Genomic DNA, 57,671 nt, shown 5'->3' on the forward strand with positions numbered 1-57,671 from the left:
GTCGGCAACGTGCCGCCCATATCCACTGCAAGAGAATAGACACGCCAAGCCGGTCCATGTCAACGTTTCGTCGGCGGCAATGCTCTGTCCCTCTTGATATCTGGAACGGATACAGTGTTCTGTCCCTCTTGATACCTCCGCGGGGACGAGATGGTGCTCTGTCCCCGTCCGCTGGGAAGTGCTCTGTCCCCTGGCGGCGATGGTTTTAGCGCAGCCAGATTAGCCAGTCTTGGTCGGGATTGGCGGGCGGTTGTCCCAGGGAGACGGTGGTTCCTCCGGTGACCTGTTGGACTGAACCGATCTGCAATTCGCCTCCGCTTCGCGGGTCGAACCAGACCACGTCAAAGACTTCTTTCTTTGCGCCGCTCAAGTCCAATTCGGTGCTCCCACCGTTGGGCAGATAGACCAGGTAGCTGTGCCCTGCTTTGGCGAAACAATACTTCGACACGTCGTGTTGTGGATTGCCGACCAAGTCATCGGCGTTCGCCATTTCCCAAAATGGCAGGTCGTGGTCGTGAAAAAAGTTGATTGCGATGCGACAGTAATCCCAACTCTGATCCCGGCTGCGCCAGTCTTCACAGACGATATCGTTCTCGTCGAATTGGTATCCAAAGTAGTACTCGTTCCCGGCTCCGCCGCCCATCAACGTGCCCCACAGGGTGAACTTTCGCACTTCATGTTGCGTGTGAGCCATCTTTCCCTGTCGATCATGACCATCAAACCCGCGGTACCCCAGGTCCGGACATTGAGCGTGCGCCGCCGATCCGGATTCGTCAAAAGCAACGACCCAAGGTTTCCCTGCTTCACGCGATGCGTCCACCCATTTGACGGTCTGCTCGTGCGTCGTCTTCAAACTGCTGTTTTGAAGAGAGACCCCCGTCAGCTTGGAACGATCTCCCAAGAGCGGACGATAGACCTGATCCTGTTGGTCCGGAAACGTGTGCACGACGATCGGATGTTTGTACGCGTCCAGAGCCGCCAAGTAGTCGATCATCGCAATCTGCTGTGCGGTGGTCTGCGTGTTCTCCTCGCCCAGATTCCAGTTCAGCGCCAAGTTGTGGCCGAAACGGGCGATCAATTCCCGACAATACAGTTTGCGTTGGGTCCCCAAGTCGCCTCCATCCAGACTCTCCGGAACGTTTCCCTGGTTCTTGCCACGTTTGTGGTCATCGTTCTCGGTCTCCTGCATCTTGAAATGCAGGTACATCCCCCGTTGTGTTCCATGATCAAACACGATTCCCCACTGATCCAATTTGCTGCAGTCGTAGTGCAGTTTGTCCTCGCGATCGATGAAGGGCCAAACGTTGTCACCGTCGCCTCCGGCGTTGTACGTCAGAAAGGAAAACGCATTGCACCCCTTTCCGGAAAGGTAGTTGATCGCTCCGATCAATCCCTTCCCCTTCCCGTCAGCCCAAGTCGGGTCCCCTTGCTCCCAATCACCCCGGTGGGGCTGCCAGGTTTTCAGGGGAGCCCGTCGAGGGTTCCCCGCAATCGTGTTGTCAAAATCGGCATACGCCAACAACGTCTCCGGAGCATCGGCTCCGGCTTTTAAAAAGTACTTCCCCGTGCCTGCGAACCGCAGGTAACGCTGGCCGACGTAGTCCAACCGCCCATGGGCCCGCAAATCTCGACCGCTCTTGTCGCTCTCCGCGATATCGATCGATCCGGAAACCGAATCGAACGGATCCAACGGAGCCCCCGAAGGCTGCACGTCCAATGCGGCGTTGCGTCCGGTTCGAAACGAAACCTCGTAACGCCACGCCCCAACTCGATCGGGTGCAAAATGCGCTCGCCAAACCGTGCCTGATTCCGCCGATGTATTGGCCGCATCTCCGTCCGCAGCGAAGTACCCGGGCACGGTGTACTCGGTGCCGTCCGAATGACGGAACCGGACCGTCATGCGATGGTCCGTAAACGGATTCGGTGCGTTGTCCTGCTCGTGGGCATACGGCCCGCTCAAATTGAACGTCAACTTATGCCAACGCTGCGGGGTGCCGGTCACCGTGACCGTCGCATCTCCGTCGACCCCGCGCGGCTGCTGCAACGGTTTCTCGCTGACTGGACGCGTCGGACTACCGTCCGCATTCGAGGGACGGCTCTGGGATCGATCGATCGCTGCGGTCCGAGACGTCTGCGGCAGCTGTCCCTGCTTCAACTGGACCGCCGGCCCAACGTCGTCGGGACGTTGATAATCGCGGTCGGTCGTCATCAACCACTTGTCAAACTCGAAACCGTCTTCGCGCATCGAGAACTGGACCGTGTGGACGCCCGGCGTTGGAACATCCAGGAAGATTTGATGCGGCTCGCCACAGTGTTCCTGCGCGGTTCGCTGTTTACTTTCCCAACGCCAAGTGTTTTTCCCCTGACACCACTGCAAGCGTTGGCCACTGGCGGGCCATTCGCCATCGAGTCCGACATGCAAACCGTTGTCTTCCGAACCCGTGGAAAAAGCTCTGGCCCAAACGTAGTACCGTCCGGGGTGGTCGAAATGGACTCGGTAGTGAACCACGGCCATCGCACCGGCTTCTGGCGAAAAATTCTCGCCCTTGATCAACCGGTCGTCGTGCGTCCGCCGCGTATCCGGCAGGATCTCCAGGTAGGCTCCTCCGCTGGCTCCGGCAGCATGATTCGGATCACCGTCGGGACCGACCGCCGGCGATTGATCTGCGTCGGTCAGGTAGAATGCGCGACGATCGGTCGAAGTTTGACGAAAGAAATGCTCGGCTTCGACGGCAACGATCCCGTCCTGCTCGGCGAAGACCACGCTTTCGTCGACCGTCGGGTCCGCGGCGGATGGCTTTGCTGCGGAATTCCATGTCAAAACAGCTAAGACGATACAGGGAAAGATTCTTTTCATGGCTGTGATCAGGACTCGAGGAGGAGAGGTTGCCAATCAGTTGGATGAACAGGGGATCCAGGGATGAACAGGGGATCCAGGGAAGAACATTGGATCCAAGATTGAGGGGAATACTTACGTTGCGGAGGCCAGCTTCAACTGGTCGGCGACGGCCTGGGCAACGTCGCTCGTCCCAGCCTTGCCACCCAGATCGGGCGTCAAACAGTCACCTTGCCGGATCACTTGTGCCACGGCGTTTTCGATGATCATCGCGGCTTCCAAACAAACCGCGTCGCGGTGTTTGTCGCCAAGCCAGTCGAGCATCATCGAAGCCGACAGGATGGTGGCCAACGGGTTGGCAAGGTTCTTACCGGCGATCTGAGGCGCGGTTCCGTGCGACGGCTGGAACAAAGCATGTTCGTCGCCGATCTCCGCGGAAGGCCCCAAACCCAATCCACCGACCAGACCGGCCCCCAGATCCGACAGGATGTCGCCGAACTGGTTTTCCATCACCAAGACGTCAAAATCCCACGGTCGTTGGACCATGTACAAGCTCATCGCGTCTACGTAGACGGCATCGCTAGGCACATCGGGATACTGCCCGGCGACGTCAAAGAATACCTGACGAAAGAATGCCAGTGAGCGGAACACGTTGGCCTTGTCCACGCAGGTGACGCGACGCTGACCATCCAGTGGCCGTCCGTTGCGTCTCCGTGCCAGACGAAAAGCGAAATCGGTGACGCGTGAAGTCCCCTGCCGAGTGATCACCATTGTGTCGGTCGCAACCTCCTCCCCGACGCGACTTCCTCCGCCGAACGAAGCAAACAGACCTTCCAGGTTTTCCCGGACCACGACGAAGTCGATCCCGGGTCCGGCATCCCGCAGGGCACAGGGGGCACCCGGGTAAAGCTTGACCGGCCGGACGGCCGAATGCACGCCCAGGGCACGACGAAGTCCGACCATCATCATGGGTTGCACTTCGGTGCCGTCGGGCTGCCGCACGTCGGGCAATCCGATCGCCGAAAGCAATACCGCATCGGCATCCAAACAATCCCGCAGCACGTCGGCGGGAATGGTTTCGCCGGTTTGACGATAGAGTTCCGCCCCCGCTTGATGGGAGGTAAAAGAAAGCTCCAGCCCGGGCAGTCCGGCAACCAACTGGTCCAGTACCGTGCGGGTCGCCCGCATGCACTCTGGCCCAATGCCGTCGCCAGGAAGTAGGGCAATGCGATAAGCAGTCATAGGGGATGCATTCAATTAATCGAGGTTGCTGACATTCCTAGTGATCGTTCAGACCAGCTTCCGCCCAACTGCGAACGTCTTTGCTGACCACCCATGGCGTTACCCGAGCATCGAACCGGCGAAAATGCGCACTGTCCAAATGCGTCTGAAACGCTTGGGAGTCGTCGTACTTTTCATACAAGAAAAAGCTTCCCGGTCGGTCAGGATCGATACACACATCGAATTGTCGGCAACACGGTTCCGACCGCAACGAATCCTGCGACTGTTGCATGACCGTCGCGCGAAACTCTTCCACGTGTTCTGGATGAATCTCAAATTGCACCGTGACGACGTACATCGAACACACACCGGGTTTTGGAAAACTATTGATGGGGAAATCGCTCTGCCAACTCTCGAACTTGGTCGGGGCTGAGGCAATTGATTCTTTCGTTGCGTAGCATCAGGTACAACTTCGCGGTCGCCTCCAACTCCTCCATCGCGTCCACCGCCGCCTCCAACGATCCGGCCGAAACCAGTGGTCCGTGGTTGGACAACAAAACCGCGTGCGCCGACTTCGCGGCCTGCTCGATTGCTTCGGCAAGCTTTCTGTCGCCTGGCGGGAAATAGGGGACCAGTGGAAGGGAACCCACCCGCATCACGTAGTACGCGGTGATCGGCGGCAGGACATTGGCCGGATCGACATCGGCCAAACAGGACACGGCGACCGAATGTGTCGAGTGCAAATGCACGATCGCACGCTCGGCGGGACGACAGTGATACATCGATTGATGCAAAAAAGCTTCCTTGGACGGCTTGTCACCGGCGACCCATTTTCCGCTGGAGTCCAACTTCGCGATTCGGTCGGGATCCAATCGCCCCAAACAGGAATTCGTCGGCGTGATCAACATGCCATCGGGCAGTCGGGCACTGAGGTTTCCAGAGTTGCCGGCGGTCAAGCCTCGCTCAAACATCGACCGGGCCAGCCGAACCATCTGTTCACGAAGTTCGCGTTCGCTCATCCGAACTGCTCCAACGCTGCCTGGAAAAAATCTTCTCCACCGAAGTTGCCCGACTTCAGCGCCAGAGCCAGCGGCGGATCACTCCCAAGGGTCTGCGTCCATGGCACACCGGGACAGATCTCTGGACCAATCTCCAAAACCCGGACGCCCAATCGGTCGGCGACGGCGCCAGAAGTTTCTCCTCCCGCCAAGACCAGACGCCGAACCGACAATCGTTCAACCAGCAAAACGGCCACCAAAGCAAAGAAACGTTCGAGCGCCGTCGCCACGTTTTCCCTGCCGAAGCGCTGCTGCAACCGCTCGACGTGCTCGGGCGAGGCGGAAGAGGTAATCATGAGTGGTAACTCGGCCGAGACGTTGGTCGCCCAGTCGAACAGCTTGCGGACTTGCATTTCGGGATCCGCCAAAACCGCTTCGACATCCACCTCCCAACACGCGCTCCGCCGCTTCATCCATCGCACCTGGGCCTGCGTCGCCGGCGAACAACTGCCCGCGATGATGGCGCTGCGACCGTCAATCGCGAAAGCTTGCCCTCCGTCTCCGACCGGACCCCAGAGGCCGCGCGTCTGATAGGCCGCGGGAAGAAACCTGCCCAACCCCGATCCACCCGTCACCAACGGCAAGTCCGCAGCGACGGCCGCCAGACTTTCCAGATGCGGCGGCCGGCAAGTGTCGGCAATGACCAATTTCAAGCCGCGTTTTTGCAACTGATCCAGGTGCTCCGTGATCGCCGCGGCGCCGTTGTCGATCACTCCGGCCGGCAACAGCCCGACTTCGCCATGCGTCTGCTTGCGCAGCACGCGCACCAGGTTGGCATCGGTCATCGGATTCAACGGATGATGCTGCATCCCGGACTCGTGCAACAACTTGTCACCGACGAACAGGTGTCCTTGATAAACGGTTCGCCCCGCATCGGGAAACGCGGGACAAAAAATGGTTTGGTCGCAGGCAAGCCGCTCCATCAAGGCTTCGGCCACCGGTCCGATATTCCCCTCGTCGGTCGAATCAAAGGTCGAACAGTATTTGAAATAGATCCGCTCGATGCCGGCCGTCAGCAACTGATCCAATACGGCGAGGGATTGCTGGACCGACACCGATGCGGTGACCGACCGAGTCTTCAAGGCAACCACCACGGCGTCGAATCCCTCGACGCGTGCCCAGGCAGACGGCTCCGGGATGCCCAGTAACTGCACCACACGCATCCCACCCTGAACCAGGTTCAGAGCCAGATCGGTCGCACCGGTCACGTCGTCGGCGAGACAACCGAGTACGGGGCTTCTTCGGCGGGTGTGGGGCAGGACAGCCATCGGATTCAAGTCTCGCTTTCGATCGCCACCGCACGCACCGGAGAACCATCGCCGCCAACAATCCGTAACGGCAACGCCACAAACTGCACCACGGGAGTGCGGATCTGGTCCAAATTCGCCAGTCCTTCAACGATCACGATGTTGCCGCGGAAGAGAGTCTGATGCACCTCAGTCAGCTCGGTCGGGTTGTTCACATCGGCCACCGATGGCGGCTCCACACCGACCATTGCGACCTTCCGCTGCACCAGCCATTGTGCCAAGTCCAGCGAGAGACGCGGTAGCTCGTCGCGATAGGCCGGGGTTCCGTATCGCTTGTACCAGTCGGTGCGGAACAACAACCTCGCCCCAGGCCGGATCTCTTCGGCCAAATGGCCGAGGCTGGCCACGTCGATCCGTTGCCGGGGCTCCGCGGGTGCCAGATTGATTACGGTGGCAGGACCGAAGCAGACGGACAGGTCCTGTTGATCCAACGTGCGTCCCCCCGGCAAAAAGTGGCGCGGCGCATCCATGTGCGTCCCGCAGTGCGAATAGAGCGACAAGGTCGTGGCGTTCCAGCCGTCTCGCTCCAGCGTCTTGGCCTCGGCAAGCTTCACGCCGGGCATTTGATCGCTGATCGGCAGACTCAGGTCGATGTACTTGGTCATCCCCCGTTTTCCTCCATCGACACGTACCGACGTGATTCCGCCGAACGGTAAATGCCTTCGACGACGTCCAATGTTTTCAGGTACTCGCGCCCCGCCGTCTCGAAAGGCGTCTCCGCCCGCAACGAATCGATGAAGTGCTGTTGGGTAGCCAACACGCAATCGCCGGCAAAACCACGCCGAGCGTAGGAATACTCGATCGGCCGCACCGGTTCTCCCAGCCTTTGCCAAGTCAGTTGCCCGTCACCGCGCAGACGAAGCGAGCCGCCATTGCCCTCGATCAATGCCTCGCCGAACGTCAGTCGGGCTTCGGCCGACGTCGGCTCGTTGTACCGATTCCCATCCCACAGTCCGGCGGCTCCGGAGCGGAAATCGAACATCACCGTCGCGCAATCTTCGCCGGCGATTGCCGAGTTCCAACGTCGCAAAGACGCAAAGACGCCGCTGATCTCGCCAGCCAAAAAGCGGAACGTATCCACGAAATGGACTCCAGTCTCAAAAACCAGCAGCCGCGACATCTCGCGAAAATAGGGCTGGCGGTCCAAGTAAGCGTCGGTCCCCCAACCATCCCCGGTGCGGCACTGGAAAGACACCGAGTGCAGCCGATCGCCGATGGCGCCGTGGTCGATCTGCCGCCGCAATTCACGATACCAAGGCTGAAACCGAAAGTTCTCATGCACCATCAAGCGAACGCGGGCAGCGTCACACAGGTTCACAATCTGTTTGGCTTCGTCGAAGGTTGGTGCGAGCGCCTTCTGACAAATGACCGGTAGCGACCGCTCGGCGGCCTGACTCACCAGGCTCAGGTGTGATTCGGGGCGGGTGACGATGTCGACAAAGTCGGGTCGTTCCCGGTCCAGCATCTGTTCAAAGTCGGCATAGGTCGATTCGATGCCGAATCGATCCGCGGCGGCCGCTGCCGCGTCCAAGTCCTGGTCACACACCGCGCCAATCTGCGCGCCCTCGATTCGCGACCAGGCGTCCAGGTGAAACTGACTGAAATAGCCCGCTCCGACCACCACCCCTTTCAACACTCCCATCGCGACACCTCCCAAGTCTGCCACCCGACTCTTTCAGACGCGGGGGATTCCAAGTGCGAGGCCTGTTTCTTTTGACTCGACGGCAGCAGGAACTTGCTGTAGACCAGCATGCCAACGACGGCCAGGATCAACAATACGAACCACACCACTCGCCTTCGCAACGCCGCAGCGGAAAGTTTCGTCAGGGGACGCTGCGGATTCATGAACATCCAGGCGACCACGGCCAAGACGTTCATCATCGCGGCAAAGGCGAAGAACGAGTTCGCCGTCCCGGTGGACTCCGCGATCACGGGCAACGTGACGTGTGCCACAAAGAAAGGAAACGCGACAGCGCTCACCGCCGCCCCCAGATTCCCGACCATGTTCATCGCGGCGGACACGGCCCCTGACCGCGCCCCGCCGACGTCCATGCAGAATGCCCAACTGGGGCTGAGCGTCATTTCCACGCCAAACGTCGCCAACGAAAAGCAGGCGATGAAGGTCCAAACCGAAGCGGACGGTCCCAATTGCGTCGTCAGCAACAACCCCAGGGCCCCCAACGTGTAGCCGACAATTGCCGGCAAGCGACGCGACCAGACGTGCATTCCGCGGCGATGCAATCCGGTGACGGCGTATCCGGATACCCACAGCGCCACCGCGCCACACAACAGTGGCAGGGATGCCAGATAGGCATACGACTCACCAAACGTCTGGCTCAAGTAGGGCTGCAGCCAGGTAATGCTGATGAAGAACGTCATGTTGCTGGCTGCATACTGAAACATGGCCAACAACACGTTGGCCGAGGTGACGATCTGGATGTAGGGCACGGCCGACCGCGCGGCTTGCTCTCCCTCGATGCCGTCGTGGATCAGCCCCAGTTCCGCTTGATTGACACGTCGATGGTTGGCCGGCAGGTCACGATACCAGATCCACCACACGCCACCCCAAATCAGGCCGAGCACGCCGTTGGCGACGAACGTCATCCGCCAGCCGATCTGATCGATCAGCCAGGGCATCAGCACCAACGACAACGCCGCGCCAATTCTCGCCCCGGAATGAAAGATCCCCTGACCGATCCCCCGCTCGTTAGCCGGAAGCCAGCTGTACAAAGCCCGGGTCGCGCCCGGATAAGCGCCCGCTTCGCCCACACCGAACAAGAACCGCACGACCAGCAAACTGATCGCGGTGGACACCGCTCCGGTCAACGCCGTGAAGATGCTCCACACGAGCACCACGATGGTCAGGGCACGCCGCGGCCCGGCTCGGTCACTGAACCAACCCGCCGGGATTTGAAACAGCGCGTAGCCGATGGCGAAAATGCCGAACACGTAACCCATCATCTGGTCGTCCAGACCGACGATGTCCTCCTGCATCGACCCCTTGGCCGCCGAGATGCAGACTCGGTCCATGTACGTGTTGACCGTGTGCAGGAACAACAGGAACACCAGCCAGAATCGCTGACGTGTTGCGATCGTCTGGTTCATTCCGATGAAGATCCGGCGGAAGCAAAAACGGCGCCGGGCGGGAATTCCCGGCAAAGGCGAGGAGCCCGCAATTGTATCCCCGAATTCGTTTTGTACAATGAAACAACTCCAAAGACTTATTTCGAATTACGAAACGAAACCTTTCCCTCCTCCTCCGGCCGCATCGCGTCGAACACCATGCCTCACGTTCCCGACTCCGACGGTGGACGCTCGGCCGACCTGAGCGTCGCTCAACTGCACACTTTTCGCCAAGTCATGCAAGAGGGCGGCTACGCCGCGGCGGCCAAGGTCTCGCACCTGTCGGTCCCATCTGTGTGGCAGCACATCCGATCCTTGGAAAAGGTATACGGCGTTCAACTGTTCGATCGCGAGGGCCGTCAGGTACGTCCCACCGAAGCGGCGCGACGCCTGTACGAGCAAGTCGACCGGATCTTGGTTCAGCTGGAATCGACCTTCGACCTGGTCGACGCATCGGCCGGCGACAAGACGATCCGAATCGTCACCGGCGTGCGAATGATGCTGGAAGACCTTGCCGGTCCGCTGGCCGCGTTTCGCCAGCGGCACCCCAATCGCCTGGTCATCCGGCAAGGCAACGAACATCGCGCCGAAGAATTATTGCTGGCGGACGAAGTGGACCTGGCAATGACCTTGGAGCCGGGCTTGAAACAGGCATCGCCTTACCTGCACTATGAACCCGCCTACACGGTGGAGTTTCTCGCGGTGGCCAAGAAAGGACATCCGTACGCGACCGCGCGATCCGGCAGTTTGAAAGAGCTTGCCAAACACGACCTGATCGTGACGACGACCGGCACCCACGGCCGCGACGCCCTGGACCAGGCATTTCACCGCGAAGGCCTGAAAGCGAGGATCGTGGCGGAAACCGACAACAGCGCCTTCACCATCGCTTGTGTTGCCGCGGGAATGGGCGTGGGCATCCTTGCCGGACGTGCCAACGGCGATCTGTGTCGCAAGCTCGCGACGCGTTCAATGAACAAGCACTTCGGCCGCCGCCGCATCAGCTGGATGTGGCGGAAAGGCAGGTTGCTGTCCGAGCCGATGTTGGAATTGATTGAAGCGGTCAAACAACTGGATCGCGCGGAGTCCTGAGGGCGGGACGCGATCGCGTCCGCAATCCGACGCATCGCAACCGTGGTGGCGTCCGATTACGGGAGCCCCGAGTGCAGAGGCATCGTGCAAGCGAAGTGAAGGATGCGGTCCACCGTCGTCTGGCCACGGTGGCGACGCCGCGTCCAGTCATGCAAGACGGCTCAATTGCTGGGCAGCGACGCGATGATTCGCAGCGGCGCACCGGTACCTTTCGCGATCTTCATCGGGAGTGCGACCACCGTCGCCCCCTGGGCCGGCAACCGGCTCAGATCGGCCACATTTTCAAACACCGGGATGTTGTGCTTGAACAGCGTGACGTGACTTTGAAACCGTTCCGATTGTCCGTGATCGATGCTCGCGGTGTCGATCCCGATCGCTTTGACCGGGCGGTGGTCGGCCAGCCAGCGGGCGGCCATCGGATCCAGCCCGGGAAAGTGCAGCTGGGACACCGCGTCCGGTCCGGTTTGGTCGGTGCCGAGGTACCGCCGCCGATCCTGCCAGAACGTCGCATAACCGGTTCGAATCAGGACGATCACGTCCACCAACTGTCGCCCTTGCTGGGTTTCCCAGCGGTGCAAATCTCCCACACCCACCTGATAGTCCGGGTCGTCACGGCAGGCATCCCGGACGTCAATCACCGCCGCCTCCCCGATCAACCGATCCAGCGTCACCTGGTCAACGGTGTGGCCCTCCTTGGAAAAATGAATCGGGGCATCCAGGTGCGTGCCGCCGTGCTCGGCCGCGGCAAACCGCTTGGATGCGTAGAAATAACCCTTCTCGGTCATCCCGAATTTGTCGACCGTCAATTGGAACCCGGACTCGGTCGGCCAATAGATCGTCGATGCGTCAAAGTCATGCGTCAGGTCGACCCACTGGGCACCGGCGGACACCGACAGTGATTGAACCTGGCCATGAGCCACACTGGCCCCGGCAACCAGCATGACGCCGAGCAACCGCACGACTCCCGCGAAGCGAATGATGTTCATCGGAACCTCTGGTGATCGGTGGAAAACTCCGTGGTCGGGAACTTTGGGCCGCGAGGAACCAACCTGTTCTCATGGTTTTTCGACGAACCCGTTTCCGTCCAGCAGGATCTTGCGACATTGTCCCTCTTGCCGGACCGCTTCGGTGCTGAGATGGGAAAAGAGGTTTCCCGACAACACAATCCCCTGGCACTCTTCCAGCAGAACGCCGGCCGCTTCATTCGGATTGGGTTCCTGTTTGGTGGGATCGTCCGAACGTCGTTGCAGCGGATTACCATCCGCATCGTTGCCGATCCAGGTGTCGCTGAAGTTGTTTCCGCTGATGGTGATGCTGGCGGATTCGGGACGGACCGCAATCCCGATCTTTTTGACAATCGTGAAGGTGTTGGCCGACACGGCGCACCCGTGAGCGTCTCGCAGATCGATCCCGCCGGTGAATTCGTGGGCGATGACATTGGCGGAAAGCGTGATGCCGTAACAGTCCCGATCCAACACGATGCCCCAGCCCTGGCACTCTTCGATCATGTTGCCGGAGACCACCGAACCGTAGGTATTTTCGATCACCACTCCGTCTCCCAAGTGATCATCCAGGTTGTTTCCTGACATTGCCAAGTTGAAGGAGTCGATGCATTTCAAACCGTCGACATTCTCTTCGAACTGATTGGCCGACACGATGATGTCATGGCAACCTTCCAGATAAACGCCACAGCGTTTGTTGTAGGTGAACAGGCAATCGCTGATTCGAGGGTCTTCGTAACAGAACCACAGCCGCAATCCGTCCCCGCCGTTCTCGCTGCTGCTGACGCCGTGAACCTGGATTTCCTCGATGTAGCGGGCTTCGATCCCGGCGCCACTGTCGGGGTTGCCGGTGACCCTCAGGTCGGCGATGGAAACCCGCCACAACCGCTCGGGGTGGGGCGTCGGCTTGCCGGCGTATTTCGGGTTCTCGATCAAAATGGCCGGCTGACCATCGGTGTTTCGATTCACGAGGTGCGTCGCTGTCCCTACGCCTTCCACACGCGTGTCCCCCGTTTTGATTCGTAGCGGCTGGTCGATCTCGTGAACTCCGGCGGGCAGACGGAGAACGCCGCCGCTGGTCGGAATGGCGTCGGCCGCAGCCTGGAGCGAATGATACTCGCCGGCATCCACCACCGCGTCGCCGGCCGCCCAACACGTCGTCGAAAGCGACATCACAGCCAGACAGACCGCGAACAGGGCGACGGAGCACGACACCGCTGGAGAACGTGCCCAAAGCGTCTGTCGCTCCATCAACGTCGGGTGTGCAGCTTTCAGCACTGTTTTTTTCAGCACTGCTTTGTCGCAACCACCTTGATCGGCTTGATTGGGGATCCGGATTCGCATCATCAGTAGCTCGTTTGCCGTCGAGGGCGGTGCGGGCCCGGGATCGCCAGTCGGCCCGATTGCCCGAATCCGCCTGATTATAAAGCGGCTCCATCCTCACGGGGTTGTTCTCAATGGCGTCTCTGTCAGATCGCTGCCGCGAAGGCGACGGCCCGGCAATCGAACTGGGAGACCGGGACGACGCCGGCCTGTGATTTGCACGCGCCGAAATCCCCTCCCCGGGCGAACTTTGCCCACCGCCGCTTGCGACCTTCATGGGCGACGCAGCAGACCTGGCGATCTCTCGCGCAGCTTCAGACACCAGGATGAACGATGAACGATCACGACAAACACAACATGATGGGCTCACGTGGAGTGACCCGTCCGATGGCCGAAATGAAACTCCAAAACGGCCAACAGGACCACGGCGACCACGGCGACCACGAGCATCACGAGCATCACGAGCATCACGACCAGAGTGGTCACAGCCAAGGCGATCACAGCTCGAATCACGAAGGATCGAATCACGGAACGGGACACAGCAGCGGTCACGCAATGAGCCATGACGACCGGCTGCAGATGCTGTCGATGCATCACAAGCAGACGTTGTGGATCTACTGGACGCTTCCCTTGCTGGGAATCTGGTTGCTGACGGCTCCCTTCAACTTCGGCTACCTGAATGAAGCCTTGTGGGTGGACCCGAGCGGAGGGCGAGGGCCGTGGTTTGCCGAACAGTCGACGCCGGAACTTCAGCACCAGCGTGCGTTACTGATGACCGGCAGCGACGTGCTTTGTGGGTTGCTGTTGCTGATCTTCGGCTGGCGGTCATTGAAGCCGAATCGTCCCTACAGCCTGTGGACTTGCTGTTTTGTCGGGGTGTGGCTGACGTTTGCCCCGATCCTTTTTTGGGCACCGACGGCGTCGTCCTATGCCAACGATTCGTTGATCGGAATCTTGGTAATGGCATTGACCATACTGATTCCGGGCATGCCGAACATGATCATGTACATGCAGCACGGAGCGGCAACGCCGCCGGGTTGGAGCTACAACCCGTCCAGTTGGCCGCAGCGGTGGATCATGATTGCGACCGGCTTTCTGGGGTTCCTGGTCTCGCGATACCTCGCCATGTTCCAATTGGGCTACATCGACTACGTCTGGGATCCGCTGTTCGGATTCACCCAGGGCACGGAGAAGGTGCTCAACTCCGACATGTCGCATCTGTGGCCCATTTCGGACGGCGGGCTGGGTGTGATTTCCTACACGTTCGAGTTCTTGATGGGCTACATGGGCAGCCCGTCGCGCTGGCGTACGATGCCGTGGATGGTTTGCTTCTTTGGAATCCTGGTCATCCCGTTGGGTCTAACGCACATTGTGCTGGTGATCTCGCAACCGGTGATCGTTCATCGCTGGTGCGCCTTCTGTTTGCTGGCGGCCTTGGTGATGCTTCCGATGATCCCGTTGGAGGTCGACGAGGTGGTCGCAATGATCCAACATGTGAGGCAAGCCAAGGCCCGCGGCGACCGCGGTGGATCGCTGTGGAAGATCTTCTGGAAGGGTGGCCGGGCCGACGGTTGCACGATGGACGAACGGTCGCCGGAGATGATCAGCCTGCCCGATCAGCCCGGAGCGGTGCTGAAGGCATCGATTTGGGGCATGAGCTTTCCCTGGACCCTGATCACGACGTCCGCATTGGGGCTGTTGCTGATGTGTCTACCAACTTGGTTTTCCATCGACATCAAGACCCACGCGGCCGACATCGGACACCTCGGCGGCGCGTTGATCGTCACGGTCTCGGTCATCTGCATGGGAGAAGTGATTCGAACCGGTCGATTCCTGAACCTGTTGCTCGCCGCGGCCGTCGCCGTGGGCCCCTGGATGGTCGCGGAAGCCACGACCGGATACGCGGCGTTGTGTTCGGTGATCGCCGTGGCGGTCGCTGCGTTGTCGCTGCCCCGCGGACAAATCACGGAATCCTACGGCAGCTGGGATCGATTCATTCGGTAGTTCGCGGTAAGCGAACTGGACAGCGTCCTGGTGAGTCGGCGACGTTCGCCCAAGCATCGCCGTCCGCCGTCCGCCGTCGCACGACGGCAGCTACGGAGTGGAAGAGTGAGCCGCGTGAGACTAGCCGCGGTATCGCACCAGGTACCATCCGCCGCCCAGTTCCAACGATGCCTGCAAATCGTGGTGCTCGTTCAGTCCTCCGGTGAACGATCCCGGTTGGCTTGACGGCGGATGCCACTCGGCCCAGTCACCGCCATCGGGGCCGGCCAACTGTAACTTCAATGCGCCGGAATCGCAGCGTTCAATCGCGCTGATGCAAAGTTGCGTCCCAGTGACCGAAGGGGATGTCAACAGAATCAGAGTCCGTGGCTTGCCAAACGGGTAAGCCATGTAGGGCCCCAAGTGCTGTAACGAGCCGTCGCGCGTCGGCCAATCGTTTCGCAGCGGCCGGGCGATCGAATCGAACCGATCACGCTGCAGTGCCAGCCGGACACGTTTTCCCTGCCAAGCGATCGCGCTGTGGTTGAGAAACAAGCTGCACCAAAGCGCCATCACGCCCGTCAGCGCCACCAACGAACGCAGCGAGACCAGGGAGCGGTCGTGTCCGGCGCGTCGGCAGAGCGCCATCACCCAAACCGCCGCGCCTCCACCGGCGACAGTGACCAACAGCAGTAGCGACAGCAACCGCCCCAGCCCAACCCAGGCCATCGTTTCCTGGATCGTCGCGGCGGGAGCCACGAACAAGCCCTGCAAATGCTGCAGCATGATCTCGAACCATGGGTCCGATGCCGCCCACAGTGAGAGGGCAGCCATCGCCAGAGCTTGCAGGAACAAGAGGGGGCGCAGGGAAACGATCATCCGCTCAAATAGATCCGTCGAAGTTTTTCAAATGGCTGCGTGCCGGTTCATTTCCCCGGCGATGACTTGGGCGGGTCGCAGTAGGCCAACGCGAGCAATGCGAAACTGGTTGCCAAGTCCTTGTCATTTTCGAACCACCGCTCATTCTGGTTGGCCCACGATCCGTCGTCGTTTTGCCGTCTGGCGAGTTCTTGGACCAAGTCGGCTCGCCAGTCGTGCACATCACCATCTTCGTCTTTTAGTTCGTCAACGCCGGCGGCTTTCAGTGCGGCCGCGAAGGTGTGGTAGTAGTAATACAAACCGGCCGATCCCATCCCGGGATTGTTTTCGACATCGTAGAATTCGCTGATCCAATCCACGGCCGCCTTGACGCGTGGATCGTTGCTGGTCAGGCCCGCGTAAATCATGCTTTTCAAGCCGGTGTAGGTCATCGAGCCATAACTTCGCAAGCCTCCGTTGGGCGTGTAACGTTCCTCGGAAGTACTCGGGTCGATCTTTGTCGTCGGGATCTCGTAGTAGAAACCGCCGTCGTCAACTTTGCCGGCCAATGGGGTGTCGTTGAACTTCGCGTCCAGGTTTTGGCAACGGGAGACAAACGCCAGCGCACGTTGGATCGCCGGATCTTCGGGGCCGGCCTCGGTCGCCCGCAGGGCTTCGATGAAGTAACCGGTGTTGGACAGATCGGGTCGTCCGGCGCCACCGTAGCCGACGCCGCCATACCAGGGATCCGATGGATCCCGCTTGACCTCTCCGTACTGCATCTCGGTCACAAAGTCCTTGGCCCGCCCGAGCAATTCGTTGTAGCGGCCGTCGGCATTTGCTTCAGCGAAGCACAGCATGGCGACGCAGGTCTCATAGTTCCGAAGTCGTCCGTTTCCGTAGATGCCGCCGTCGGGTTTGACGAATCCCTGCAGGGCCTTCAGGCCTTTGGCGACCATCGGATCGTCCACCGTGCGGCCGTTGCGGAGGGCCGCCGTAATCGCCAGGGCGGTCACGCCCGGCCCGACACGCGGCGAAAACATCCCGGCGTCGGTTTGGCCCTCGCCCGCCAAGTACTCCAGCCCCTTGCGAACGATCGCCTGGCGCTGCGTCTCGACCGCTTCACCCGATTGGGATTCCGCGGTGGCCGCCTGTCCGGTCGGGGCCGCCTGTCCGGTCGCGACGTCCTGTGCAGTCAGCGGGACACCCAACCCGGCAACCAACAGACCGGTGACAAAAATGCGTCGGCCGCGGTGAAAATTCCATCGTCTGTTCATCGATCAGCTCCCAAAAACCCGTGATTTGCGGGTTCAACGCGAAAACCCATTGGACGCCCACACCACTTTGCACACCGCGTGCCGCAGCCCGAGTCAGCGTTCAGCGATGCGTGCCCAGACGATGCGTCAGTCCGTCGCCGTGATGCGGAGCTTGGCCAGGGACAACCGGCCGTCGGTGTGCCAAGGGTCTCCGCCCCCGTTGCGCCCCTGCCGAACCTGATGGAAATCGTCGACGAATTCGATATCGATCAGCCGCCCGGTTTGGCGGAGTTCGCCAACCAAGTGGTCCCGTTCCAAGTCGACATCGGCAGCAATGTGGTGGGTGATCTGCCCCGTCGTGTGACTCAAACCGACGCGCCTGTCGAACGTCGCCGAACCGGCCCACAACGGGTTGCCCTGATCGTCGGTCTGACCGGATTTCCAGAATCGGACGTGGTGTCGTTGCCGCGGGTCGTCGCCGACGGGCTGTTCAAAGGCCAAGTCTTCGGGGCGGCCCCACAGGTACAGCCTGCTGACCGGTGCCGCGTCGTAAGGACGTTCGGCGACCGAGTCGACGGCAATCCGAAGGTCGCTTCTCATGCCGAGCGGGTCCGCCGTGTACCATCCGGCGGCACGTAACGCCGCCTTCAGCTCTTGCTCCATGCCGATCAGTGCCAGATTGATCGGATCACCTGGATGACCATCACTGGTTTCGGTGACCCCTGGCATGTCATCCAGTGCCGGATGGCGGCCGGTGTAGTGCTCCCAAAACACCGGCATCAACCAGTACGCCACAACCAGATAGACCAGCAGCAAGATGCCCAGGGCCGACGAGATCCGTTGCCAAAGAACGTCTCGACGCGCGGGCACCACGGGGTCCGATGGATTGTCGGAATGTTCACTCATGGCTGCAACGCTTTCACAAACAAATGAAGACGACGGCGAATCGAACGCGACCGGTTCATTCTAGCCAGCGACGCGATTCGCAGCCTGCCCTCTCGAATCACTGCTCGCGAATCGGCTCGCGCGGCTGTCCATCGAACCGCTGCCGCGCTTCGCCGCGTTGGATACGAATCGCCCCTTCAACTCAGCGGAAACCGGCGTCGCCACGGTCCTTCAATCGTCGATCCCATAGGCCCGCAATCGGTCTCGCAGCGTGCCGCGGTGGATCCCCAACATTTCCGCCGCTTTGGCGCGGTTGCCCCCGGTGTGTTCGAGCACTCGCCTGAGTAATGCGGGCTCGGCCGCGGTAAGGAATTGGGCGTGCAAAGGCTCTCCCTGCTCCTCCCAACGCGCGATCGCCTCGCCGGCCCATTCGCGGACCGCATGATCGACCGACGCACGCGTCGAAGGTGACGCCGGATCGCGACCAGGTTTTGGCGGAGGAAAGTCCCCAATCGCCAAACTTCGTCCACGGGCCACGACGGCGGCGTGTCCGACGGCATTCTTCAATTCACGGACGTTCCCGGACCACGGGCGTTTGACCAGCTCGGCCAACAAGGCGGAATCGATCGCCGTCTCCGCGGCGGGATAGTTCATTGCATGCAGAAAATGATGACAGAGGACCCCGATGTCTTCGGTCCTTTCTCGCAGTGGTGGCAAATGGATTTGAACGCCGCTCAACCGATGAAACAAGTCTTCCCGAAACTCGCCGTCGCCAACCGCCTGGTGCAAATCGCTGTTGGTTGCCGCGAGGATTCGGACATCGGCTTGCCGTGGCTGGATGTCGCCGACGCGACAGTATTCCCCCTGTTCCAAGACACGCAGCAACTTCACCTGGGTGCCGATCGGCAAGTCACCGATTTCATCCAACAACACGGTGCCGCCCTCGGCCCGCTCAAACAAACCGGGTCGGTCATCGACGGCGCCGGTGAAGGCACCCTTGATGTGACCGAACAATTCGCTCTCGATCAGATCGGTATTCAACGCGACCGGCGCGATCGGCAAGTACGGTTTGTCCGCTCGACGGCTGTGCCGATGGATGGCGGCAGCTACCAATTCCTTGCCCGTCCCGGTTTCTCCGGTGATCAGCACCGACAGGTCGCTGTCAGCCACCAACGCGATCTGCCGAAAGACCTGTTGCATGGCGGGCGATCCGCCGACCAGAGCGGCGTTGTCGGTCGCCATCGGCTGCGTTTGCACGGGCGCGGCGACCGTCCGCGATTTGCGGAGCGCCTGGCGGCACGTTCGCAGCGCATCTTCCAACTTGAACGGCTTGGTCAAATAGTCCGTCGCACCGTTCTTGACCGCCGCAACTGCCGTTTCCAAATCTCCGAAGGCGGTGATGATGATCACCGGCGCGTCCCCCGTCGCCGAGAGAAACTTGGGCAAGGCGGTGATCCCGTCTTCCTTGGGCAGCCGAACATCCAAGATGACCATGACCGGACGATGTTCCGCCGCCAAACGCAGCCCTTCCTCGGCCGAGGACGCGGTCACCACGCGGTGGCCCTCCTGGGTCAGCATTTTTTCCAACGCCCAACAAATCGACGGTTCATCGTCGACGACCAACACCGGCGCGGCTGTGTTCATCATGTCTCCTCCTGAATGGTCACCGTGACCATTAACTCAAACACGGTTTTTCCATCGGCTCGCGTCCATTTGACATCGCCGCCGAGAAACTCCGCGGCGCGGCGCACCACGGGCAATCCCAAACCCAACCCTTCCGGTTTGGACGTCACCAACGGCTCGAACAAGTCCTCGGCAACTTCCTCGGGGATGCCGGGACCATTGTCGGCCACCCGAACGCGCAGCTGGGGTGGTCCGCCGGCGTCGCTCGTCGCTTCGGCGTCCACCCAGACTTGGTCGCCGGCCTGCATCGCGTTGTGCACCAGGTTGGTCAGCGCCGCGACCCACGTGGGGCCGTCACCGATCTGATATCGCGACAATGAGCCGTCGTCCTGCCAGCGGATCTCCACTCTCAAGTGACGAGCGATCGGCGTCAAGCTCAACCGCACGTCGTTCCAACAAACCATCGCCGACATCGGACGGTTCTGGTCCTGCCGACCGGACGCGACCAACAGCAAACGCCGCACGTAACTTTCGGCCGACTCGATTTGGCTGATCGCCACCTGCAATCCCTCGTCGTCGGCGTGCGGACAGTCGGCGGCATGCAACTCCACGGCCATTCGCGCACCGGTCAGGCTGTTGCGCAGCTGGTGCGCCATGCCGCCCGCAATCTGATGCAACAACTTCTCGCTCTGCTGTCGATTCACCCGTCCCCACAAGCGGCTCAACTGGTTGGCCATGGAATCGACCGCACCGCCCAATCGACCCACTTCGTCGCCGACGTCGTCGGAGACGGTCGAGTCGAAATCGCCATCCGCGACGGCTTCCACACGATGCTGCAATTTGGCCAACCGTCCGACCAGCCGCGAGGACAGCACCAGCGCGACCGAACTGATCGCGGCAATTGTCGACAATCCGGTGACCAGGGGAAGCAGCGCGGCACGCCGCCGACTGGCGCGCAACAAGGCTTCGTCAAACAGAACGGCCACTCCGGCGACACCGTCGGAGCGCACCGGCGCGTCGTTCATGGAAAAAAAATAGACGCGGTAGCGACGTGAACCGACGGTCAACCCCGCCGGCTGCGTGTGCTCATCGCGGCCGCCAGATTCGCGGCCTAGCGTCCGAGCCAGGTTCGCCGCCAGTGGCTCGTTCGGCGGAGGGATCACCGTCGCCTGCAACAACTGGCCGTTCGCGTTCACCGTCGCCAATTCGGTTTGCGTCAGGTCCGCCAACAGATTCAACACGACGGCGTTCAGCGGAAACGTCGAACCGGAAAGCGTGTCCCGGATCCCGACAAACCGATCCTGCATCTGCTCACTGGCCCAGCTGGCACCCCACCAGGACGATCCCAACGCCACCGCAACCGCCGCCATCAGTGCCGACGCCAGCATGGGTGCGAGCAATCGGAGTCGAAGCGAACGAAAGGGAGGCGTTGGCGGCAAGAGTCGGCTCAAGCGGTTCGGAGAATGATCTTGGCATTTTAGACCAAACCGCCGGGCGGAAAATCCGCCACGCCTGGCCAAAGCAACACCGCCGTGGCCGCACCGCTTTTGAGACCGGGGTTATTCGATGCAGTACAGGTGCTCCTTCCCGCGGAAGAAGATCTGCTTGCCGACGATCGCCGCCGACGCATCGATTTCCTCGTCCAACCGGTTCGTCGCCACCAGCTCAAACGTCTTGCCGTGTTTGAATACCAGCGTCGTCCCGTCGCGTCCGGTCAAGTAAATGTGATCTCCGGCGGCAACCGGCGACGCGTACACGCTTGAAATCCCAGGCAGGCGGGTCTGATCGATCAGCAACTCGCCGGTCTCCGCGCTCCGCGAAACCAGGATGCCGTTGTTCGACTTCACGAAATACAGCTGACCGTCATACAGCAGTGGCGATGACACGTACGGTGCGGCATCCGTCTCCACCCAGCTGACTTGATCCGTGTCCGTCAGATCCCCTTTCGAATCCAGCGGGATCGAATAGATGGCGTAGCCCCGGTATCCCGTCATCACGATCACATTGTCTTTGTAACGAATCGGGGAAGGGATCGGATTGCTGGCCTGGCCTCCGCATTCCCAGATCAAGCTCCCGTCGGCAAGGTCATAACTGCGGACGCGGTTGTCGCCATTGGTGATCACTTGGGTCCGCCCTTGAAACTCGGTGATCAGTGGCGTTGCCCAAGTGGTGGGTTCGTCGCGACTTTGACGCCAGCGTTCCTGTCCGTCGGCGGCGCCCAAGGCGACGATGAACGATTCGCCCTCATGATCCCACGGTACGACCACGGTCCCATCGTGCACGGCGGGGGAACTGCCCTCGCCGAATTGTGCCCGGGTCTGCATTTTCCCCAGATCTTTTTGCCACAGCACGTTCCCGTCCAGATCCAAGGCGTACACGCCACGAGACCCGAAGGACACGTAAAGCCGCTGGCCGTCGTACACCGGCGATGAGGACGCAAAGGTGTTGGTGTTGTGCCCGGGTTCGTGCGGAACCTCTTCGGTCAATGTTTTCCGCCACACTTCTTTCCCGGACTGCCGATCGAACGCGACAACCATGAAAGCGAAAAAATTTGTCGGGGGTGCGCCGCCGCCAAACCCTCGTCGGCCAAATCGTCCCCGTCCGCCGCGACCTGGACGGTCACCCGCCGGTTGGGATTGGTCGTCTTGCTCCGCCGTCGACTCCGCTTCGGAGGCGCCCTCTTTGACCCGGTCCGTCTTGACGGCGGTGCTCACGAACACGCGGTCGCCGACCACGATCGGTGTGGAACTTCCCTGACCGGGAACCTCGACTTTCCAGCGGACGTTTTCGCTTTCGCTCCATTGCACCGGAGGCCGTGCCTCCGGCTGGGCGCCGTTCGCCTCGGGTCCACGCCAGCGGGGCCACGTTTCCTTGACGTCGCTCTCCGCGGCGCCGGCGATGCCCCCTGGCATCGAAAAAACACTCAAGAGCGCGGCGGCAAGCAACAGCGAGGATGTTCGGCCCATGACATTTCTCCGGATCAAAGATGTTCGGAACGTTCCGGTGGTGGAACACCGATCGGTCGTCATGGTATTGCCAATTCAAGGACGGTTCCGCCAAATCGGCTGGATTCCGCGGGCATCGGGTTCGCCGAACAGCGATCAGCCGAGCAGCATTTTCCGGAAGAAATCACCGCTAGCGGTCCCGAAAGACGGATCCCGCTGGTGCCTTCGGCACTGCTGCCGGTAATCGGAGATCGCCGCCAATTCGCTGACACGGGCGTTGGAGTCCAACAGGGAAACCGACTGGCCCAATTCTTCCGCGACGACCTGTTCGAGTTCCGCTGCCCGAAACGGCGTGTCGGCGGCGTGATCTGGCGTCAGCGTCCCGATTCGCCGCAGTTCGCTTGAGCTGGGCGGATTCTCCTTCGTCGCGAACTCGCCGGTCGTCCCATCGGAGGCCGCCTCCGTCGAGGGCGGCGTCGACGCGTGATGATGGGATGCCGTCGGCGGCAGATAGATCGCCCCGGTGTAGAAGTCGACGACGAACGCAATCACGCCGGGCACGAAAAACAGCGTCAAACCCAGTCCGTTGAGCGCGGCCACCTTCCAATCCAGGTCACGACTGTGGGGCCGGTGAATCCGCTCGCTGTACAGAATACTGCCGCAACCGGTGAACGCCACGGCACCACTGCCGATTCCCCAGCACGCCATCCGACACAATAACGTTCGTCGCCGCATCCTTTCGCCTCGCAAATCTCTGGCCGTTGCCGGTCGGCCATCGGCCGCCGCTTCTAGGACCCTATCGACGCGAATAACCGGCACACTTCAACAAACCAAGCTTGGAGCGGAAAGGCCGAGTGAAAACCTGCGGGGGAGGTTTGGCTAGCGAACGGACGTGCAACGGACACTGCGGATCAGTCCACCTCCCAGTGGACCATCTGGCCCCGGCCCGGGAAACCTGCAGCACCGCCAAGGCGTGGGCACGCCTGTGCCCCAGAGCGGTGCGGGTACCAGAGCGTTGCGGGTCCCAGAACACTGCAGGCACCAGTGCGCCGCGTCGATCACTGCGACGAAGTGGCCTCGCTTTGGTGACGCTGGAGAAACTCGTCGGTGGCCTGTTGGTCGACTCGCACGAAGTGATCCCGCAGAGAGGGAAACACGTCTCCGGCGATCGATCGCAAGCGAAGGTCCTCGGTCGGACGTGTCGGCATGTGGCAGTCGATGCAATTGTCGGCCAAATCGATCCCGCCCGGCGGCGTGAAATGACAGGACTCCGTCTGGTGGCACTGCAGACACTTGTCGGAAAACAACCGCATGTTGCCACGTTCGTTTTCGTGTGGATTGTGACAATCCGTGCACGTCATCTCGGATTGCCGAAAACATTCGCTTTCGGCCATGCGGTCGGCTTGATTGCTGGTGTGCACGCTGTTCGCCGCATCGGATCCTTCCGGTGGCGGAGTGTAGTATTGGGTCAGCTCATCGCCCGGACGAAATTGAAAGGGTTCCCCGCGCAATCGGGTTGAACCGGCATGACATTGGCCACAGATGTCCAGCTGACGTTGGCGCGATAGCTCGCTAGGCAACACAATTTCATGGGCATCCTTTTGTTCAGGATGCTGTTGATGGAACTGGACGTGTGCTTCGCCGGGTCCGTGGCAACGTTCGCAGGTGACGCCAAAGATGATCGAGTTGGGGGTGTAGTGATTCGGCGGAGCCCGGTAGTCAAAGTAGGTCATGTGGCAATCCAAGCAGCGGGCCGGAACCGGTCGGGCGTACGCCGCATCCCCGTCGATGTATCCGGGGCTGTTGATCCACTTGTCGCCCTCGGTCAGGTGAGTGACGTTGTGCTGGTACAAGCCGTCACCGTGCCAATACAGATAGGTCTGCGCCATCTTGGAAGATCCCGTAATGATTTGCATTGGGACTTCGAAGTGCCAATCGAAAAACCGCACGCGTTGAAAAAACTGATCGTCGCGTCGCAACATTTCGAAGGCAAGATTGGGTTCCTTGGTCCGCAGCACGTTCTGACCTTCGACAAAACTGCCGTCGATCGTTTCGGGCGAACAAGGCCGCGTGGTCCGATAGTGGGCGGTTGATTGAAACGACTGGTAGTACTGCGGGTGGCACTCCTGACAACTTTGCGGCCCGACGTAGCCGGGATTGGCATGCTGTGGCGGTTCATCGGCCGGCGGTTCGGGACGACGTCCGGGCGGGAACGGAATCTCCACCCCGCCACCGTCTTCGTACTTTCCAATGAACCAGTAGTCACCGTCATCCACCAACGCGACCACCATGTCGTTGGGCGGCAGCGGCGTCCTGTCGTCTGACGCACCTCGCGGGGAATCAACACGACCGGCTTGCTGATCTGCCTGTCGCTGCAACCGTTCGATCGCGGCCTCGTCGATCGAGACCGAATCCGGCAACACAAAAAAGAAGATCACGACGGCGATCGTGATGATGGCAAGAATCCAACCGGCAGTTTTCAATGTCCGACGTCGCAGAAAGAAGGTTTTTGGGACCAGGACGTGGCTACCGGCCGGGCCGGGACACGACTCCAATGACCACAGTCTAGACCTCTTTGCAGCGACGAACAACGATTCACGGCTGTCGGCCGAAGGCGGGCGTGGGCGTCATCGATCCGCCACCGTGGATCTTCAACGCTGGACGCTGTGCCCTGATCGGTTCAGGCCAACACGCCGGGCAGGACGCCGGTGCTGTCGGCAAACCGATCCGTTCCGGTTCCGAAGGCCTGCAGCATGGCGGCGTACAGGTTCGCCAGGGGCGTGTCTCGACCGAAGGACAGGTGCTGTCCGGTCGCCAATCGGCCTCCGCCGCTGCCGCCCACCAGTATCGGCAGATTGTGGGGGCTGTGACTGTTGCCGTCCCGCAACCCCGATCCGTACAGAATCATGGAATGATCCAAGACCGTTCCGTCACGTTCCTGCATGCTGTCCAGCTTGCCCAGAAGGTACGCGTACTGTTCGACGTGCCAGCGGTTGATCAATTGATACTGTCGCAGTTTTTCCTGATCGTTCTGGTGGTGTGAGGTGTCATGGTGGCCTCCCGAGACGCCCTCCAAAAACGAAAAGTTGCGACCGCTGACGGCGTTGCCAAACATGAACGTGCAGACCCGCGTGGTGTCAGTTTGGAAAGCCAAAGCGATCATGTCCAACATCAACCGGACCTGGTCCTGGTAACTGTCGGGACGTTCCTCCGGAGGACGCTGTTTGGAATCCAACGCCACCAACGGCTCCCACGACTGGCGGTCGCCGTCTTGATGCTGTTGCAGCCGTGATTCGATGGTGCGAACGGACTGCAGGTATTCATCCATCCGCTGTCGGTCCGAAGCTCCCAGCCGCTGTTTCAACTGCTTGGCGTCGGCCAGCACGCGATCGAGCAACAACACATCGCGCTGGGCACCGGCGGCGGTCGGATGCGCCGCGCGGAACAGTCGATCGAAGACCAACGACGGGTTTAGCTCACGTGCGAGCGGGCTGGTTGGCCCGTTCCAAGCGATGTGAGACCCGTACACTCGCGTGTAGCCGACGTTCGTGTCGACACCGGTGGTGACCGGGTCAATCCCCAGCTCCAACGACCGCAGCGGTGTGGAGGCGCCGGAATGATCCGCGGCAACCTGGTCCATGGAGCGACCGTTGCAGTTCAGATCGATCCCCAAAGATTTGTTGATCGTGGTGCAGGTCAGGAACCCGGAGGTTTTGACGTAGTGTCCGTCACCCACGTTGCTGGCCTGGTTCCAAAGATTGGACAACACCAGCAGTTGATCTTTCAGTTCAGCCAACGGTTGCAGCGTCGGAGAAAGTTCAAACTGGTGTCCTTCCCCCTCGGGCGTCCACATGTCTTCGCGCACCCCGTTGGGCACGAACAGGGCCGCCATCCGGACCGGAGCATCCTCAGGGCGTTGGCCCTCGGCCTGAGCGGCATCGGCTGCAGCGGGCATCATGGCTTCCAGCCACGGCAGCGCTAGCGCCGCTCCGGCACCGCGCAGCAATGTGCGTCGCGAAAGCGGAAATCCGCGGTTGCGTTGGTCGTCCAAATACACCGGTTGGCGGGACAGCGCGTGACGGGATGCCAGTTGTTTATTCACTGAGTTGCTCATGGGTTGGATCCTGATCCTGGACGGCAGCCGGTACGGGCCCGACCACCGCCTGTTCATTCTGGCCTTGTTTGAATCGAAACGGGACACTTTTGACGATTTCGACGACCAAAGTTTGCGCCCGGTAGTCGTCTTGCGCCAGTTTTTCGGCGATCGCCTCGGCAACGCACCGATCCTCATTGGTCAGTCCGCGGGCGAGCGCGTAACCGAGCATTTTGCTGGTCAGGTGCCGAATGAATTGATCCTTTCGCTGCAGCAACAGCGACTTCAATTCGCCCGGACCGGCAAACGTGGCCCCACCGGGCAGCACACCGCTGGCGTCGATCGGAACGCCGTCGGCCTCGGTCCGCCAACGGCCAAGCACGTCAAAGTTTTCCAGGCCGAATCCCAGTGGATCCATCGCGTTGTGGCAAGAGGCACAGGTCGGGTCGGCTCGGTGCTGTTCCAACCGTTCGCGCAGCGAAGTCGGCTGTGCGGTCTCCCCGCCCTCATCCAACTCCGGAACATTCGGTGGTGGCGGGGGCGGGGGCGTCCCCAACAGCGTTTCCAGAATCCATTTGCCACGGAGCACCGGGCTCGTGCGGTGGGCATAGGAAGAAACTGCCAGCACGGCGCTCATCCCCAACACGCCTCCCCGCGGACTGTCTTCGGGCAGATCGACGCGTTTGGGTTGCTCGCGAAACTCTCCCTTGACCCGGTAATGCCCGGCCAGCCGCCGATTGACATAAGTGAAATCGGAATCGATCAGGTTGAGTAGCGATCTGTTTTCTGACAGCAGATCTTCGAAAAAGAAAATCGGCTCGTATTTCATGCCGCCCTCGAGCTCGGAGTCATAGCGGCCGGCCACCGACTTGTCGGGCTTGAACTCACGACCGAGCGCTCGTGTCCCCAACCATTGTTCGATGAAGCTGGTCGCAAAGCCGCGGACTTTGGAATCCCGTCGCAGCCCACGCCGGTCGACGTCGCTGTGCAGCATCCGGGCAACCTGAGTGGCCAACACATCATCCTGGTGAAGCTTTCCCTCCGCTGCCAGCTTCATCAATTCCTGGTCGGGCATCGAGGACCACAGGAAATACGACAGCCGCGATGCCAGCTCGTACTGCGAAATCGGTTGTGGCGTCTCCGATCGGTTGGGCTCCTCCCACAGAAACAGAAACTTTGGGGACACCATCGCTCCTTCCAGCGCGAACCGGATCGCAGGCAGGAACGATTGGTCCTGGTCATAGACCGACTGAAACAGGTCCAAATATTGGTCAACCTCCGAAGCGTCGACCGGTCGCCGAAACGCGCGCGGCAAGAAAGCATTCAACACGGCGGCGGCGGCTTCCCGTGGCGTCCGCTCCGCGTCGGGTTCGGCCACGATGATCCGGTTGCGAGCCCCCGGGTCCCTCAACGCGTGCCCGAGTGCCGAGCGGGCGGCGTCCAAATACTTTTCCGCGTAGATCGGTGAGATGAATAGCGTCTCGGCGGCATTGTCAAAGCCCTCCCCGCCGGCCCCGTCGACCGGCAGCGCATGTCCGGCATTGACGTGGATTCCCAACAGGTCGCGCACCGTATTGGCGTACTCGGTGCGATTGAGCCGCCGCAACATCGGCCCGCCCGGCGAAATCCCGTCCTCGCAAACGGCCCGATGGATGGTCTTTCGGATCCAAGTCACCATCGCACCGCGGACGTCACCCGTCGGTGCGTCGCTGCCTTCCGGCGGCATCTGGCCTTCATGAATCCTGTCGGCGATCTTGTTCCAAGTCTCGATCGAGTCCACGACCTCCGCGGCCGATGAAAACTCCGCCAGATCCAACCCGGCTTCTGCACCCTCTCCTTGGTGACAGTCGACGCAGTACTGACGCACCAGTTCGACGGCATCCGATTCGGTCATCAGCGGGACGTCATGACCGTCACCCTGCTGGTCGTCTCCTGCAGCGTTCGATGACGCTGCTTCCGATGGCGCGCTTGCTGACGGCACAGCGGACGGCACATCCGCCGGGGGTTCCGCGGCCCGCACGCTGTCGACCAGCGCCACCGGCCAGCAAGATATCGTCGCCAGACCTGCCCAGCACAGCGCCGTCCGGCACAGCCACGCCCACCGCGGCACCGTCCGGCGAACGTCACCGGCTCGCCACGGCGTTTCGACGCGTGGCGCGCGAGCCCGTGGCCATTTCCAATGGCCCGTCGGGGCGGCGAACATCCTGCAGCGGTTGGTCACAAACGTATCCGGTCGAGGGGTGGGTTCGGGCGGCGGGGACAGGCACGACTGGAGCGCCTGTTGTTCTGAAGCGTCTGTTGAACGGACGGAACAAACGTGACGTTCGGCCCGCGAGGGGCGCGTGTCAAACCGGCCCGACTGACGGGCAGGCACATCAAGGAGTGGGGGGCATCGGAACGAGCCTGGGCATCAATCTGCCTGATGCTCCGTTTCGTCCCAACGGTCGGTCCAACGTTCGGTGGGGTGGGTCGGCGGTGGGTGGGACACTTTCGGGGACCTCGGCCGTCGAAGTCTCCTGTCCATGGTGACATCCATCAACAATCGCCTTGTCGTGCCACGGTCGTTCATGGCGGTGGACGCCCAAATGCAGGCCGACAATTTGATTCGAACGGTGGCAGAATCCGAGCGATCGCACCCGCCAGTTTGTCCGGTGATATCTTGAGGGATTATAGACACCGGTGAAGCCGACGGACAATTGAGATCCCGACTGGCCCCTCCTCCACGCCCGCCCCACCCCGCCCGCCGGAGAACCGAATCATGAGCGTCGATTCTGCCCCCCCGATCGTCCACCACAACCGCCGGCAATGGATGCGGCAAATGGCCGGCCAAATCGCTGCCGGATCCGCCCTGTTGGCGTGGCCGGAGCGGTCGGTTCTGGGGGCGTCCGAAACCGAACCTCTCAATCGGTTTCCGCGGATGGTCCACGAGTTTATGGTCCGCCAAGCGAGGCAGTCCGCACGACGACATCAACGACAGCTGCAGCAATTGAAAACCAAAGCGGACGCGGAGCAATACGTCCGTCAGGCTCAGCTTCGATGCCGGCAATCGTTTGGTGCGGAACCGGAACGCACGCCACTGAACCCGCGGGTCACCGGGACGGTCCAACGTGACACCTATCGCATCGAGAATGTGATTTTCGACAGTCGACCGGGGTTTCCGGTCACCGCCAACCTGTACATCCCAAACGGAAGCGGAGGACCGATGCCGGCGGTCGTGGGAACGTGTGGTCATTCGACCAACGGAAAGGCGGCGGAGGCCTATCAGTCGTTCGCCCAGGGGTTGGCCCGGCTCGGTCACGTTTGCTTGATCTACGATCCGATCGGTCAGGGAGAACGCCTGCAATACGTCGATGAGGATCTGGCGTCGACCGTCGGGATCGGCGTCCGCGAACACTTGCACGCTGGCAACCAACAGTTTCTGGTTGGCGAATTTTTTGGGATGTGGCGAGCCTGGGACGGCATCCGCGCGCTTGATTACCTGTTGACGCGTCCGGAGGTCGATCCGCAGCGCGTGGGCGTGACCGGGAATTCTGGCGGCGGGACCATGACGACCTGGTTGTGTGGCTTGGAGTCCCGGTGGAGTGTTGCCGCGCCCAGCTGTTTTGTGACCACGTTCCTGAGAAACCTGGAAAACGAGTTGCCGCAGGATACGGAACAGTGCCCACCCGACGCCTTTCCTCTGAACCTGGATCACGCGGATTTCTTGGCGGCGATGGCCCCCAAACCGGTGATCATCTTGGCCAAGGAAAAGGACTTCTTTGATGTCCGCGGATCCGAGCAAACGTACCAACAGCTCAAACGGCTGTATCGATTGCTGGACGCCGAAGACAACGTCGCTTTGTTCATCGGACCAACCGGACACGGCTACTCTCAGGAGAACCGTGAGGCGATGTTCTCCTGGTTCCAGCGCGCCGCGGGAAACTCCGGCGGCGATTCGAACGGATCCTTTGATGGCGTTCTGCAGGCCTCGGCGACGGTCCCGTTCATCGCGGAGCCGGAGATCCAAATTGAGGATGACGCCACGCTGTGGTGCACACCCACGGGCCAGGTTGCTTCGCTGCCAGGAACTCGGACGGTCTTTGATTTCACACGTGAAAAGTCAAACCGTCTGTCGCAGGCTCGGGGACAGCTGCGGGGTGAATCACTCAAGCAGGCGATCAAGGAAGTCCTGGCATTGGAGCTTGAAGGTCGCTCGGTGCCCGATTACCGAAACTGGCGTTACCTCGGGTCACGCGGGTATCCCAAACCACACGCGATGGCCTACACCGTCGACACCGAACCCGGCGTGCACGCAATCGTGTACCGCTTGACGGACGAACCCTGGCACTCGCGACCACCGCGGTCGGGAAGCAAGGCGATCCTGTACGTGTCGCACCTTTCCAGCGACCAGGAATTGCGTGACGAACCGCTGATCGGTCAGGTCTTGGCAGACAACCCGGCGCCGTTGTTCACGTGCGATGTCCGCGGAATCGGTGAGTCGCTTCCGGGAACCAGCCAACCGGGATCGTTTCACAGTCCTTACGGAAGCGATTACTTCTACGCGATCCACAGCATCATGTTGGGCCGGCCGTACGTGGGCCAAAAGACATTTGACGTCTTGCGGGTGTTGCGTTGGCTGGAATCGCTCGGACACACGGACATCCATTTGGTCGCCAGCGGCTGGGGCACCCTGCCCGCCACCTTCGCGGCGGTGCTGTCTGATCGGGTCGTCCGGGTCAGCCTGAAGCACGCGTTGACCTCGTACGCCGAGATCGCCGAAAGCGAGCACTACGATTGGCCCCTGTCGACCTTGGTGCCCGACGTCCTGGCACGATTCGATCTTCCCGATTGCTATGCCGAACTGGCTGCCAAGCAATTGACCCTGCAGGATCCGTGGGGAGCCTCCGGGGCGTCCTAACCGGCCAACGGCGTCAACCGCGGCGGCTGCGATACCGATTGGAGTGTTTCCGCGGTGGGCATGGTACACTGTGGGAGTTCAGGAAACCCGTCTCGCGGGAACGCGATGCCGCATCGGCTGGCCGTTCGCGACCCGAAACGGACCGTTGCCTCGTCGAGCGTCCACCGCCAACGGTTCCCATGTCCGACCCTTCCGCACCCGTCTCCGATGATTCGCTTGAAAGGCTGTTGACCGAGTGCTTGCAAGCGGTCGAACGTGGCGAATCGATCGATCGAGAACAGCTTCGGCGCGACCACCCCCGGCATGCCGATTCCGTCTGTGAGTTTCTGGACAATCACCTGCTGGTTCACCGAGCGATGGGGGCGTTTCGCGAAGTCCCGGGTGAACGGCCGGTGGATTCGGCGTTCGAGCGGACCCGTCTGGCATCCGGCGTCGAATCGGATCCGGAATTGGTGATCGGAGAGCACCTGAAGTACATCGGCGAGTACGAGGTCTTGAGCGAGATCGCGCGGGGCGGCATGGGCATTGTGTTCAAAGCCAGGCAGAGGAGTCTGGGGCGGATCGTGGCGTTGAAAATGATTCTGGCCGGCCGCCTCGCCTCGGAAATCGACGTCGATCGCTTTCGTCGGGAAGCCCGAGCCGCCGCAGCGCTGCAACACCCCAACATCGTCGGTGTCCACGAAGTCGGTCAACACGAAGGACACCATTACTTCACGATGGACCTGATCGACGGGGAAAGCTTGGCGGACCGCTTGGCGGAGGGCTCGCTCTCGCCGCAGCGGACGGCGTCAATGACTCGGACCGTTGCCCAGGCAATCGACTACGCCCATCGTCACGGCGTGTTGCACCGCGACATCAAACCCGCCAACGTGTTAATCGATCGCGAGGGCAATCCGCACGTGACCGATTTCGGCTTGGCCAAATCATGCCTGGACGACAACGATCGGATCATCAGTTTGACTGCGACCGGTCAAATCTTGGGAACCCCCAGCTACATGTCGCCCGAGCAGGCGGCTGCCAATCACCACCTGGTCAGTGTCGCCAGCGACGTTTACTCGATCGGCGCGGTGATGTACGCCTGCCTGATCGGTCGGGCGCCGTTCATCGCCGACTCCACCGTTGACACGATCCGTCAAGTCATCGAACGCGATCCGGTCCCTCCTCGGCTGCTCAGCCCGAACGTTCCAAAGGACCTCGAAACGATCTGCCTGAAGTGTCTTCACAAGGAGCCCCAACGCCGATACGCAACGGCGGGTGAATTGTCGGACGACCTGGATCGCTTCTTGACCGGCGTGCCCATCCGTGCCCGGCGCACCGGCCCGGCGTATCGGGTCTGGAAATGGTGCAAACGTCGCCCGGAAATCGCAGGCTTGGCGGCAAGCCTGCTGCTGGCACTCCTGGTTGGGATCGTCTCGGTCGGTTTTTGGTGGCGAGAAGCGGTGGTCGCCCGGGAGGCATCCGATCAGGCGAAATTGGATGCGACCGAGAACCTCTTCCAGTCACAACTTCGCGAGGCCGAAGCGTTACGTTTGGCCAGACAGAGTGGCTACCGCGACCAGGTCTGGTCGCTGTTGAAGAATGCATCCGGTCTCTCCGGTATCGACATCGATTGGCCGGCGATCCGCCAACAGGCGGTCGCCTGCTTGGGAGATTTTGTTGGACTGCAACCCATCACGATCGACGGCCCGGTCCTGGAAGACGGAGAGGACTGCGCGGTTTTCCTGGATGAAGACCGTGTGGCGGTGGCGTTACCTGACGGCAACGTTTCGGTTCGGTCGCTGGCCACCGGCCAAGAGGAATCACATATCTTTCGGGAGGGATTGATGGGATGGGGCTTTGCCGCATCCAAAGATGGCAAGACGTTGCTGGTTGCGGACCGGAAGAGCCTGGAGAGTTGGCAGCAGCAGGCCGGCGGAGAATGGTTGCGTCAGTGGCGAACCAATCTGCCGTTCAACAGCTTGTTCATGGAGCTCAGTCTGTTTCAAAACCGCGTCGCCGCAATCGACGGCCACCAGATTCGGATCATGAATCTGGACGACGGAAAGGTGATTCGCCGGTTGAAACCGCCTTCGCTGTACAAGTTTCGCTACCCGCAAATGGGTTTCTTGTCGGTGACAGCCAGCCCGGATGGCCGATTCGTTGCCGCGGCGGACGCGCCCGAGAGCATCTTTGTCTGGGATGCGGAAACCGGCGAACTGTTTCGCCGACTTGCAGCGCCGACGACGGGCGTGCCCGATCTACGTTTCACGTCGGATAATCGCTTCCTGGTCGTGGGCTCCGACCAGGGCATCGTGACTTATTCATGCAAGGACTTTCAGCAGTGGTCCAACTGGCGGATGGATCCCGTGTGCAATATCAGCTCCAGCCCCGATGGCCGACATCTGCTGCTGCAAACCCGGTCCGGCTCCGTCCAACTTTGGAACATGGCGACCCAGCGGATGGTCGCACTGCTAAAACATCCCGGATCGGCCCTCACCGTTGGCTCCGCGGATTTCAGCCCATCGGGCGAAAGGATTCTGTCGGCCGGTGCCAACAAGATCCGCGTGTGGGATTTCAACCAGACCGAGGAAAAGTTGATCCTGCGAGGGCATAACCAAGCCGTTCATTGCTTGGCGTTCCATCCGACCGCCCCCATCCTGGCCAGCGGTTCGCAGGATGGCCGCATCACCTTCTGGGACTCGCTGTCCGGCCGTGAACTCAACACGCTTGCTTTGGACGGGGCGGTGCTGGGGATCGCCTATTCACCCAACGGATCCTTGTTTGCCGCCGTCACCACCGAATCCTTTTCGGTGTGGCGCGCCGATGGAGTCGGCAACGCACCGGTCCGCGATCAACGTCAGGGGCACAAGGTTTACCAGGACGTCTGCTTTAGCAGCGATGGTCGCTACGTGGCGACCTGTGGGACGCAGGGAACACAGGTCTGGGAAGTTCTTCCCGCACCCGAAGACGAACCCCCAAGACTGGTCCAGCGACTTCAGCACCCCGTGTTTGGTAAGACGGTCACCTTCGATGGCAGCGACCGCCACGTGGCGGTCGCTTCACCGCGCCACTTCAGTTGGTTTGCAATCGATGGGAAAGAGGGCAGCGGAGTGACGACCATCAACCGTCCCACCGCCACCAGCAATCTCTGCCCCGACCCATCGCGGAGTGTTGTCTACGCCGCTGCGATCGATGGCACCATCCAAGCTTGGGATCTGGATCGGGGGCAAGTGATTCAAACGCTCTCGGATCAGGAAACGTTGAGCGCCTCCAGGATGGCCCTGACGGATGGGGGAAACCTGATCGCCGCCAACGTCACGCCCTCAACCCTCGGCCTATTTGACGTCAACGCCGGAACCCCTCTGTTCCGGCTTGCCGATGAAGGTGCCGCCATCGGATCGGTCGATTGGGAACCGTCCGGACGCAGGTTGGCGGTGGGACTGTCCGACGGCAGCGTGGCCATCTGGGACCTTTCCTGCACCGTACGACTGATTCGGACCGCCGGACTGGCGGGAGACTTGGCTTTGTACCGCGATGACTCCGAGCCAAAATACGCAACCGAAGCGGTCCAGACTCACGAACAGACGTGGCGGGTCCCCGATCCCGTTTCCCAGGCGACGCGCCAGGCGCAGCAGCTGGTCGCGGACTGGGTGACGCGACACGATCCACCCCAAACATCCTTCCCAGCAGGTCTGGAAAGCGGACTGGCGTTCGACAAAATCCACGCGGCCTCCGGAGCGGTTTCCCGCAGCGGTGCATTTGCCTTGATGCTTCAGCCGATCGATTTGAACGCTGTCGCCTCGGGACTTCAATCACACGGGTACATCCCGCAGTCCCTTCGTCCGTATCGCCACGAAGGCACGTTGCGGATTGCCGCCAGCTGGAAGCGAAGCGACCGAGCGGCGCGCTACCAATGGAATCTCACGCGAGAGGAGTTGGAGTTTCAGCAAGCACAAATGCTTGCCGACAGCTATCAGTTGGTCGACCTGACCGGCTATCTGGCCGACGGTGACGCCAAGGACGAACGATACGCTGCCGTCTGGCAACAAGATGCCTCGACGGCGCAGACCCAGATCGTGACCTTCTCGAACGACAAACAGCAGTCCGACCTGAATTTCCAGCTGATGAAGGACCACTACGAACCGGTGGTGCGAAACGCCTACGTGGGCCGAGACGGGCTTGAAAAGGTCTGCGACGTGTGGGAGGAATTCTCCGAACCGGACTTGGACCCTTGGCACAGCTTCTTTTCGGGTATCGAGAACCTGCCAGAACGACTGCCAGAGTTCTCCCGGCACCCAGCCTGCTACCTGCACCTCAGCTACGATCCGAGAACAAAACAAACGCTCTACTCGGGTGTCTGGCGCAGTGATCATGCCCCGACGTTGTCCCTTTGCAACGAACCGATCGAGCTGGTTCGTCTCACCGGCGAACAGATGCTGCGGAAAGGATTTCAGCCAAAGAATCTCTGCGTGTCGCCGTCGGAAGAATCCGGGCTGATCGCGGCCTGCGTCTGGGAAGCGCCGTAGCACGCGTGGCCGTGCACGCGATGCACCCGAAACGACCTGGCTGCCGACAACTTTGCCACCGAGGGTTTGCCACCGAGGACACGGAGGCCACCGAGAAAAGCCCGGTTCCCAAACGATGCGGTTAGGCTAAATCTTCGACTCCGTGTGCTCGGTGCTCTCGGTGGCTCCCCCCTTCCGTGAACAATCGCTTCCATGCAACACACAATTGATTAAAGGCATAGTCGCTTGATTCCGTCGACCAACTTGGATTGGCTGAAATTGATCAACAAGGCCCGCTTCAAACCGGTTGATTTCAAGCAGGACAGCGTTTGGGCCGTGGCAACTTCGGGAAGTTTGGCAACCGCTTTCAATTCCAGCACCACCTCTCGCTCAACCAGAACATCTAGCTTCTGGCCTTTGATCACGCGTTGTTTGTAGACGACATCAATCGCCTTTTGACGTTCACACGCAATCCCCCGCAATTGCAGTTCGTGGCACAATGCCTCCTCATAGATCGACTCCAGTAATCCCGGCCCCAGGATGCGATGAACCTCGATTGCCGCGCCAATAATCGCTTCGGTAAGTCGGTCAAGCATCATGTCTTTTGCCCCAATATTTTCGGTCACCATCGATACTCGTGTGGTGTAAAACCACGGTGCGAATCGCAACAACTTGCCAGTTTACCAGCCTGGCTCCCTGGCCTTTCGTTCGTGAAAGTCGTTGCCACGGAGGCCACTGAGAAAAGCCCGGTTCCCAAACGATGCGGTCAGGCCAGATCTCCGGCTCCGTGTCCTCGGTGCTCTCGGTGGCTATTCTTTCCGAGCTGGCTTGATGCCGCGAAGCCCTGTCCGTCACCGCCCCGAGAAGCTTTCCCGTGACACGTCACCGAAACCGACGCGGACGTCGAGCCACCCCGCGAGTCACCAAACGCAATCCGCCCGGTAGCCCTCCCGGAACGCTGCACAGCGCCCCCGGATCCTCTGCGCCGTCGTTTCATCTGATTCGCTACTGCGAGGACGAATTGCGTGAGCATCGCACATCGTCGGTCCAGGATCTTGCTTCGAAGATTGACGATTGCCAGGTCCATTGGATCAACGTCTCAGGACTGGGCGATACCGAGCAATTGGAAAAGCTCCAAGAGCTGTTCGGGTTGCATTCGCTGGCATTCGAAGACGCCGTCAACCACCACCAGAGACCCAAGGTCGAGGTCTACGACGACCATCTGTTCGTCGTGATCTGGATGATCTCCCGGCCCGACGGCGGATCCATCCGCTACGATCAGCTGAGCCTGTTTTTGGGCAGCAATTTTGTGATGACGCTTCAAGAGCAGACGCTCGATTGCCTGGATCCGGTGCGCGAACGTCTGCGTCGCAACCGAGGCAGCATCCGCGCCTCCGGCAGCGACTTTTTGGCCTACGCACTGATCGACACCGTGATTGACGCTTACTTTCCCATCGTCGACGCGTTCGGGGAGCAGATCGACGAATTGGACGAACTGATCACCGGGCCGCGTTCGGTGCCGGTGATGGGACATGTTCATGAAATGCGTGGAGACTTGATGAACCTGCGACGCGCCATCCGTCCGCTGCGAGATTCGCTGGTGCACCTGATGCCCGACCCGCACTCGTTGATCAAACGCGAGACACAGTTCTACATTCGCGACTGCTACGACCACACGGTGCAGCTGATGGACTTGTTGGACACCTATCGCGAGATGGCATCGGATCTTCGCGATTACTACATGTCAACGGTCAGCAACCGAATGAACGAGATCATGAAGGTGTTGACCATCATTGCGACCATCTTCATCCCGCTGAGCTTCGTGGCAGGCGTCTATGGGATGAACTTCAACACGAACAAGCCGGGAAACATGCCCGAGTTGAACTGGCCGTACGGCTACCTCTTCGCATGGTTGGTGATGTTGCTATTGGCGTCCGGTTTGATCTGGTTCATCTGGCGAAAGGGTTGGTTTGCCGACGATCTTGCCGAGGACCACGACAACGGTTCGGCGGAATGATCCCCGGCGAACCGGAAAACCTTTTTCAGTTGCTGGCAAACATGTTTCCAATGCAACTGTCTCTTTCCGGGTGGCTCCCAAGACACTTGGCGGGGCGTCGGTGATCGACGGGACTTTCCAAGGATGAGAACGCGCACCGGGGATTTTTTTGCGATTGGTCCGCGACGTGCTTACTCGCAAAATCCCCCCACCGCCCCGCCGCCGACAGACAGTCTGTTCTCGCCGCGGTCGGAGATCTCCTTGAGTCCATCGATGGTGCACCGTTCGCTACTGCGAGCCGTCTTGCCGGCCTTTGCTTTTGTCTCCGTTGTATTCACGCTCGCCGGCCAGCTTTCGGCCGCAAACGATCCGATGGATTGGCCTGCCTGGCGCGGACCGCACCAGGACGGCACCTCCCGCGAGATCGGTTTGATCGATCGGTTTGACCCCCGCGGCGGACCGCAATCCAACGTGCTTTGGAAAAGCGAAGCGGCTGCGGGCATCTCCACCCCGATCGCGTTCAACGGTCGTGTCATGACCATCGTCCGCGATTCTCCGGGCACGATCCGCGACGCTGAAAAGGTGATCTGCCTGGACGCCGAAACCGGAGAAGTCGTTTGGGAGAACATTTACAACGTCTTTCTATCCGACTTGCCTGCCGAGCGTGTCGGGTGGTCCAACTTGTGCGGGGATCCCTCCACGAATCGCGTGTACGCGTTGGGCGCCTGTTGCCTGCTTCAATGCATCGACGCGGAGACGGGAGAAACCCAGTGGGCCCGGTCTCTGAGCGAAGAATTCGGGATGCTCAGCACCTACGGAGGACGCACCAACACGCCGGTCCTGTTCGAAAACCTGGTGATCATCAGCGGCGTCACCACCGGCTGGGATGAAACGGCGCGGCCGGCGCATCGCTTCTACGCATTTGATCGCTTCAACGGACAATTGGTCTGGGTGACCGGGACGCGACCGTTGCCCGAGGACACCACCTACAGCACGCCGGTCATTCGCAACATCGATGGGCAACCGGTTTTGATCGCCGGTTCCGGCGATGGCAGCCTGTATGCCATGCAACCGCGGACCGGAAAGATCCTGTGGAGCGTCCCGCTCTCGCGTCGCGGCATCAATACCTCGCCGGCGGTTGACGATTCTGGCCACATTTACGCCGGACACGGCGAAGAAAACCCGCGTGGAACGGCGATGGGTGCGATCGTGCGGATCGACGCCCACTTGAAGGGTGAAAACGCCGACGAAACGGGAGCCCCCGGTGCCGAACCATTGGAACGTTGGCGGACCGAGGAATTGATGGTCGGCAAAAGTTCTCCGCTGCTTGTGCGGGACCGACTGTACGTCGTAGAGGATTCTTCGCGGCTGCATGTGCTGGATGTCGTCACCGGCCAGCAGATCGGGGAGCCGATGAAGTTGGGCACCGCCATGCGGGGAAGTCTTTTGTACGCCGACGGAAAGATCTTTGCGTGCACGTCCAGCGGCGTTTTCCACATCCTGCGTCCCAGCGATTCGGGCGTGGAGTCCCTGTTCAAAGTCCGACTGCCGCGAGGCCACGAAGTCGGAGGTTCGCCCATCGTTTCCCACGGACGTCTGTACCTGCCGACGACCGGCGGTCTGTTTTGTCTGGGCAACGCGTCGATCCAACCCCAGCTGGCGGGTGAAGATTCACCGGAAGCCCCAAACCGACACGAACAGCCAGAAGGTCCCGTCAAAGATCTGGCCATCGCCACCCTGCGACTGGTGCCGGCAGAAGCATTGATCCGTCCCGGCGATCCGATGAAGTTTCAGTTGACGGCCTTCAACGCTGCCGGACAACCGCTCGCGGAACTCCCGGCGGATCTGCACGTTGAAGTCAGCGGAGGAGGATCGATCGACAACGAACTCAACTTCACCGCGGATGCCTCATCAGGCCACCAAGCCGCCACCGTCACCGTGTCGGCCGGCGGCCAAACGGCTGCGTCGCGTCTGCGGATCATCCCGCCGCTGCCCTGGTCATTCGATTTTTCGGACGGTGAAGTGCCGGTCACGTGGATCGGTGCCCGCTACCGGCACGAGATCAAAAAGGTCGATGGAAAGTTCGCGATGGTCAAGATCACCACCATTCCCAAGGGAACCCGCAGCCAAACCTGGTTTGGTCCCACGGACCTGCACGACTACACCGTGACCGCCGACATGATGGCTCAATCCGGGCCCAACAAGCTTCCCGACATGGGACTGATCGCCCAACGCTACACGTTGGACCTGATGGGCGAATCGCAACAATTGCAGATTCGCACGTGGACGGCGCAATTGCGGATGGCACAAAGCATCTCGTTGGCCTGGCAACCGGGCGTCTGGTACACCCTGAAATTCCAAGCGTCGACCGTCGACGGGACGTCGGTGTTGCGGGGAAAGGTCTGGCCCCGCGATGAACCGGAACCGGAAGTCTGGATGCTGACCGCCACCGATCCGTCGCCCAACTTGCAAGGCAGCCCGGGACTGTTCGGGAACGCCACCAACGCGGAAATCACCATTGATCATGTGCGAGTCGAATCCAACGAATGAATCAGGACTTTACCTCCCCACCCTCCGCGATCGTCAAATGGACCGTGTGCGTGATCGCGGCGATCGGTTTTGCGTTCGACATCTACGAACTGCTGATGCTGCCCCTGATCCTGCGTCCGGCTTTGTCGGAGCTGGCGGGAGTCGCCCCCGGGACGCCGGAATTTGAATACTGGCGAGGGATTCTATTCTTCGTGCCGGCGATGGTCGGTGGCGTGTTCGGATTGCTGGGCGGATACCTGACGGACCTCTGGGGCCGACGACGTGTGCTGGTTATCAGCATCTTGCTGTACGCGTTCAGCGCGTTGGCCAGCGGGTTTGTGCAGTCGGTCGAATGGCTGCTGTTCTTTCGCTGCACGACATTCATCGGCGTGTGCGTGGAGTTCGTCGCGGCCGTGGCATGGCTGGCGGAATTGTTTCCCCAACCGAAGCAACGGGAAGCGGTGTTGGGCTACACCCAAGCCTTCTCGTCGATCGGAGGATTGTTAGTGACCGCGGCAAATTACCTGGCCGTCCAGTACGCGTCGCAGCTGCCGGAAATCGCCGGTGGGCACGAAGCCTGGCGTTACACGGTCATCTCGGGGGTGATCCCGGCGATCCCATTGATCGTGATCCGCCCCTTCCTGCCGGAATCACCGGCCTGGGCCCAGCAGAAGGCAGCCGGAACACTGAAGCGTCCCAGTTTGGCGGAACTGTTCTCACCGACCTACCGTCGCACGACGGTCGTCACGACGTTGATGTTCGCATGCAGCTACGGGGCCGCGTTTGGGGCGCTTCAGCAAACTCCGTCGATTGTTCCCAGCTTGCCCGAAGTCCGCGCCCAGACCGAAAAGCTGAGCGTCCCGGAAAAGAAACGGTTCGAACAGCAAGTCGCCGCAACCGTCAACGGCTACCAGGAGCTTGGCGGGCTGGCGGGACGTTTTGCGCTGGCGACCCTGGCGATCGTGATCGTCAGCCGTCGCTGGTTGTTCCGCATCTTTCAGTGGCCCGGTTTGGTGATCGTTCCGCTGTTGTACTTTTACCCGGCACGGGAAGACCTTTCGATGCTGAAAGTCGGCATCTTCGTGGCGGGGTTGCTGACGGTGGCCCAATTCAGCTTCTGGGGAAACTATTTGCCGCGTGTCTATCCGCTGCACTTGCGTGGAACCGGCGAAAGCTTTGCGGCCAACATCGGCGGTCGCATGATCGGGACCTCCTTCGCCGCGCTCACCGCGTACCTGGCCACACAATTGCCCAGCGGCGAAACGGCCGTGGCCGCCGGCATCGTGGCCCTGCTGGTGTATGCCGTGGGAGCGGTGCTGTCGTTCTTCCTGCCGGAACCGGAATTGGCCGCCGAAACGGCGGCGGAACTGAACGAGCCGTCTGTGTCCGACTAAGGACGGATGCCCGGGTGGGCGGCTACGTGGCTGGGCAGATACGTGGCTGGACAACATCACGTTGTCGCGGATTGTTCGTCCGTCACGAAGTCGATGGCGCAATGGTTCACAGACGGTCGCAAGGTGGTATCACCACGCTCTGGCGAGCGTGGCTACATCAACTTGCGTCTTCCACGCTCTGGTGAGCGTGGCTACGTCAATTCGTGGTGCCGCGTCCGGAGCTCGATTCAGCCAAGGGCCGACATCGGGCGTAGAACGACTCCGTACGATACTGGCATTCGATTCGGGCGGCCTGGGCCAACAGACGCTGGGCCAGATCCAGGTTGCCGCTGTTGAATGATTGGACGGCCAGCGAAGCCAGAGCGGCGGCCCGATCGGCGTCACGTTCGACCCGCGAGAGCCAGCACGCGGCCTCTTGCCAACAGCGACGCTCCGCCCCGCGCAACGCATTGGCGGCTAACGCGGCTTGCCGACTGCGCAAACCGCAGAGGTTCAGTTTCAGCGGCCCAAATTCCGTCGGCCAAACACATCCCCGCCAAGCGGACTGCGCCTCTTGGATGCTTGTCTGAAACGCTTGCAAATTCACCACGTCAACTCTTTGCAAAACAGAAAACTTTACGGCTGCTGAGATGCTTCTCCGGCGTTTAGACTTTAGCGCCAATGCGAATGGCGTGCCGTATGGAGCGGCGGGCTGACGTTTTCGTGCTTTTGGCGATTCCGTTGGGATCGCGTCCATCGATCTCAAGGACAGGCCATTGACCGGGCTTACCAACCACCCCCGTGGTCCAACGTCCATGGACCACACCCCCAGTTCAACGGTCTCGGATGCGGGACCGGCCACGTTGGAACAGGTCGCCACGCTGGAACAGGTCGAACGAAGGCGACAGCGATTGGAATCGTTGGGGACCTTGGCCGGTGGGATCGCCCATGACCTGAACAACTTGCTGACGCCGATTCTGATGAGTTGCAAGATGCTCCAGCGTGAGCAGTCCAACGTCGATCGGGAGGCGCTCTTGCAGACCATCGGATCGGCCGCCGCACGCGGTGCCGACCTGATCGCGCAACTGCTGACCTTCACACGCGGCGGTGACGCCCAACACCGCCCGACCCAGATCGCGGATTTCTTGCCGGAGATCGTCGCCATCCTTCGCCGGACCCTCCGCGAGGACGTGCGTGTGACCCTGGAAATCGAACCGGACCTGCCGGAGGTACTGGGCGATGAAACGGAACTCAGCCAGGTCGTGATGAATCTTGCGATCAACGCCCGCGATGCCATGCCCGAAGGTGGCGATCTTGGAATCCGCGCCGCCCGACTGACTCTGACCACGGAGCGAGCCTTCTTGACCAAGACCCTTGCCCCGGGCGAGTACGTGATCCTGGAGGTTTCGGACACGGGGCGGGGGATTCCGTCCAATATTTGCGACCGGATCTTTGACCCGTTCTTCACGACCAAAGAACGGGGCCAGGGAACCGGGCTGGGGCTCAGCACCACGCTGGGGATCGTCAAGAGCCATCAAGGTTGCATCGGAATTGATTCCACCCTTGGTCGGGGAAGCACATTTTCGATCGTGCTGCCGCCCCACGCGTCCGCAACGGAGCGTCAACCGACGGCGGATCCGCAAGAGGTTCGCTTGCCCACGGCAGAGGACGGTTGCTGATGAGCTCCGTACCCGGCGCCCGTACATTGCTGGTCGTTGATGACGACCCGTTGATCCTGCAGTGCATGAAGTTGTGCTTGCCCGAACCGGATTACCACGTGCTGGTGGCCGATTCGGCTGAACGCGGGCTGGAGGCGTTTCGCAGTCATCGGCCCGATGCGGTCCTGCTGGACGTCCAATTGCCCGATCGGTCGGGCCTGGCCGCGGTCCATGACTTTCATGAGCTTGACCGACGCGTTCCCGTCATCGTCATGACCGGCCACGGCAGCGCGGAAGTCGCGATCACGGCGATGTCGGGGGGCGCGTTTGAGTATGTCACCAAGCCCTTCGAACCGGACGAGATCCTGCCCCTGATCGACTCCGCTTTGGAAACCAGCCAGATGGCTCGGCGGCCCGCGGTGCTGCCCACGCAGACGCTGGACCAGCCGCCCGAAAGTGCCGACCGGATGCTCGGCGACTGCCCGGCGATGGTCGACGTCTTCCGCCAAATCGGTCGGGTTGCCTCACGCGACGTTGCAGTATTGATCCTGGGCGAAACCGGAACCGGCAAGGAAGTCGTCGCGCGAGCGATCTTCCAGCACAGCCGGCGCTTCGACCAGACATTCCATGCGATCAACTGCGCCGCGATCCCCGAGACGCTGTTGGAAAGCGAACTGTTCGGCCACGAGAAAGGTTCGTTCACCGGGGCCGACCAGCGTCGCATTGGTAAATTCGAGATCTGTCACCGCGGCACGTTGTTCCTGGACGAGATCGGTGAGATGTCTCCGATCATGCAAACGAAACTGCTGCGCGTGCTGCAAGAGAAAGAATTCGAACGCGTCGGCGGAAGCACCCCGATCAAGACCGACGTTCGAATCATTGCCGCGACCAACCGCGACTTGGAAGCCGCGATCACTGAGGGAAGCTTTCGCAGCGACCTGTTTTACCGCTTGAACGAGTTCACGATTCGACTGCCCCCGCTTCGCGAACGCGGCGACGACATCGGCCGCATGGCCGAGTATTTCTTTGCCGTGTATGCCCGCACGCTAGGAAAAGACTTTGTGGCGATCGCCGACGAAACCATGCGTCGGTTGCTTGCACATCGCTGGCCGGGCAACGTCCGCGAACTGCAGGGGATCGTCAAACAAACTCTGTTGAAAGCGAGCGGACCGGTCATTGTGCCGGCCTTCCTGCCGACCGGTTTTGCCGGAGGCGATCCGGCGGCGCCCGAACCGGGGCCCACCGCCGACTGGCACAAGCCGCTCGGGGAAGAGATTGCCGCCCGACTGAACGACGGTTCGCACAACTTGAGCGATGAGATTCACGCCGCGGTCGATCTGCTTCTGATCCAAACGGTGCTCAAAGCCACCGGGGGAAACTTGAGCGAAACCAGCCTGCGGTTGGGCGTCAGTCGCCCGACCTTGCGGAACCGCATGAAACAGTTGGGACTCGATCGCCCGGCCTGACCATCGCGGGCAACGACCGACCACGCCGGCCCGGGTTCCGGCAGACCGTCCGGTCGACCGGCGGCGTTCAAGAGTTTCCTATGGATCTCGACGGGCCGCATATCGTCTCCCGCCACGGAATGTTAAAGTGAGCCGCTTTCAAGCAGCCCGGTTTCGCACGTTCTAGCAAGGGTCCAGCAACGTTGGCGCAGAGAATCAATGATCCGTGGACGGTCCAAGACGCAGCTTCGGAGTATGGCATCGATCGCTGGGGGGACGGGTACTTTTCCATCTCCCCGGATGGGACGGTGCTGGTCACACCCGACCGAGACCCCGCTTCCGGAATCGATCTGAAATCGCTGGTCGATCGCCTGCGCGACCGCGGCTTGGAACTTCCGATTCTGTTGCGCTTCAACGGGATTCTGCGTGACCGACTGCACCGCTTGGACGATTGCTTCTCCAAGGCGATCGCCGAACAAGGCTATCAGAATCGCTACCGTTGCGTGTTTCCCATCAAGGTGAACCAGCAACGCGAAGTCGTCCAGCAAATCGTGGGCGAAGGTGCCAAACTGGGATTCGGGATCGAGGCGGGCAGTAAGCCGGAACTCTTGGCGGCCATCGCGATGAGTGAGCCGTGCGTCCCGATCGTCTGCAACGGATTCAAAGACGAGGAATTCATCCGGCTGGTGATGATGGCCCAGCGTCTGGGACGAAAGATGCTGCCGGTGATCGAGAAGATGTCCGAGCTGGATTTGATTCTCCGCGTGGCCTCCGAAATCGGAGTCCGGCCGACCTTCGGCATGCGGGTCAAACTGGCGACGCGAGGCAGCGGGCGATGGCAGGCCAGCGGCGGTTACCGCAGCAAATTCGGTTTGACGGTGGCCGAGGTTCTTTCGGCCCTGGACCGTTTGATCGACATGGACATGGCCGACTGTTTCCAACTGCTGCATTTTCACGTGGGAAGTCAGATCGGAAACATCCGCCAGCTGAAGTCCGCCATTCTGGAAGCGGCCAGGATTTACGTCGACCTGCAACGTCGTGGCGCAGCCATGGGCTATCTGGACGTCGGCGGCGGTCTGGGCGTCGACTACGATGGATCGCGGAGCGACACCGAATCGAGCATGAACTATTCCATGCAGGAATACGCCAACGACGTGGTCTTTCACGTGCAAAGCGTGTGCGATGAGACCGGGGTTCCCCATCCCCAGCTGATTTCCGAAAGTGGGCGCGCCCTGACCGCCCAGCACAGCGTGCTGGTGATGGAAACCCTCGGCGTGACCTCCCAAGGCAACACGGTCCTGCCGCCCTGGGCGACGCCTGACGAAGCGGAGTCCGGGATCGACGGAGGTCCGCCGGAGGATTATGAAAAGCCGGTGCACGATCTGTGGAGCGCCTACACGACGCTGTCCGCGGAAAACATGATGGAGACGTTTCACGATGCTCAGGTCGCACTGGACCTGTGCATGAACCTGTTCAGCGGCGGCTACCTGCCGCTGGAGCAACGCGTCGCCGCGGAGAACCTGTATTTCGCGCTCTGCCATCGGCTTCGCCAGCTTTCCAGCGAACAGCAGCACGTGTCATCAGAGCTGAAACAGTTGGACCGCATGTTGTCGGACATCTATTTCGTCAACTTCTCCTTGTTCCAATCGATGCCGGACTCCTGGGCGATCGACCAGCTGTTCCCGATCATGCCCATCCATCGACTGGATGAACCCCCGACCCGCCATGCGGTGCTCGGTGATATCACCTGCGACAGCGACGGCAAAGTCGATTCGTTCGTTTGCAGTGGCGAACGACGCAGCACCGTGCGGCTGCACTCAATTCAGAACGGTGATTCCTATCAGTTGGGCGTCTTCATGGTGGGGGCCTATCAGGAAATTCTGGGAGACCTGCACAACCTGTTCGGCGACACGCATGCCGTGCACGTCGAGTCCGAAGGCGGTGCGGTCCGCGTTCGTTCGATCGTCAAGGGTGACACCGTCTCGGAAGTGCTCTCGTACGTCCAATACGACGACCGCGAACTGATCGAGAAACTTCAGGAATCGGTCGAAGAAGCTATTTCGCAAGGCTGGATCGACCACCAGCAAGCCGGACAGACGGTCGCCACCTTCGAGCAAGCCCTGACCGGTTACACTTATCTGACACGGACCAAGACGACCGGCCACCCCGACGACCTGCATCTGCCGGCCAGGAAGGATGAGGACATGCCGGAGCTGCCGCGTCAAACGGCCGACGGAAGCTACGCTGCACACGCCGACCGAAACTGATCCCGAACCGGCGTTCTGTCCCCGCACAATGCTCGCCGTCCCCGCGCGATGCTCGGAGGCGGGTGCTGCAAATTGATTCGACAGTCGCTTCGCCTCGACTTTCACCGTTTTGCGGACCGTCGGACGCTTCGGTTTGGCGATCATCCTTACCCGATTCCGCGCGGCGGGAGGGCGCGACAACATGCGAATCGCGATCTTGCTGTTGAGCTTCCTGCCGTTTCTCTACTACGCATCCAAAGACAACGCTTTTCACTTTCGCGGCCGACGGGTGACGATGGCCGAACATTTGCTGCACCTGGCAATCGGCGTGACCCTGTTTCTGGTGTTCGCCCAGGCGGTGCTGGGAAACCTGGTCCTGATGACCGTGGCACTGATACTGTTCCTGATCGCCGGTGCGGTCGACGAGTACGTTTGGCACCGCGGGATCCCGGCCGAAGAGTCAGACCTGCACGCCAAGGAACATCTCGCGTTGCTGATCTTTGTCGTCGTGGCCTTGGTCGTCGACTGGTTGGACGGCCACCAGTGGACATTGCCACCAGAACTGTCCGGACCCTTCGGCTGGGAATCCGCGATCGACGGAGCGCCACGTCCGACTCACGCACACGATTGGTGGCGAGCGGTGGCGTTCCCGGCCTTTCTGCTGCCGTATGCTTACTACGGCCTGAATGACAACTTGCATCATTTTCGCCACCGCGCCGTCAGTTGGAACGAACGCCTGCTGCACGTGACAATCGTGCTTGCGCTGTTGACGGTCATTTCGCACGCGATCGCCGGGCACACCTCGCTGATGCTGGTCGGACTGGTGCTGTTTCTGTCGGCGAGATCAGCGGACGAATGGATCTTTCACCGACGTCTGCATCCCTCCGAGATCGAACAACACGCCAAGACCCACTTCGCATTTCTCGGTTTCTTGATCGCCGTCACCGCCACCGATGTGTTCGCGCGGCTGGCCGGAACCTGACTGTAAAAGAACGTTCATGGATCTTTCCATTCCCCACTTGTATCCACTTTACGCGTTGCCAGTGCTGCTGGCGCTGCTGGTGGGGATGTGGTTCCCCGTGACCGGACATTTGCGAGATCAGCAGCTGAAACGCCAGTACTACCGCGTGCAGCTGGTGACATTCGTCAGCGCGGTGCTGGGAGCCAAGCTGACTTTTCTATTCGGTGAGTTCCTGTGGCCGCTGCGTCCGCTGGACAGCTGGGAACAGGTCGTCTATTCGGGTCGATCGATTGTGGGGGCACTGATCTTCGGTCTGTTGGGCGCCGAGTTGGCAAAACCGTTCTTCCGCTATCCACTTCCGCCCAACGACCGGTTCGCCGCTCAGTTGCCGTTTGCCTTTGCGATCGGAAGATTGGGGTGCTTGTTCTCCGGATGCTGCCGCGGCACCCCCTTTGAAAGTCCCTGGTCGGTGACGTACTCCGACGGGATCGCCCGCCACCCGGCGCCCCTCTATGAAATCCTGTTTCAACTGCTGGCCGGGTGCGTGGCGCTCTGGCTGGTCAAAAAACAACGGCTGTCTGGCTGCGTGTTTTCGGTCTATCTGATGGCGTACGGGAGCTTCCGGTTTTTCTCCGAGTTTCTGCGTGAGACGCCGAAACCGATGGGCTCTCTGTCGGGATATCAATGGTTGTCAATTCTGATGGTGGTTTTGGGTGGGATTTTTTATCGCCGCAATCTGCTCCGAAGAGAACGAGATCGGCAGACGAACGACTTGTCTGACCCGACCGTCGCCACCAGCCTTTAACGGGGAACAATGGGATGTCGAATCATGAAAAACCCGGTGACGGTGGCGAGCAGCGGCAAAACCGTGAACCAAGCGGCGGAAAGCAAGCTGGCGACCAGCAGGCCGCGGAGACGCCGCCCGAAAACCCGTCGCCCTATGCTCGCCCGATCGAATCCACCACGCCCGGGCCGCGGCCCCAATCCGTTCCACGGAAATCACACAGCACAGCGGCTTCGATCTTCACCAGCCTGATCGTGATCAGCCTGCTGGCCGTGGTCGTCATTTTTGGGTTGTTCTTTGGCTTGTGCGTTGCCGGTCCAGGGATACAAGGAAACTGACATGTTCATCATCAACGCCATCAAGTCGCGGCTCCACCGCGATGTGGTTGCCAACCCGATCGCTCATGGTTGGGTTCTGAATCTTTACCTGCATGGGGAACGCTACCCGGAAACGGTGTGCGATTATTTCCAAAGCGAATTTGCTCCCACGCGTGACCTGGCGGACAGCATCGACCGCCACGCATCTGACGAAGCAAAGCATGTGCGACTTTACACCCACGCGTTGACGACGATTGGCCAACCCATCGTCCCAATTGCGCCCCCGTTCGTTTTCAACGATGTGGTCCGATCCTTCACTCCGGGGACGTTCCACGTCCTACCGGACGACCCCGACGAGGTCCGCCGTTTCAAATTGGCAAACTTCATGGCCCACGCCCATTTTCTGGAGAAGCGTGTCGGTCATTCGATCGAATACCACGCCGAAGCGTGCGGCGCTGGCGGCCGCGGTGCGGCGGAGAAATGTGTGTTCGCTGTCATGCGGGACGAAGCCCGGCACGTCGACTACACCCTGGAGGCGGTCCGCGACCTGGTCACCCGTCGACGGGCGACCGCGATCCTGGAAACACACCGGCGTGCCGAAGCCAAGGCCAATCTCCATTTTTCGCGCCGGCTGTTGCGGACGTTTCGACACCGCTTTGACGACGGGATTCGCCCTCACCAAATACTGCTCAATCGGATCTGCCAACTTTTCCTCGACGGAGCCGACCGGTTTGCGTGACAGGATGAAAATCTCGCTGCCCGTTTTGAATCTGGAATCCGCCCAGCCGTCCGATCTGCCCCTGACTCCGATTCGAACCCGCCTTCAGGGACTGAGTCAACGCGACGTCGTGGTGTGGTTCGAATTGCGTGACAGCGATCGGCTGCTGAAGACCACGATCAGCTTATGCCCGAGTTGCCTTCGGCATGTTCCCGCCGCCGTCTACACGGCCGACGGTCGCGTCTGGATCAAAAAGCAATGTCCGGAACACGGATTGAGCGAAGCGGTCATCGAGAACGACGAACAGTTTTACTTTCTGTCTAACAAGGATTGCTGCGGGAAGCGGTATCGCGACGACCGCTTGTTGACGTTCCCGACCTACCAGACGGGCTGCTGCGGCGGCGACCAGACCTGCGGAGACGGCCCGGCAAACGCCAGCGATCCGCGATTCCCGTGGACCGACCAGTCCCAAAACAAGAGTTGCACGGTGCTGGTCGAAATCACCAACGCATGCAACCTGAGTTGCAAGGTTTGCTACAGCGACGCCCGCGGCGATCGGGTCCTGTCACTGGACGCGTTTCGGTCTTACATGACGCAGTTGATCCACGAAAAGAACGGCTTGGACTCTGTTCAATTGACCGGTGGTGAAGCGTTGCTGCACCCGCAGTTTTGGGAAATGATCGGCTTTTTGAATGATCAACCGGGAGTGCGAAAGATCTACCTGCCCACCAACGGACTGCTGCTCGATCGTCCGGAAGTCGCCCAACGACTGGTACCGTTTCGTGACAAGTTGATGGTGCTGCTGCAGTTCGATGGCCACTCGGCCGACGCCAACCTCAATCTGCGTGCCGCAAACCCGACGCATGTTCGTGAAAGGGTGATCCAGCGGCTGGAAAAGTTGGGGATCGTCATGCAACTGACCATGACGCTGACTCGAGGTGTCAATGACGCTGAAGTCGGCTGGGTGATCGACACCGCCATGCGTCACTCCCATATCAAGTTGGTCGCGTTGCAGCCGGTAACCTACTCGGGACGTTACCAGCTGGCGCGAGAACCAATCGATCGATTGACTTTGTCGGACGTGGTGAAGTGCGTGACGAGCCAGGCAGCAACGCGGATCCGTGACCAGGATTTCGTCCCCATCCCGTGCAGCCATCCCAACTGCGGATGGTTGACGTTGTTCGTCCGGCGTCGGGCATTGAAATTCAACGTCACGCGACATGTCGATTTGGCCCGCGTGACCGAACAGGTCGCCTACAAAACCATCTTGGATCGGTCCCAGATTCGCAAGATGGTGGGATCCTCACGCCCGCAGTGGGGCAGCCGATTGCTCGGTGCGATCGGACGCCGACTGGTTCGACCAACGGACCTGTTCGGGATTGCGATCAAGCCCTTCATGGACTGCTACAACTATGACCAGGATCGGATCGCCAACTGCTGCCATCACTTGATGGACACCCACGGTCGCGCCGTTTCGTTTTGCGAGTACAATGCGCTGCTTCGTGAGCGAGATCCCTGGTCGGATCGTCCACGATTGGAATAAACGACCCGCGCCCGCTGGATAAGTTTCGCCTTGTCATGAAACCGATCGTACAGATTTCTCTTGACGTCACTGAGATTACCGAAGCCATTGAACTGGCCGAAATGGCAATGCGCTCCGGCGTGGATTGGTTGGAAGCCGGGACTCCGTTGATCATTGCCGAAGGCATGCATGGCGTTCGGGCACTTCGCGAACGATTCCCCGACGTCCCAATCGTCGCGGACCTGAAGACGATGGACGGCGGCTACCTGGAAGCGGAACTGATGGCCAAGGCCGGCGCGACCCACGTGGTGGTGATGTCGCAGGCCCACGACGAAACCATCAAGTGTGTGGTCCAAGCCGGAAAGGATTTTGGCGTCCGCGTGATGGGAGATAACCTGGCCAGCGAAAACATGGTGGACGGAGCCAAAAAGCTGGCCGATCTGGGATGCGATTTCGTGATCCATCACATCGGGTACGACGAGCGGCGTGGAATCGCCGCAGCCGGAGGACGATTCCCGAGCCCTATGGACCAACTGCGGGAGGTCGTCGCGGCGGTTCCCGTCCCGGTGCAAGCCGTCGGCGGCCTGTCCATTCAGCAGGCGATCCAGACGCCGCGTTATGGAGCCCCGCTGGTCGTTTTGGGCGCTCCGCTGACGATCGACGCCGACAGTTTCCAGACCGCCAGCGGCGACGTCGAAGGCGCCCTGCGTGAAATCTGCCAGCAGGTTCATGGCCACGGCGAAGTGCCGGTCGGCGGAACCGAATGAACCGCTGCACTGCAAAGCACAGCACTGCACTGTACTGCCCTGCCCCACCCTGCTCTGCTCCGCCGTGCGACGGTTCGGCATCGGCCGGCACGCCTGCCAGCAGCGGCGACGGCGGCTTACAGTCCTGCCAATCGCCGGTCGGAGTCGCCAAACCGATCTTGCTTGACGTCCATCCGATCCATGATCGACAGGTACATGCTGCACAGCCGTCGGTCGTCGTCGTCCTTGCCGACATAGTCAAGCACGCGACCGGTTTCCAACGTCCCGCGAAGACCGCCGGTCAATAACACGGGCACCTTGCTGGAGTCGTGCGCGTTGCCTGACCACATGCTGGAAATGAACAGCAGACAGGAATTGTCCAGCACGGTGGAGTCACCTTCGGGCATCGAGTCCAGTTTTTTCGCCAGGTAGGCATACTGACTGCAGTAGTAACGTGAAATCCGTTCGTACTCGTCGGACTTGTCACGGTGTGACGCAGAGTGGTGCGTGCTTTTGACATCCAGGAATGGGTAAAACAATCCGGACAGGTCACGGTTCAACAGCAGTGTCGCCACCCGTGACTTGTCGGTCTGGAATCCCAACGCCACGATGTCGCACATCAGCCGCATGTGATCGCGGATGTCTTCGGGCAGCCCGTCATCGGGACGCGGCATGCGGGCCAATTCTTTGCCGCGATCGTTGGCCCGTTCCTGCGCCTTTTCGCGTGCCGTCCGCATCGAAGCCGCACGCTTCTCGACCTCCCGAACGCTATTCAAGTATTCGTCCAACTTCGCACGGTCGCTGCGGCTGACGCGCAGTGCCAGCGACTTTGCGTCCTCGCGAACACGATCCAGAATACTCTCATTCCGCCGACTGCCCTGGTTGTCAAACAACGCGTCGAATGCCAACGAGGGATACACCTCCATCGGAACGGGCGACGTTTTGTTCTGCCAGGAAATGTGTGAACTGTAGGCCATTGAGAAGTTGGTCTCGTGATAGCCCGTCACCGGCTGCTCGCAACCGAGCACCAGGCTGGGAACGACCGTCTGATCCTGGAAATGGTTGGCCAGCACCTGGTCCATGCTGATGTCGCCGCGAAGCTCCGCGCCCCTCTGCAGCGAAGCCCCGGAAAGAATGTTTCCCGTCTGGCCCGGGTGAATCCCCACGTCGGTCGCATTCTCGTTGAACAGGCCGGTGATGAAATTCATCTTGTGCTTGATCGGCTCCATCGGTGCCAGGCTTTTGCCCAACTCCATCTGCTCTCCGGAACCCTTGGCCCACCAGTGATCACTGTTGATCCCGCAGCCCATGAAGACGGCGGCAAAGCGCTTGGGTGCGTCGGTCGGACTGCCGCCGACCACGGTCTCGCTTCCCCAGACCGGAATCGATTCCATCCACGGCAACGTCATTGCGACACCGGCACCGCGCAGAACCGTTCGACGCGACAGTCGCGAATCCACGGCTGCGGATCGGCCAGACGGCGTCCCGAAATTCAATTTGGATTGTTTCATCAGTTCGATCGTGTTTGGAAAACCGTGTTACCGTTCAAGTTTGACGTTGATTCGCTGGTTCAAAAACGCGGGGCTCGTGACAATGACTTCGACCAGCGAGGAGAATCGATGGTCGCTTTTCTCGAGCGTCGTTTTCATCTGAGCAATCGTCAACTCGTCAGAAAGTTGCAACGATCGGCTCAGGGCGTAGGTGAGTAGCTTCCGGCAGAAATTCTCGACAAAGTCGTCCTGCCGCTCGCGTCGAATGTAGTCCCGTAGCCCCGACAGTCCCTCACCCTCGCTGTCGTCGGGGAACATGACGTGAGAATCGACCGCGCGTCCACCGAAGTCTTCCAGTCGCCGCTCGCCGACCGGACCGTAGTTCTCAAACACCAGGCCGAAGGAGTCGATTCGTTCATGGCAGGCGGCGCAGCTGGGATCGGCGCGGTGCCTCGCGAGGGCTTCGCGTAATGTCAATTCGCCCAGCTTGGACTCATCTTCGGGCAACTCCGGAACCGCTGCCGGGGGCGCGGGAATCTGTTCCCCCAGAATGCGTTTGACGACCCAGTTACCACGTTTGACGGGGCTGGTGCGCAGTCCAGGTGAGTTTGCCGTCAGGAACACGCCCATGGGCAACAAGCCGCCGCGGCCAAACCGCCCGGTATTCTCCATCCGGATCCAACCGCCGTTGGTTGCCGACACCTTGTCGACTTGTGCCGCGTACGCATCGCTCATCCCGTAGTGGCGGGCAAGTTGTTCGTCGACAAACGTGAAATCCCCGTACAGCAGATCCAGCACCGAGGCCTGATCGGAAATCACATGCATCATCAACCGGATCGGCTCTTCGTACATGGATTGACGCAAGCCGTCGGTGAACCCCTGGAACCGTTCCCGGTCCACCCCGTTGTGTTCTTGAAACCGGCGAAAATCAAGCCAATTGCCGGCGAATTCCGTGACGAAGCCACGCGCCCGCGGGTCACGCGACATGCGCCGCGTTTGCGCTTCCAGGACGTCGTGTCGATGCAGCTCGCCTGCTCGGGCCAGGTCCAACAGCTCGTCGTCCGGCATGCTGGCCCACAGGAAGTAACTCAAGCGACTTGCCAAAGCAAAATCGTCCAGCGGCTGAATCTCCGTCGGTTGTTCACCGTCGCCAGAGCGGCTGGGCAAGTCCACCCGATAGCAGAAATGGGGCGACATCAACGTTGCGACCACACAATCCCGGATGGCTTCATCGTGACTGAGCCCATCTTGATCCCGCAACGAATGATAGAAGGATCGCAGCTGGTCACGCTCTGGCTGAGTCAACGGTCGTCGAAACGCCCGCTGGGCAAAATCGATCATCGCTTCGACGTGAACCGATTGCGACGCTTCCCATTGATCTTCCCACCACCGAAACGATTGCGACATGTCGTCGAAGTAGCGGCCGATGGCCTGCAGCGCCTCAGGATTGCCGCCCACACGTTCCGCTTTCTCCAAATAGGCGGCTTTCAGCCCCTGCACCTTGGCTTCCGAAGTGCAATCTTTGTCTTCGGCCCGGTAGCGGTCGAACTGCGAATCTCGCATGAAGCTGGAATCGGTTCGGTCGAACCAGATGAACGCCGCATACTGACGCTGCGGCGCCCTGCAGACAAAATCCAGCTCGGTCCACAAGCGGTCCAACTCGCGACGCTCCGCATCGCTGAGCATCAGATCGTACAGCGGAGCGTCGTCGCGAAAGTAGCCGGCCTGGTTGTGAAATCCCGCGCTCAAATAACGACCGGTCCGCTCCTTTTCCTCTTCCGGATCCAGATAGACGCGTGCTCGTTCGGAAACGTAAAACTTGTCGGGAAAAATCGAACAAAACTCTTCAAACGTTTGCTCGTATTGCTCCAGAGCGGCGGGATCATCGGGCAGTTTCATCGCCGCGGAAGCTTCCGAACCGGCCGGCAAGGAAAGATCGTCCAGCTTCGCTTCGATCACGTCCGGGGCACCTCCGGCGTAGCGACGACGATTGGCGACGAATTGACGGTTCTTCCACAGCACCAACGGTTGCGATCCGTCATGAACCTCTGGCGTCGTCAAGTTGCTGACGTTGTGGACCAATTGTCGGCGGAGCGTGACGATGAAGTCCCGCATCTGCTCGCACTGTTGCCTGGCCTGGGAGGTTGCTTCGGGTCCATCGCCGGTTGGAAGCTGACGCCACAAGTGTTGCAGGGCGGCGATCGGCCCTTGCTGACGTGGTGGACCCGTCAGGATTTGCCATAGCGTGGACGCGTAGCGGGCGCTGAGCGGTTTGGTCCCATCGGATTGGGCTGAATCGTGCTGGCCGCTTTCGCGAGCGGAAAGGAACTCTTGCAACGCCTTCCGATCCCCGTCGGTCCGCGAAGGATCGGCCTGTTGAAAATGCCATAAGGCCAGCAGGTAGTCGGCATAGTCGGTCCGCTGCCGATGGTAGAAATCGATGATTCGATTGACGCAGTACTTGTCGCGGTCCGTAAAAGTCATCACCGGGTGCGGCGCGAACTCCAGCCCTCCCGGGGCGAGCACGAGATGGTCCGAAACCATCCTCGCCGCTTCCAAGTATTTCTTGATCAGGGAAGGCGACATCGTCAACGATTCACCCGTGTTGTCGAAACCGGCCTCGTTGGCGGGATCCACCGGGAAGGACTCCGCCGGTCGGATATCAACACCTGTCAGATCGCGGATGGTGTAGTTGTACTCCGCATTACTCAACCGACGTGCCAGAACAATCCCCGGATCGCCGCTGGTGCGTTTGGCCTCCGAGTCGCGAAGTTCAGTGATCCAGTGCAGGACTTTCTTCACCTCCGAATCTGATGGCCGCTCACCGGCATCCGGAGGCGGCATCTCGCCGGCTTCCAAGCGATCCATCACGACCGCCCAGCGACGAAAGTTACCAGCCACCGAGGCGGCGTCTTGGTCGGCGGTCAGGTCCAGGTCCCCTTGAGCGTCGGCCGCGGAATGGCAATCCAAACAGTAGCGTTGGACGAACGGCTGGACCGATTTCTGAAAGCTTGAATCGAGCGTGTCCGCGGCACCGCTGCTGGGTAGCCAGATCAGAAGTGGCAAGAGAAGAAGCAGCAAACGCATAAGAACCTATTCGACGCGGCGATGGCCGGCGGGACGGGGTCAGTCGACAGACAGGGTGCGCCGTGAGGGTGGGGCGATCGCGCACCGGGCGGGTGGGCCCTCATTTTAACCGCCCCGCAGTCGATCTGGCCATCCGATTTTTCCGACTTGCCCCCCTCCACGGTCGCTCCGGGGCGCCGAGCAATTGCTCAGGAACGCCGAGCAATCGGCGAAAACCCGCCATTCGGATCAACCCGCATGGATCCAGAAAACCGTTCCAGATTCGGCATCGCCCCAGACTTGCCGCGGACTTGCCGCGAAAAAGCCGCGGCGCGTGGCGACCGGGCCCCGGCCAACAGCGGGGGCATTGGGAGTTGTCGGTGCTTTGCCGGCAATGATGTCGCGTCCGAAACCAGCTCAACGTGCCGCGAATGCACCACGCAGGTTGGAGGCCTCGAATCCACGGGGCGCGCTGCCACTGGATCCGTACATGTAAATCGCTGCCTGAACGATCGCTGAGAGTGCGCTGGACACAAGCGAAACGATCAGCAGTCCGATCACGCCGAACGCGAGCAGAGCAATTCCCAGGACGGCCGACTGGGACATCAAGACGCCGCCACCGATGATCAGTGCGATGCAAGGCAGCATCGCCAGGAAGCAAAAGAACCCGATTCCACCTTTCGCTCCCACGGCTTCACCCCAAGAGCTTTTCAGAATGGCGCCGGAGCGTTTGACCGCTTCAATCGGGCCGGCCTTTTCGATGACCAGCACGGGGACCACGAAGTACGTCACGGCAGTCCAGGCCATGCCCAACAGTCCGGACACGATCGCGCCAAAC

The 57,671-nt window shown here is 60.7% G+C and carries 41 protein-coding genes (1 of these 41 only partly in view); 16 read left to right on the forward strand and 25 right to left on the reverse strand.

The window, feature by feature from the left end; genetic code table 11:
- Positions 1-205: 205 nt before the first annotated feature.
- The 8 genes from FYK55_RS16210 to FYK55_RS16245 form a co-directional block, all read right to left on the reverse strand.
- Entirely contained in the window at positions 206-2,857 is a 2,652-nt protein-coding gene (locus FYK55_RS16210; protein WP_150077486.1) for a DUF5060 domain-containing protein, read from the reverse strand.
- Positions 2,858-2,971: 114 nt separating this feature from the next.
- Entirely contained in the window at positions 2,972-4,078 is a 1,107-nt protein-coding gene (locus tag FYK55_RS16215) for an isocitrate/isopropylmalate dehydrogenase family protein (protein ID WP_150077487.1), read from the reverse strand.
- A gap of 37 nt (positions 4,079-4,115) precedes the next feature.
- Positions 4,116-4,415, reverse strand: a complete 300-nt coding sequence (locus FYK55_RS16220) for a putative quinol monooxygenase (RefSeq protein WP_150077488.1) — start codon at positions 4,413-4,415, stop codon at positions 4,116-4,118.
- Between the two features lie 25 nt (positions 4,416-4,440).
- Positions 4,441-5,076: a 3-oxo-tetronate 4-phosphate decarboxylase gene (otnC, locus tag FYK55_RS16225; RefSeq protein ID WP_150077489.1), complete on the reverse strand. Its 636-nt coding sequence runs from the start codon at positions 5,074-5,076 to the stop codon at positions 4,441-4,443.
- A complete protein-coding gene (gene otnK, locus FYK55_RS16230; RefSeq protein ID WP_150077490.1) occupies positions 5,073-6,383 on the reverse strand; it encodes a 3-oxo-tetronate kinase in 1,311 nt (436 codons plus the stop codon). The genes otnC and otnK overlap by 4 nt, the downstream gene beginning before the upstream one ends.
- A 5-nt stretch (positions 6,384-6,388) precedes the next feature.
- Positions 6,389-7,027: a cyclase family protein gene (locus tag FYK55_RS16235; protein ID WP_150077491.1), complete on the reverse strand. Its 639-nt coding sequence runs from the start codon at positions 7,025-7,027 to the stop codon at positions 6,389-6,391.
- On the reverse strand, positions 7,024-8,088 hold the full coding sequence (locus FYK55_RS16240; RefSeq protein WP_315854049.1) for a Gfo/Idh/MocA family protein: 1,065 nt from the start codon (positions 8,086-8,088) through the stop codon (positions 7,024-7,026). Before FYK55_RS16240 ends, FYK55_RS16235 begins: the two co-directional genes overlap by 4 nt.
- Entirely contained in the window at positions 8,052-9,527 is a 1,476-nt protein-coding gene (locus FYK55_RS16245; protein WP_150077493.1) for an MFS transporter, read from the reverse strand. The genes FYK55_RS16240 and FYK55_RS16245 overlap by 37 nt, the downstream gene beginning before the upstream one ends.
- A 177-nt stretch (positions 9,528-9,704) precedes the next feature.
- On the opposite strand from FYK55_RS16245, the gene FYK55_RS16250 reads away from it, so the two are divergent.
- Complete coding sequence (locus tag FYK55_RS16250) at positions 9,705-10,634, forward strand: LysR family transcriptional regulator (RefSeq protein ID WP_150077494.1); 930 nt, start codon at positions 9,705-9,707, stop codon at positions 10,632-10,634.
- Positions 10,635-10,795: 161 nt separating this feature from the next.
- Here FYK55_RS16250 and FYK55_RS16255 read toward each other — a convergent pair whose 3' ends face one another.
- Together FYK55_RS16255 and FYK55_RS16260 are read right to left on the reverse strand one after the other, a co-directional pair.
- On the reverse strand, positions 10,796-11,620 hold the full coding sequence (locus tag FYK55_RS16255) for a cyclase family protein (protein WP_201743730.1): 825 nt from the start codon (positions 11,618-11,620) through the stop codon (positions 10,796-10,798).
- Positions 11,621-11,689: 69 nt separating this feature from the next.
- The gene (locus FYK55_RS16260; RefSeq protein ID WP_150077495.1) at positions 11,690-12,982 is read right to left on the reverse strand and encodes a right-handed parallel beta-helix repeat-containing protein; all 1,293 of its coding nucleotides are present in this window, start codon (positions 12,980-12,982) and stop codon (positions 11,690-11,692) included.
- Positions 12,983-13,291: 309 nt separating this feature from the next.
- On the opposite strand from FYK55_RS16260, the gene FYK55_RS16265 reads away from it, so the two are divergent.
- Positions 13,292-14,962, forward strand: coding sequence for a vitamin K epoxide reductase family protein (locus FYK55_RS16265; protein ID WP_150077496.1), 1,671 nt, complete (start codon positions 13,292-13,294; stop codon positions 14,960-14,962).
- A 120-nt stretch (positions 14,963-15,082) separates the two neighbouring features.
- On the opposite strand, the gene FYK55_RS16270 is transcribed toward FYK55_RS16265, so the two are convergent.
- From FYK55_RS16270 to FYK55_RS16315, 10 genes are all read right to left on the reverse strand, one after another.
- Positions 15,083-15,820: a hypothetical protein gene (locus FYK55_RS16270; protein WP_235908738.1), complete on the reverse strand. Its 738-nt coding sequence runs from the start codon at positions 15,818-15,820 to the stop codon at positions 15,083-15,085.
- A 47-nt stretch (positions 15,821-15,867) separates the two neighbouring features.
- Complete coding sequence (locus tag FYK55_RS16275) at positions 15,868-17,076, reverse strand: prenyltransferase/squalene oxidase repeat-containing protein (RefSeq protein WP_150077497.1); 1,209 nt, start codon at positions 17,074-17,076, stop codon at positions 15,868-15,870.
- Between the two features lie 126 nt (positions 17,077-17,202).
- A complete protein-coding gene (locus FYK55_RS16280) occupies positions 17,203-17,961 on the reverse strand; it encodes an LssY C-terminal domain-containing protein (protein WP_150077498.1) in 759 nt (252 codons plus the stop codon).
- Positions 17,962-18,171: 210 nt separating this feature from the next.
- A complete protein-coding gene (locus tag FYK55_RS16285) occupies positions 18,172-19,584 on the reverse strand; it encodes a sigma-54-dependent transcriptional regulator (protein WP_150077499.1) in 1,413 nt (470 codons plus the stop codon).
- On the reverse strand, positions 19,584-21,014 hold the full coding sequence (locus FYK55_RS16290; RefSeq protein WP_235908740.1) for a sensor histidine kinase: 1,431 nt from the start codon (positions 21,012-21,014) through the stop codon (positions 19,584-19,586). Before FYK55_RS16290 ends, FYK55_RS16285 begins: the two co-directional genes overlap by 1 nt.
- A gap of 108 nt (positions 21,015-21,122) precedes the next feature.
- Positions 21,123-22,475, reverse strand: a complete 1,353-nt coding sequence (locus FYK55_RS16295) for an outer membrane protein assembly factor BamB family protein (RefSeq protein WP_150077677.1) — start codon at positions 22,473-22,475, stop codon at positions 21,123-21,125.
- Between the two features lie 189 nt (positions 22,476-22,664).
- Positions 22,665-23,243: a hypothetical protein gene (locus FYK55_RS16300; RefSeq protein WP_150077500.1), complete on the reverse strand. Its 579-nt coding sequence runs from the start codon at positions 23,241-23,243 to the stop codon at positions 22,665-22,667.
- 323 nt (positions 23,244-23,566) lie between these two features.
- Positions 23,567-24,991 carry a multiheme c-type cytochrome gene (locus tag FYK55_RS16305; protein WP_150077501.1) on the reverse strand — a complete coding sequence of 475 codons (1,425 nt, stop codon included), beginning with the start codon at positions 24,989-24,991 and terminating at the stop codon, positions 23,567-23,569.
- A gap of 197 nt (positions 24,992-25,188) precedes the next feature.
- Positions 25,189-26,622, reverse strand: a complete 1,434-nt coding sequence (locus FYK55_RS16310; protein WP_150077502.1) for a DUF1552 domain-containing protein — start codon at positions 26,620-26,622, stop codon at positions 25,189-25,191.
- Entirely contained in the window at positions 26,603-28,495 is a 1,893-nt protein-coding gene (locus tag FYK55_RS16315; RefSeq protein ID WP_161604554.1) for a DUF1592 domain-containing protein, read from the reverse strand. Before FYK55_RS16315 ends, FYK55_RS16310 begins: the two co-directional genes overlap by 20 nt.
- Positions 28,496-29,359: 864 nt before the next feature.
- Between FYK55_RS16315 and FYK55_RS16320 the strand changes: the two genes are divergently transcribed.
- Both FYK55_RS16320 and FYK55_RS16325 read left to right on the forward strand, forming a co-directional pair.
- The gene (locus tag FYK55_RS16320) at positions 29,360-31,498 is read left to right on the forward strand and encodes an alpha/beta hydrolase family protein (RefSeq protein WP_150077504.1); all 2,139 of its coding nucleotides are present in this window, start codon (positions 29,360-29,362) and stop codon (positions 31,496-31,498) included.
- Positions 31,499-31,677: 179 nt separating this feature from the next.
- Entirely contained in the window at positions 31,678-36,003 is a 4,326-nt protein-coding gene (locus tag FYK55_RS16325; RefSeq protein ID WP_150077505.1) for a WD40 repeat domain-containing serine/threonine-protein kinase, read from the forward strand.
- A 209-nt stretch (positions 36,004-36,212) separates the two neighbouring features.
- Here the strand turns inward: FYK55_RS16325 and FYK55_RS16330 are convergent, their stop codons facing one another.
- Positions 36,213-36,611 (reverse strand): GxxExxY protein, encoded by a 399-nt coding sequence (locus FYK55_RS16330; protein ID WP_235908741.1) that lies wholly within the window; start codon positions 36,609-36,611, stop codon positions 36,213-36,215.
- Between the two features lie 245 nt (positions 36,612-36,856).
- Here FYK55_RS16330 and corA point away from each other — a divergent pair, with 245 nt between their 5' ends.
- The 3 genes from corA to FYK55_RS16345 all read left to right on the forward strand — a co-directional run bounded on the left by corA (position 36,857) and on the right by FYK55_RS16345 (position 41,901).
- On the forward strand, positions 36,857-37,999 hold the full coding sequence (gene corA / locus FYK55_RS16335) for a magnesium/cobalt transporter CorA (protein ID WP_161604555.1): 1,143 nt from the start codon (positions 36,857-36,859) through the stop codon (positions 37,997-37,999).
- A 351-nt stretch (positions 38,000-38,350) separates the two neighbouring features.
- Positions 38,351-40,528: an outer membrane protein assembly factor BamB family protein gene (locus FYK55_RS16340; RefSeq protein ID WP_235908761.1), complete on the forward strand. Its 2,178-nt coding sequence runs from the start codon at positions 38,351-38,353 to the stop codon at positions 40,526-40,528.
- The gene (locus tag FYK55_RS16345; RefSeq protein WP_150077508.1) at positions 40,525-41,901 is read left to right on the forward strand and encodes an MFS transporter; all 1,377 of its coding nucleotides are present in this window, start codon (positions 40,525-40,527) and stop codon (positions 41,899-41,901) included. The genes FYK55_RS16340 and FYK55_RS16345 overlap by 4 nt, the downstream gene beginning before the upstream one ends.
- 196 nt (positions 41,902-42,097) lie before the next feature.
- On the opposite strand, the gene FYK55_RS16350 is transcribed toward FYK55_RS16345, so the two are convergent.
- Positions 42,098-42,487: a hypothetical protein gene (locus FYK55_RS16350; protein WP_150077509.1), complete on the reverse strand. Its 390-nt coding sequence runs from the start codon at positions 42,485-42,487 to the stop codon at positions 42,098-42,100.
- Positions 42,488-42,695: 208 nt separating this feature from the next.
- Between FYK55_RS16350 and FYK55_RS16355 the strand changes: the two genes are divergently transcribed.
- The 9 genes from FYK55_RS16355 to FYK55_RS16390 all read left to right on the forward strand — a co-directional run bounded on the left by FYK55_RS16355 (position 42,696) and on the right by FYK55_RS16390 (position 52,298).
- On the forward strand, positions 42,696-43,559 hold the full coding sequence (locus tag FYK55_RS16355; RefSeq protein ID WP_150077510.1) for a two-component system sensor histidine kinase NtrB: 864 nt from the start codon (positions 42,696-42,698) through the stop codon (positions 43,557-43,559).
- Positions 43,559-45,004 carry a sigma-54-dependent transcriptional regulator gene (locus FYK55_RS16360; RefSeq protein ID WP_150077511.1) on the forward strand — a complete coding sequence of 482 codons (1,446 nt, stop codon included), beginning with the start codon at positions 43,559-43,561 and terminating at the stop codon, positions 45,002-45,004. Before FYK55_RS16355 ends, FYK55_RS16360 begins: the two co-directional genes overlap by 1 nt.
- A 182-nt stretch (positions 45,005-45,186) precedes the next feature.
- Positions 45,187-47,250, forward strand: a complete 2,064-nt coding sequence (gene speA, locus FYK55_RS16365) for a biosynthetic arginine decarboxylase (protein WP_150077512.1) — start codon at positions 45,187-45,189, stop codon at positions 47,248-47,250.
- Positions 47,251-47,431: 181 nt separating this feature from the next.
- On the forward strand, positions 47,432-48,211 hold the full coding sequence (locus tag FYK55_RS16370; protein ID WP_150077513.1) for a hypothetical protein: 780 nt from the start codon (positions 47,432-47,434) through the stop codon (positions 48,209-48,211).
- A 16-nt stretch (positions 48,212-48,227) separates the two neighbouring features.
- The gene (locus tag FYK55_RS16375) at positions 48,228-48,995 is read left to right on the forward strand and encodes a prolipoprotein diacylglyceryl transferase (RefSeq protein WP_161604556.1); all 768 of its coding nucleotides are present in this window, start codon (positions 48,228-48,230) and stop codon (positions 48,993-48,995) included.
- A 14-nt stretch (positions 48,996-49,009) separates the two neighbouring features.
- A complete protein-coding gene (locus FYK55_RS16380; protein ID WP_150077515.1) occupies positions 49,010-49,312 on the forward strand; it encodes a hypothetical protein in 303 nt (100 codons plus the stop codon).
- Position 49,313: 1 nt separating this feature from the next.
- Complete coding sequence (locus FYK55_RS29150) at positions 49,314-50,030, forward strand: hypothetical protein (protein ID WP_161604557.1); 717 nt, start codon at positions 49,314-49,316, stop codon at positions 50,028-50,030.
- A 4-nt stretch (positions 50,031-50,034) separates the two neighbouring features.
- On the forward strand, positions 50,035-51,552 hold the full coding sequence (locus FYK55_RS16385; protein ID WP_161604558.1) for a radical SAM protein: 1,518 nt from the start codon (positions 50,035-50,037) through the stop codon (positions 51,550-51,552).
- Positions 51,553-51,587: 35 nt separating this feature from the next.
- Positions 51,588-52,298, forward strand: coding sequence for an orotidine 5'-phosphate decarboxylase / HUMPS family protein (locus tag FYK55_RS16390; protein WP_150077517.1), 711 nt, complete (start codon positions 51,588-51,590; stop codon positions 52,296-52,298).
- Positions 52,299-52,414: 116 nt separating this feature from the next.
- On the opposite strand, the gene FYK55_RS16395 is transcribed toward FYK55_RS16390, so the two are convergent.
- The 3 genes from FYK55_RS16395 to FYK55_RS16405 form a co-directional block, all read right to left on the reverse strand.
- Positions 52,415-53,788 (reverse strand): DUF1552 domain-containing protein, encoded by a 1,374-nt coding sequence (locus tag FYK55_RS16395; RefSeq protein WP_235908743.1) that lies wholly within the window; start codon positions 53,786-53,788, stop codon positions 52,415-52,417.
- A gap of 27 nt (positions 53,789-53,815) precedes the next feature.
- Positions 53,816-56,854, reverse strand: coding sequence for a DUF1592 domain-containing protein (locus tag FYK55_RS16400; RefSeq protein ID WP_150077518.1), 3,039 nt, complete (start codon positions 56,852-56,854; stop codon positions 53,816-53,818).
- A 396-nt stretch (positions 56,855-57,250) separates the two neighbouring features.
- Positions 57,251-57,671, reverse strand: the 3' portion of a protein-coding gene (locus FYK55_RS16405; protein ID WP_150077519.1) for a DUF6159 family protein. The gene runs 437 nt beyond the window's last position; only the last 421 of its 858 coding nucleotides appear in the window; its start codon lies beyond the right edge, outside the window; its stop codon occupies positions 57,251-57,253.

It is taken from the genome of Roseiconus nitratireducens (genome assembly GCF_008629675.1).
GTDB lineage: Bacteria > Planctomycetota > Planctomycetia > Pirellulales > Pirellulaceae > Stieleria > Stieleria nitratireducens.

Excerpts from the sequence above, each read along its gene's own strand:
- FYK55_RS16210 (WP_150077486.1), bottom strand. The coding sequence starts at position 2,857 with ATGAAAAGAATCTTTCCCTGTATCGTCTTAGCTGTTTTGACATGGAAT.
- FYK55_RS16215 (WP_150077487.1), bottom strand. The coding sequence starts at position 4,078 with ATGACTGCTTATCGCATTGCCCTACTTCCTGGCGACGGCATTGGGCCA.
- FYK55_RS16220 (WP_150077488.1), bottom strand. The coding sequence starts at position 4,415 with ATGTACGTCGTCACGGTGCAATTTGAGATTCATCCAGAACACGTGGAA.
- otnC (WP_150077489.1), bottom strand. The coding sequence starts at position 5,076 with ATGAGCGAACGCGAACTTCGTGAACAGATGGTTCGGCTGGCCCGGTCG.
- otnK (WP_150077490.1), bottom strand. The coding sequence starts at position 6,383 with ATGGCTGTCCTGCCCCACACCCGCCGAAGAAGCCCCGTACTCGGTTGT.
- FYK55_RS16235 (WP_150077491.1), bottom strand. The coding sequence starts at position 7,027 with ATGACCAAGTACATCGACCTGAGTCTGCCGATCAGCGATCAAATGCCC.
- FYK55_RS16245 (WP_150077493.1), bottom strand. The coding sequence starts at position 9,527 with ATGAACCAGACGATCGCAACACGTCAGCGATTCTGGCTGGTGTTCCTG.
- FYK55_RS16250 (WP_150077494.1), top strand. The coding sequence starts at position 9,705 with ATGCCTCACGTTCCCGACTCCGACGGTGGACGCTCGGCCGACCTGAGC.
- FYK55_RS16255 (WP_201743730.1), bottom strand. The coding sequence starts at position 11,620 with ATGAACATCATTCGCTTCGCGGGAGTCGTGCGGTTGCTCGGCGTCATG.
- FYK55_RS16260 (WP_150077495.1), bottom strand. The coding sequence starts at position 12,982 with ATGATGCGAATCCGGATCCCCAATCAAGCCGATCAAGGTGGTTGCGAC.
- FYK55_RS16265 (WP_150077496.1), top strand. The coding sequence starts at position 13,292 with ATGAACGATCACGACAAACACAACATGATGGGCTCACGTGGAGTGACC.
- FYK55_RS16270 (WP_235908738.1), bottom strand. The coding sequence starts at position 15,820 with ATGATCGTTTCCCTGCGCCCCCTCTTGTTCCTGCAAGCTCTGGCGATG.
- FYK55_RS16275 (WP_150077497.1), bottom strand. The coding sequence starts at position 17,076 with ATGAACAGACGATGGAATTTTCACCGCGGCCGACGCATTTTTGTCACC.
- FYK55_RS16280 (WP_150077498.1), bottom strand. The coding sequence starts at position 17,961 with ATGAGTGAACATTCCGACAATCCATCGGACCCCGTGGTGCCCGCGCGT.
- FYK55_RS16285 (WP_150077499.1), bottom strand. The coding sequence starts at position 19,584 with ATGAACACAGCCGCGCCGGTGTTGGTCGTCGACGATGAACCGTCGATT.
- FYK55_RS16295 (WP_150077677.1), bottom strand. The coding sequence starts at position 22,475 with ATGCCAGGGGGCATCGCCGGCGCCGCGGAGAGCGACGTCAAGGAAACG.
- FYK55_RS16300 (WP_150077500.1), bottom strand. The coding sequence starts at position 23,243 with ATGCGGCGACGAACGTTATTGTGTCGGATGGCGTGCTGGGGAATCGGC.
- FYK55_RS16310 (WP_150077502.1), bottom strand. The coding sequence starts at position 26,622 with ATGAGCAACTCAGTGAATAAACAACTGGCATCCCGTCACGCGCTGTCC.
- FYK55_RS16315 (WP_161604554.1), bottom strand. The coding sequence starts at position 28,495 with ATGACCGAATCGGATGCCGTCGAACTGGTGCGTCAGTACTGCGTCGAC.
- FYK55_RS16320 (WP_150077504.1), top strand. The coding sequence starts at position 29,360 with ATGAGCGTCGATTCTGCCCCCCCGATCGTCCACCACAACCGCCGGCAA.
- FYK55_RS16325 (WP_150077505.1), top strand. The coding sequence starts at position 31,678 with ATGTCCGACCCTTCCGCACCCGTCTCCGATGATTCGCTTGAAAGGCTG.
- FYK55_RS16330 (WP_235908741.1), bottom strand. The coding sequence starts at position 36,611 with ATGGTGACCGAAAATATTGGGGCAAAAGACATGATGCTTGACCGACTT.
- FYK55_RS16340 (WP_235908761.1), top strand. The coding sequence starts at position 38,351 with ATGGATTGGCCTGCCTGGCGCGGACCGCACCAGGACGGCACCTCCCGC.
- FYK55_RS16345 (WP_150077508.1), top strand. The coding sequence starts at position 40,525 with ATGAATCAGGACTTTACCTCCCCACCCTCCGCGATCGTCAAATGGACC.
- FYK55_RS16355 (WP_150077510.1), top strand. The coding sequence starts at position 42,696 with ATGGACCACACCCCCAGTTCAACGGTCTCGGATGCGGGACCGGCCACG.
- FYK55_RS16360 (WP_150077511.1), top strand. The coding sequence starts at position 43,559 with ATGAGCTCCGTACCCGGCGCCCGTACATTGCTGGTCGTTGATGACGAC.
- FYK55_RS16370 (WP_150077513.1), top strand. The coding sequence starts at position 47,432 with ATGCGAATCGCGATCTTGCTGTTGAGCTTCCTGCCGTTTCTCTACTAC.
- FYK55_RS16375 (WP_161604556.1), top strand. The coding sequence starts at position 48,228 with ATGGATCTTTCCATTCCCCACTTGTATCCACTTTACGCGTTGCCAGTG.
- FYK55_RS16380 (WP_150077515.1), top strand. The coding sequence starts at position 49,010 with ATGTCGAATCATGAAAAACCCGGTGACGGTGGCGAGCAGCGGCAAAAC.
- FYK55_RS29150 (WP_161604557.1), top strand. The coding sequence starts at position 49,314 with ATGTTCATCATCAACGCCATCAAGTCGCGGCTCCACCGCGATGTGGTT.
- FYK55_RS16385 (WP_161604558.1), top strand. The coding sequence starts at position 50,035 with ATGAAAATCTCGCTGCCCGTTTTGAATCTGGAATCCGCCCAGCCGTCC.
- FYK55_RS16390 (WP_150077517.1), top strand. The coding sequence starts at position 51,588 with ATGAAACCGATCGTACAGATTTCTCTTGACGTCACTGAGATTACCGAA.
- FYK55_RS16395 (WP_235908743.1), bottom strand. The coding sequence starts at position 53,788 with ATGAAACAATCCAAATTGAATTTCGGGACGCCGTCTGGCCGATCCGCA.
- FYK55_RS16400 (WP_150077518.1), bottom strand. The coding sequence starts at position 56,854 with ATGCGTTTGCTGCTTCTTCTCTTGCCACTTCTGATCTGGCTACCCAGC.